The organism is Microbacterium sp. P5_E9, assembly GCF_054049175.1.
The window spans coordinates 451,569-506,759 of the sequence record NZ_JBFUMV010000002.1 but is presented as its reverse complement, the minus strand read 5'-3'; the positions used below and the strand labels follow the sequence as shown (position 1 = coordinate 506,759).

Annotated in this window: 55 protein-coding genes and 2 tRNA genes; 20 read left to right on the top strand and 37 right to left on the bottom strand. The window is 69.9% G+C overall.

What is annotated here, in order from left to right; translation table 11 throughout:
* The first annotated feature begins 191 nt into the window (after positions 1-191).
* Positions 192-1,298, top strand: coding sequence for an ABC transporter ATP-binding protein (locus ACXJ3V_RS05735; protein ID WP_457099296.1), 1,107 nt, complete (start codon positions 192-194; stop codon positions 1,296-1,298).
* A gap of 77 nt (positions 1,299-1,375) precedes the next feature.
* On the top strand, positions 1,376-2,686 hold the full coding sequence (locus ACXJ3V_RS05730) for a DUF4032 domain-containing protein (RefSeq protein ID WP_457099295.1): 1,311 nt from the start codon (positions 1,376-1,378) through the stop codon (positions 2,684-2,686).
* A 94-nt stretch (positions 2,687-2,780) separates the two neighbouring features.
* Here the strand turns inward: ACXJ3V_RS05730 and ACXJ3V_RS05725 are convergent, their stop codons facing one another.
* The 3 genes from ACXJ3V_RS05725 to cysS are packed head-to-tail and all read right to left on the bottom strand — an operon-like array spanning position 2,781 to position 5,868.
* Positions 2,781-3,422, bottom strand: a complete 642-nt coding sequence (locus tag ACXJ3V_RS05725) for an NAD(P)-dependent oxidoreductase (RefSeq protein WP_457099294.1) — start codon at positions 3,420-3,422, stop codon at positions 2,781-2,783.
* Positions 3,419-4,417 (bottom strand): 23S rRNA (guanosine(2251)-2'-O)-methyltransferase RlmB, encoded by a 999-nt coding sequence (gene rlmB, locus ACXJ3V_RS05720; RefSeq protein WP_457099293.1) that lies wholly within the window; start codon positions 4,415-4,417, stop codon positions 3,419-3,421. Before rlmB ends, ACXJ3V_RS05725 begins: the two co-directional genes overlap by 4 nt.
* Positions 4,417-5,868 (bottom strand): cysteine--tRNA ligase, encoded by a 1,452-nt coding sequence (cysS, locus tag ACXJ3V_RS05715; RefSeq protein ID WP_457099292.1) that lies wholly within the window; start codon positions 5,866-5,868, stop codon positions 4,417-4,419. The genes rlmB and cysS overlap by 1 nt, the downstream gene beginning before the upstream one ends.
* Positions 5,869-5,945: 77 nt before the next feature.
* On the opposite strand from cysS, the gene ACXJ3V_RS05710 reads away from it, so the two are divergent.
* A complete protein-coding gene (locus ACXJ3V_RS05710; RefSeq protein ID WP_457099291.1) occupies positions 5,946-6,884 on the top strand; it encodes a DMT family transporter in 939 nt (312 codons plus the stop codon).
* A 2-nt stretch (positions 6,885-6,886) separates the two neighbouring features.
* A complete protein-coding gene (locus ACXJ3V_RS05705) occupies positions 6,887-7,348 on the top strand; it encodes a GNAT family N-acetyltransferase (protein WP_457099290.1) in 462 nt (153 codons plus the stop codon).
* Positions 7,349-7,354: 6 nt separating this feature from the next.
* Here ACXJ3V_RS05705 and ispD read toward each other — a convergent pair whose 3' ends face one another.
* Positions 7,355-8,578, bottom strand: coding sequence for a 2-C-methyl-D-erythritol 4-phosphate cytidylyltransferase (gene ispD / locus ACXJ3V_RS05700; protein WP_457099289.1), 1,224 nt, complete (start codon positions 8,576-8,578; stop codon positions 7,355-7,357).
* 35 nt (positions 8,579-8,613) lie between these two features.
* Positions 8,614-9,096, bottom strand: coding sequence for a CarD family transcriptional regulator (locus tag ACXJ3V_RS05695; RefSeq protein ID WP_457099288.1), 483 nt, complete (start codon positions 9,094-9,096; stop codon positions 8,614-8,616).
* A gap of 115 nt (positions 9,097-9,211) precedes the next feature.
* On the opposite strand from ACXJ3V_RS05695, the gene ACXJ3V_RS05690 reads away from it, so the two are divergent.
* Positions 9,212-9,709, top strand: coding sequence for a DNA modification methylase (locus ACXJ3V_RS05690; RefSeq protein WP_457099287.1), 498 nt, complete (start codon positions 9,212-9,214; stop codon positions 9,707-9,709).
* Between the two features lie 11 nt (positions 9,710-9,720).
* On the opposite strand, the gene ACXJ3V_RS05685 is transcribed toward ACXJ3V_RS05690, so the two are convergent.
* On the bottom strand, positions 9,721-10,404 hold the full coding sequence (locus ACXJ3V_RS05685; protein ID WP_457099286.1) for a response regulator: 684 nt from the start codon (positions 10,402-10,404) through the stop codon (positions 9,721-9,723).
* Positions 10,401-11,645 (bottom strand): sensor histidine kinase, encoded by a 1,245-nt coding sequence (locus ACXJ3V_RS05680; protein ID WP_457099285.1) that lies wholly within the window; start codon positions 11,643-11,645, stop codon positions 10,401-10,403. Before ACXJ3V_RS05680 ends, ACXJ3V_RS05685 begins: the two co-directional genes overlap by 4 nt.
* A 164-nt stretch (positions 11,646-11,809) precedes the next feature.
* On the opposite strand from ACXJ3V_RS05680, the gene phoU reads away from it, so the two are divergent.
* Entirely contained in the window at positions 11,810-12,493 is a 684-nt protein-coding gene (gene phoU, locus ACXJ3V_RS05675; protein ID WP_457099284.1) for a phosphate signaling complex protein PhoU, read from the top strand.
* A gap of 67 nt (positions 12,494-12,560) precedes the next feature.
* Here phoU and ACXJ3V_RS05670 read toward each other — a convergent pair whose 3' ends face one another.
* Positions 12,561-13,313 (bottom strand): phosphoglyceromutase, encoded by a 753-nt coding sequence (locus ACXJ3V_RS05670; protein ID WP_457099283.1) that lies wholly within the window; start codon positions 13,311-13,313, stop codon positions 12,561-12,563.
* Positions 13,314-13,366: 53 nt separating this feature from the next.
* Between ACXJ3V_RS05670 and ACXJ3V_RS05665 the strand changes: the two genes are divergently transcribed.
* Positions 13,367-14,194 carry a class I SAM-dependent methyltransferase gene (locus ACXJ3V_RS05665; RefSeq protein ID WP_457099282.1) on the top strand — a complete coding sequence of 276 codons (828 nt, stop codon included), beginning with the start codon at positions 13,367-13,369 and terminating at the stop codon, positions 14,192-14,194.
* 12 nt (positions 14,195-14,206) lie between these two features.
* Here ACXJ3V_RS05665 and ACXJ3V_RS05660 read toward each other — a convergent pair whose 3' ends face one another.
* The 4 genes from ACXJ3V_RS05660 to ACXJ3V_RS05645 form a co-directional block, all read right to left on the bottom strand.
* On the bottom strand, positions 14,207-15,304 hold the full coding sequence (locus ACXJ3V_RS05660) for an FUSC family protein (protein WP_457099281.1): 1,098 nt from the start codon (positions 15,302-15,304) through the stop codon (positions 14,207-14,209).
* 10 nt (positions 15,305-15,314) lie between these two features.
* On the bottom strand, positions 15,315-16,421 hold the full coding sequence (gene ygfZ, locus ACXJ3V_RS05655; protein ID WP_457099280.1) for a CAF17-like 4Fe-4S cluster assembly/insertion protein YgfZ: 1,107 nt from the start codon (positions 16,419-16,421) through the stop codon (positions 15,315-15,317).
* The gene (locus ACXJ3V_RS05650) at positions 16,421-17,020 is read right to left on the bottom strand and encodes an FABP family protein (protein WP_457099279.1); all 600 of its coding nucleotides are present in this window, start codon (positions 17,018-17,020) and stop codon (positions 16,421-16,423) included. The genes ygfZ and ACXJ3V_RS05650 overlap by 1 nt, the downstream gene beginning before the upstream one ends.
* A 135-nt stretch (positions 17,021-17,155) precedes the next feature.
* Positions 17,156-17,446 (bottom strand): hypothetical protein, encoded by a 291-nt coding sequence (locus ACXJ3V_RS05645; protein WP_457099278.1) that lies wholly within the window; start codon positions 17,444-17,446, stop codon positions 17,156-17,158.
* Between the two features lie 114 nt (positions 17,447-17,560).
* On the opposite strand from ACXJ3V_RS05645, the gene ACXJ3V_RS05640 reads away from it, so the two are divergent.
* The 4 genes from ACXJ3V_RS05640 to ACXJ3V_RS05625 are packed head-to-tail and all read left to right on the top strand — an operon-like array spanning position 17,561 to position 21,969.
* The gene (locus ACXJ3V_RS05640) at positions 17,561-18,256 is read left to right on the top strand and encodes a response regulator transcription factor (protein ID WP_457099277.1); all 696 of its coding nucleotides are present in this window, start codon (positions 17,561-17,563) and stop codon (positions 18,254-18,256) included.
* A 52-nt stretch (positions 18,257-18,308) separates the two neighbouring features.
* Positions 18,309-20,474, top strand: coding sequence for an RNA degradosome polyphosphate kinase (locus ACXJ3V_RS05635; RefSeq protein WP_457099276.1), 2,166 nt, complete (start codon positions 18,309-18,311; stop codon positions 20,472-20,474).
* Positions 20,471-21,409 (top strand): NUDIX hydrolase, encoded by a 939-nt coding sequence (locus tag ACXJ3V_RS05630; RefSeq protein ID WP_457099275.1) that lies wholly within the window; start codon positions 20,471-20,473, stop codon positions 21,407-21,409. The genes ACXJ3V_RS05635 and ACXJ3V_RS05630 overlap by 4 nt, the downstream gene beginning before the upstream one ends.
* Positions 21,406-21,969 carry a chemotaxis protein CheY gene (locus tag ACXJ3V_RS05625; RefSeq protein WP_457099274.1) on the top strand — a complete coding sequence of 188 codons (564 nt, stop codon included), beginning with the start codon at positions 21,406-21,408 and terminating at the stop codon, positions 21,967-21,969. Before ACXJ3V_RS05630 ends, ACXJ3V_RS05625 begins: the two co-directional genes overlap by 4 nt.
* Here the strand turns inward: ACXJ3V_RS05625 and ACXJ3V_RS05620 are convergent.
* Genes ACXJ3V_RS05620 through ACXJ3V_RS05610 form a run of 3 tightly spaced genes read right to left on the bottom strand, consistent with a single transcriptional unit; the run spans position 21,908 to position 27,748 of the window.
* A complete protein-coding gene (locus ACXJ3V_RS05620; RefSeq protein WP_457099273.1) occupies positions 21,908-23,203 on the bottom strand; it encodes a M1 family metallopeptidase in 1,296 nt (431 codons plus the stop codon). The two genes, ACXJ3V_RS05625 and ACXJ3V_RS05620, sit on opposite strands and share 62 nt — an antisense overlap.
* On the bottom strand, positions 23,200-27,141 hold the full coding sequence (locus tag ACXJ3V_RS05615) for a Pls/PosA family non-ribosomal peptide synthetase (RefSeq protein WP_457099272.1): 3,942 nt from the start codon (positions 27,139-27,141) through the stop codon (positions 23,200-23,202). Before ACXJ3V_RS05615 ends, ACXJ3V_RS05620 begins: the two co-directional genes overlap by 4 nt.
* 1 nt (position 27,142) lies before the next feature.
* The gene (locus ACXJ3V_RS05610; RefSeq protein WP_457099271.1) at positions 27,143-27,748 is read right to left on the bottom strand and encodes a hypothetical protein; all 606 of its coding nucleotides are present in this window, start codon (positions 27,746-27,748) and stop codon (positions 27,143-27,145) included.
* Between the two features lie 158 nt (positions 27,749-27,906).
* On the opposite strand from ACXJ3V_RS05610, the gene pstS reads away from it, so the two are divergent.
* From pstS to ACXJ3V_RS05585, 5 genes are all read left to right on the top strand, one after another.
* Complete coding sequence (gene pstS, locus ACXJ3V_RS05605) at positions 27,907-29,004, top strand: phosphate ABC transporter substrate-binding protein PstS (RefSeq protein ID WP_457099270.1); 1,098 nt, start codon at positions 27,907-27,909, stop codon at positions 29,002-29,004.
* 89 nt (positions 29,005-29,093) lie between these two features.
* Positions 29,094-30,038 (top strand): phosphate ABC transporter permease subunit PstC, encoded by a 945-nt coding sequence (pstC, locus tag ACXJ3V_RS05600; protein WP_457099269.1) that lies wholly within the window; start codon positions 29,094-29,096, stop codon positions 30,036-30,038.
* A complete protein-coding gene (gene pstA, locus ACXJ3V_RS05595) occupies positions 30,038-31,135 on the top strand; it encodes a phosphate ABC transporter permease PstA (RefSeq protein WP_457099268.1) in 1,098 nt (365 codons plus the stop codon). The genes pstC and pstA overlap by 1 nt, the downstream gene beginning before the upstream one ends.
* A 26-nt stretch (positions 31,136-31,161) precedes the next feature.
* Entirely contained in the window at positions 31,162-31,941 is a 780-nt protein-coding gene (gene pstB / locus ACXJ3V_RS05590; RefSeq protein ID WP_457099267.1) for a phosphate ABC transporter ATP-binding protein PstB, read from the top strand.
* A gap of 321 nt (positions 31,942-32,262) precedes the next feature.
* Entirely contained in the window at positions 32,263-33,069 is an 807-nt protein-coding gene (locus ACXJ3V_RS05585; protein ID WP_457099266.1) for an endonuclease domain-containing protein, read from the top strand.
* A 126-nt stretch (positions 33,070-33,195) separates the two neighbouring features.
* On the opposite strand, the gene ACXJ3V_RS05580 is transcribed toward ACXJ3V_RS05585, so the two are convergent.
* The 8 genes from ACXJ3V_RS05580 to sigK all read right to left on the bottom strand — a co-directional run bounded on the left by ACXJ3V_RS05580 (position 33,196) and on the right by sigK (position 38,038).
* On the bottom strand, positions 33,196-34,083 hold the full coding sequence (locus ACXJ3V_RS05580; RefSeq protein ID WP_457099265.1) for an aminotransferase class IV: 888 nt from the start codon (positions 34,081-34,083) through the stop codon (positions 33,196-33,198).
* A 185-nt stretch (positions 34,084-34,268) separates the two neighbouring features.
* Entirely contained in the window at positions 34,269-34,907 is a 639-nt protein-coding gene (locus ACXJ3V_RS05575; protein ID WP_457099264.1) for a DNA-directed RNA polymerase subunit beta, read from the bottom strand.
* 101 nt (positions 34,908-35,008) lie between these two features.
* Complete coding sequence (locus tag ACXJ3V_RS05570) at positions 35,009-35,416, bottom strand: VOC family protein (RefSeq protein WP_457099263.1); 408 nt, start codon at positions 35,414-35,416, stop codon at positions 35,009-35,011.
* A 67-nt stretch (positions 35,417-35,483) separates the two neighbouring features.
* Positions 35,484-35,873 carry a hypothetical protein gene (locus tag ACXJ3V_RS05565; protein ID WP_457099262.1) on the bottom strand — a complete coding sequence of 130 codons (390 nt, stop codon included), beginning with the start codon at positions 35,871-35,873 and terminating at the stop codon, positions 35,484-35,486.
* A gap of 31 nt (positions 35,874-35,904) precedes the next feature.
* The gene (locus ACXJ3V_RS05560; RefSeq protein WP_457099261.1) at positions 35,905-36,189 is read right to left on the bottom strand and encodes a hypothetical protein; all 285 of its coding nucleotides are present in this window, start codon (positions 36,187-36,189) and stop codon (positions 35,905-35,907) included.
* 39 nt (positions 36,190-36,228) lie between these two features.
* On the bottom strand, positions 36,229-36,576 hold the full coding sequence (locus ACXJ3V_RS05555) for a helix-turn-helix transcriptional regulator (RefSeq protein ID WP_457099426.1): 348 nt from the start codon (positions 36,574-36,576) through the stop codon (positions 36,229-36,231).
* Between the two features lie 86 nt (positions 36,577-36,662).
* Positions 36,663-37,439, bottom strand: a complete 777-nt coding sequence (locus ACXJ3V_RS05550) for an anti-sigma factor (protein ID WP_457099260.1) — start codon at positions 37,437-37,439, stop codon at positions 36,663-36,665.
* On the bottom strand, positions 37,436-38,038 hold the full coding sequence (gene sigK / locus ACXJ3V_RS05545) for an ECF RNA polymerase sigma factor SigK (protein ID WP_457099259.1): 603 nt from the start codon (positions 38,036-38,038) through the stop codon (positions 37,436-37,438). Before sigK ends, ACXJ3V_RS05550 begins: the two co-directional genes overlap by 4 nt.
* A 281-nt stretch (positions 38,039-38,319) precedes the next feature.
* Here sigK and ACXJ3V_RS05540 point away from each other — a divergent pair, with 281 nt between their 5' ends.
* The 3 genes from ACXJ3V_RS05540 to ACXJ3V_RS05530 all read left to right on the top strand — a co-directional run bounded on the left by ACXJ3V_RS05540 (position 38,320) and on the right by ACXJ3V_RS05530 (position 40,697).
* Positions 38,320-38,985, top strand: a complete 666-nt coding sequence (locus ACXJ3V_RS05540; RefSeq protein WP_457099258.1) for a fasciclin domain-containing protein — start codon at positions 38,320-38,322, stop codon at positions 38,983-38,985.
* Between the two features lie 155 nt (positions 38,986-39,140).
* A tRNA-Lys gene (locus ACXJ3V_RS05535) sits at positions 39,141-39,213 on the top strand.
* A gap of 98 nt (positions 39,214-39,311) precedes the next feature.
* A complete protein-coding gene (locus tag ACXJ3V_RS05530; RefSeq protein WP_457099257.1) occupies positions 39,312-40,697 on the top strand; it encodes a serine/threonine-protein kinase in 1,386 nt (461 codons plus the stop codon).
* Positions 40,698-40,712: 15 nt separating this feature from the next.
* Here ACXJ3V_RS05530 and ACXJ3V_RS05525 read toward each other — a convergent pair whose 3' ends face one another.
* Genes ACXJ3V_RS05525 through ACXJ3V_RS05515 form a run of 3 tightly spaced genes read right to left on the bottom strand, consistent with a single transcriptional unit; the run spans position 40,713 to position 44,165 of the window.
* Positions 40,713-41,375: a DNA alkylation repair protein gene (locus ACXJ3V_RS05525; protein WP_457099256.1), complete on the bottom strand. Its 663-nt coding sequence runs from the start codon at positions 41,373-41,375 to the stop codon at positions 40,713-40,715.
* Entirely contained in the window at positions 41,368-41,949 is a 582-nt protein-coding gene (locus tag ACXJ3V_RS05520; protein WP_457099255.1) for an isochorismatase family protein, read from the bottom strand. The genes ACXJ3V_RS05525 and ACXJ3V_RS05520 overlap by 8 nt, the downstream gene beginning before the upstream one ends.
* Positions 41,946-44,165, bottom strand: a complete 2,220-nt coding sequence (locus ACXJ3V_RS05515; RefSeq protein WP_457099254.1) for an MMPL family transporter — start codon at positions 44,163-44,165, stop codon at positions 41,946-41,948. Before ACXJ3V_RS05515 ends, ACXJ3V_RS05520 begins: the two co-directional genes overlap by 4 nt.
* A gap of 74 nt (positions 44,166-44,239) precedes the next feature.
* Here ACXJ3V_RS05515 and ACXJ3V_RS05510 point away from each other — a divergent pair, with 74 nt between their 5' ends.
* Positions 44,240-45,199: an EamA family transporter gene (locus ACXJ3V_RS05510; protein WP_457099253.1), complete on the top strand. Its 960-nt coding sequence runs from the start codon at positions 44,240-44,242 to the stop codon at positions 45,197-45,199.
* Positions 45,200-45,238: 39 nt separating this feature from the next.
* Here ACXJ3V_RS05510 and ACXJ3V_RS05505 read toward each other — a convergent pair whose 3' ends face one another.
* The 11 genes from ACXJ3V_RS05505 to ACXJ3V_RS05455 all read right to left on the bottom strand — a co-directional run bounded on the left by ACXJ3V_RS05505 (position 45,239) and on the right by ACXJ3V_RS05455 (position 55,124).
* A complete protein-coding gene (locus ACXJ3V_RS05505; RefSeq protein ID WP_457099252.1) occupies positions 45,239-45,634 on the bottom strand; it encodes a hypothetical protein in 396 nt (131 codons plus the stop codon).
* A gap of 80 nt (positions 45,635-45,714) precedes the next feature.
* Positions 45,715-45,787 (bottom strand) — tRNA-Thr (locus tag ACXJ3V_RS05500).
* Positions 45,788-45,867: 80 nt separating this feature from the next.
* Positions 45,868-47,439: an alpha/beta hydrolase gene (locus ACXJ3V_RS05495; protein WP_457099251.1), complete on the bottom strand. Its 1,572-nt coding sequence runs from the start codon at positions 47,437-47,439 to the stop codon at positions 45,868-45,870.
* On the bottom strand, positions 47,436-48,593 hold the full coding sequence (locus ACXJ3V_RS05490; protein ID WP_457099250.1) for a DNA polymerase III subunit delta': 1,158 nt from the start codon (positions 48,591-48,593) through the stop codon (positions 47,436-47,438). Before ACXJ3V_RS05490 ends, ACXJ3V_RS05495 begins: the two co-directional genes overlap by 4 nt.
* A gap of 10 nt (positions 48,594-48,603) precedes the next feature.
* On the bottom strand, positions 48,604-49,302 hold the full coding sequence (gene tmk, locus ACXJ3V_RS05485) for a dTMP kinase (RefSeq protein WP_457099249.1): 699 nt from the start codon (positions 49,300-49,302) through the stop codon (positions 48,604-48,606).
* Positions 49,299-52,010 carry a type I DNA topoisomerase gene (gene topA / locus ACXJ3V_RS05480; protein WP_457099248.1) on the bottom strand — a complete coding sequence of 904 codons (2,712 nt, stop codon included), beginning with the start codon at positions 52,008-52,010 and terminating at the stop codon, positions 49,299-49,301. Before topA ends, tmk begins: the two co-directional genes overlap by 4 nt.
* Positions 52,011-52,112: 102 nt before the next feature.
* Complete coding sequence (locus ACXJ3V_RS05475) at positions 52,113-52,430, bottom strand: Rv3654c family TadE-like protein (RefSeq protein WP_457099247.1); 318 nt, start codon at positions 52,428-52,430, stop codon at positions 52,113-52,115.
* Positions 52,430-52,768: a TadE family type IV pilus minor pilin gene (locus tag ACXJ3V_RS05470; protein ID WP_457099246.1), complete on the bottom strand. Its 339-nt coding sequence runs from the start codon at positions 52,766-52,768 to the stop codon at positions 52,430-52,432. The genes ACXJ3V_RS05475 and ACXJ3V_RS05470 overlap by 1 nt, the downstream gene beginning before the upstream one ends.
* The gene (locus ACXJ3V_RS05465) at positions 52,765-52,959 is read right to left on the bottom strand and encodes a DUF4244 domain-containing protein (RefSeq protein WP_457099245.1); all 195 of its coding nucleotides are present in this window, start codon (positions 52,957-52,959) and stop codon (positions 52,765-52,767) included. The genes ACXJ3V_RS05470 and ACXJ3V_RS05465 overlap by 4 nt, the downstream gene beginning before the upstream one ends.
* A gap of 66 nt (positions 52,960-53,025) precedes the next feature.
* Positions 53,026-53,964 (bottom strand): type II secretion system F family protein, encoded by a 939-nt coding sequence (locus ACXJ3V_RS05460; protein WP_457099244.1) that lies wholly within the window; start codon positions 53,962-53,964, stop codon positions 53,026-53,028.
* Positions 53,949-55,124, bottom strand: a complete 1,176-nt coding sequence (locus tag ACXJ3V_RS05455) for a TadA family conjugal transfer-associated ATPase (protein WP_457099243.1) — start codon at positions 55,122-55,124, stop codon at positions 53,949-53,951. Before ACXJ3V_RS05455 ends, ACXJ3V_RS05460 begins: the two co-directional genes overlap by 16 nt.
* Between the last annotated feature and the right edge of the window lie 67 nt (positions 55,125-55,191).

Genomic DNA, 55,191 nt, shown 5'->3' with positions numbered 1-55,191 from the left:
CGCAGCGGGGATGCGACCGCTCACGATGCTAACCAGGGAGGCTGGGAAATACCCAGACGCCGGCGCACAGGCGGCACTCGGGGCGGACATGACATACTGGGAGGTGCGCCACCGAAGGCGTGCGGGAAGCCCCCGCTCATTCCTCACTACGGATCGTCCGGCACGTACCTGCCGGTGAAGGAGAAGAAAACATGGCGTCAGTCACGTTTGACAACGCAACTCGTCTGTACCCCGGGGGCACGCGTGCCGCCGTCGACAAGCTGAGCCTCGAGGTCGCCGACGGCGAGTTCCTGGTTCTCGTCGGCCCCTCCGGCTGCGGAAAGTCCACCTCGCTGCGCATGCTGGCCGGCCTCGAAGAGGTCAACTCCGGCCGCATCCTGATCGGCGATCGCGATGTCACCGACATCCCGCCGAAGGACCGCGACATCGCGATGGTGTTCCAGAACTACGCGCTGTACCCGCACATGACCGTCGCCGAGAACATGGGCTTCGCCCTGAAGATCGCCGGCGTCGGCAAGGAAGAGCGCGCCGCACGCGTCCTCGAAGCCGCCAAGCTCCTCGACCTCGAGGAGTACCTGACCCGCAAGCCGAAGGCGCTCTCCGGTGGCCAGCGTCAGCGCGTCGCCATGGGCCGCGCGATCGTGCGTCAGCCGCAGGTGTTCCTCATGGACGAGCCGCTGTCGAACCTCGACGCCAAGCTCCGTGTCCAGACGCGTACGCAGATCGCGTCGCTGCAGCGCCGCCTCGGCGTCACGACCGTCTACGTCACGCACGACCAGACCGAGGCCCTCACGATGGGCGACCGCATCGCGGTCCTCAAGGACGGACTCCTCCAGCAGGTCGGCACGCCCCGCGACCTGTACGAGCGCCCGAACAACGTGTTCGTCGCCGGCTTCATCGGCTCCCCCGCAATGAACCTCTTCGCGGCGGACCTCGCCGAGGGCGGCGTTCAGTTCGGCACCGAGGTCGTCCCGCTCGACCGCGACACGGTCGGCCGCGCGAACGGCAGCCAGGTCACCGTCGGCGTCCGCCCCGAGGACATCGTCGTCGGCCCGGCCGACGGCAAGGGCCTCTCCGTGGTCGTCGACCTCGTCGAGGAGCTCGGCGCCGACGGCTACCTCTACGGTCACACCGACATCGCCGGCAAGCGCACCGACATCGTCGCGCGCGTCGACGGCCGTCGTCACCCGAACGCCGGTGACACGGTCACCCTCGCCGCGACCGCGGGCCACGTGCACGCGTTCGATGTCGAGAGCGGCGAGCGCCTCAACGACGCTCCCGTCATCTCGGGCAGCTAGCATCACGACCGCGGCGCGGAGGGTCATCGACCCCCCGCGCCGCGGTTTTTCATTTTCCGGTCGTCCCAGGGGAAGCCATGCCCGCAGCACTCAGCATCACCGCCAGTTCCGTCGACCCCGGGCTGCTGACGCTCCCCTGGTCGACGACGCTCGCCGAGTGGCCGAGCAGCACGATCGTCTTCCTCCCGAAGGGCATCTCCCGCCACCTGGTCCGCTTCGCGAACCTCTCCGGCCGGGTGGTGGCCATCAAGGAGACCACGGAGGAGATGGCTCGGCGCGAGTACGACATGCTCGGCAACCTGGCGAGACTGGATGCGCCGTGCGTCGAGCGTGTGGCCGTCATCGCCGGGCGGGCGACGCCGGAGGGCGAGTCGCTCCCCGCGGCGCTCGTCACCGCCCATTTGAAGTTCTCCCTCCCCTACCGCGCCCTGTTCACCCAGGTGCTGCGTCCGGACACCGCGACGCGCCTCGTCGACGCCCTCGCCGCCCTGCTCGTCCGGCTGCACAATGTCGGCTTCTTCTGGGGCGACGTCTCGCTCTCGAACACGCTCTTCCGCCGTGATGCGGGAGCCTTCGCCGCGTACCTCGTGGATGCCGAGACCGGCGAGCTCCACGAGAGCGGCCTCACCCCCGGACAGCGCGCCCACGATCTCGAGATCGCGCGCACCAACATCGCCGGCGAGATCATGGACCTCGAGGCGGGCGGTCGGCTCGAAGGCGGCGTAGACGCCCTCGCGATCGCGGACGGCATCATGTCGTCGTACGCGTCGCTGTGGGCCGCACTCACCGATCGGGAGTCCTTCTCGTCCGACGAGTCCTGGCGCATCACCGAACGCGTGCGGCGACTCAATGAGCTCGGCTTCGACATCGGCGAGATGTCCATCGAGGCCACTCCCGACGGCACGCGCGTATCGATCCAGCCGAAGGTGGTCGATGCCGGGCACCACCAGCGACGGCTCCTCCGCCTCACCGGGCTCGACGTCGAGGAGAATCAGGCGCGGCGCCTGCTCAACGACCTCGACGAGTACCGCGCCCGTACCGCGCGGCATCCCGATGACGAGGAGATGTCGGCACATGAGTGGGTCACCCGCGTGTTCGAGCCGGTCGTGAAGGCGATCCCGTTCGATCTGCGCGCGAAGCTCGAGCCCGCCGAGGTCTTCCACCAGGTGCTGGAGCACCGGTGGTACGTGTCACAGGCCAGCGGACGGTCCGCCCCGCTCGCGGAGATCCTGACGAGCTACATCGACGGCGTGCTGCGTCACCGGCGCGACGAGGCGACCGTGATGGGCCCCGTGACCGAGACGATGTCGATCCCGATCCTGACCGCCGACGGCGCAGCCATCGACGACGAGGACTACACCGCCGTGGACTGGCGCGACCTGGTCTGACCGATTCGGGATCTCGATACGCTCGCAAGCTCGCTACTCGATCTTGATCCGAGCCGCGTCAACGCGGGCTTCGCTCGCATTGACCCGGCTCGCATCAATACCCGACGGTGAATCGCTCCCGCGGATGCTGGGGCTGCTCGATCTCATCGAGGACGGCGATCGCGAAGTCGTCGCCGCCGATGAACGACTCGCCGTCGTCATCCGTCACGATCACATCTCCGCCGTCGCGGTACGCCCCCGTGCGCTCCCCCGGGTTCCATCCGCCGAAGCCGCCGGCCGGGTGGATGTAGAACCAGTCCAGCGAAGCAGGGGTCTCGCGCAGGTCATGGAGGATGTCGATGGCTTCGAGAGCCTCCGGCTTGTACTCCTCGGTGAACGAGGGCAGGTCGACGACCCGAGGCCCATCGGGCTCGGAGAGGCTGCCGCCCGCCCCGCCGATGACCCCGATGCGGACGCCGGCGGGCAGGGCTGCGACGAGTTCCGCCACGCCCGGACGCAGCTGGCCCTCCATGTCGCCCCGAGCGGGAACCGCGAGGACTATCACCTCGACGCCCTGCAGCTCGGCGACCAGGTTCGGCGCATCCAGGAGGGTGCCCTCGATGTAGGTCGCACCGTCGATCCGCTCGGCGGGCACCGACCGTGCGACCGAGACGACCGTGTGGCCGCGGCGCACCGCCTCCGCGACGATGTGGCGTCCGGCGTAGCCGGTTCCGCCGATGACGGCGATGCGGGTCATGCTGCGCCTCCCGCGGCGCGGAGGGTGGACACCTGGTACAGGGCGACGGATGCCGCGATCCCCGCGTTGAGGGACTCCGTGGCCCCGTCGATCGGGATGGAGACGATCTGATCGCAGGTCTCGCTGACCAGGCGCGACAGGCCCTTGCCTTCCGAGCCCACCACGATCACCACGGGTCGGTCGGCCAGCTCGAGGGCCGGCAGCGAGACGTCTCCGCCGCCGTCGAGCCCGAGCACGAACACCCCCTGCCTCTTGAACTCCTTGAGCGTCGAGGTCAGGTTGGGGGCGATCGCGACCGGAATGCGGGCAGCTGCACCGGCGCTCGTCTTCCATGCGGCGCTGTTGACGCTCGCGGAACGGCGCTGCGGCAGGATCACACCGTGTCCGCCGAACGCACCAGTGGACCGGATGATCGCGCCGAGGTTGCGTGGGTCGGTGATGCCGTCGAGTGCGACGAAGAGCGGCGTCTGGCCGCGGTCGATGACCTTCTCGAGCAGGTCCTGCGGGTGCGCGTACTCGTACGGGGGCACCTTGAGCGCGACGCCCTGGTGCACGCCGTCGAAGCCCGCCATGCGGTCCAGCTCGGGCCGCGTGACCTCCATCACCGGGATCTCCCGGTGGGTCGCGATCGACAGCATCTCTTTGACCCGGTCGTCCATCTCGACGCGCTGCGCGATGTAGAAGGCGGTCGCGGGGATCTTGGCGCGCAGCGCCTCGATCACCGAGTTGCGGCCGGTCACCACTTCGGTGTCGTCGTCCTTCTTCGCAGCGCGCGGGCGCGACTGCGCCTGGCCCGCTGGCCTGCCCTTGCCGCCGGCGGCGGCGTATCGCTCAGCGGCCGCCTTCCGCTTGCCGGCGGGGTGCCACGCGCGATCCTCGGCCTTGGGCGTCGGCCCACGGCCTTCGAGGGATCGCTTGTTCTTGCCTCCGGTGCCCTTGAGGGGACCCTTCTTGCCCTTGCTGGCGCCGGGACGCCCAGGCTTGCTGCCGGCCATTAGTTCTCCTTCGTTGCCGACTGCGCACCGGAGAGAGTCCAGTGCGTGCCGTCGGCGGTGTCTTCGAGGGTGATGCCGGCCGCCGCGATCGCATCGCGGATACGGTCGGCCGTCGCCCAGTCCTTGGTCGCGCGCGCATCGGCGCGCTGGGTGATCATCGTCTGCACAAGATCGTCGAGAACGGATGCCTCGGCCGAGGCATCCGACGACGTCCACTGCGGGTCGAGCGGATTGATGCCGAGCACGCCCGTCATCAGGAGCACCTCGCCGGCAATCGTGCGAGCGGTCTCGAGGTCACCGGCATCCAGTGCCGTGTTGCCCTCGCGCACCCGCGCGTGAATGACGGCGAGCGCCTGCGGCACGCCGAGGTCGTCGTCCAGCGCCGCGGCGAAGTCGTCGTTGCCGTACGAGAACCACCCGAACTCGCCAGCACGGGTGACTCGCTCGAGGAATGTGCGAATGCGATCGAGGGCGGACTCCGCCTCGTCGAACGACGAGGGGGTGATGTCGAGGCTCGAGCGATAGTGCGCCGCGACCAGCGCGTAGCGCACGACCAGCGGATCGCGCTGGCCGAGCACGTCCTCGGCCAGCAGGAAGTTGCCGAGCGACTTCGACATCTTCTGGTCGCCGACCGTCACGAGTCCGTTGTGCACCCAGTACCGGGCGAAACCGTCACCGGCCGCAGCGGACTGCGCGAGCTCGTTCTCGTGATGCGGGAACCGCAGGTCGAGTCCGCCGCCGTGGATGTCGAACTCGGCACCGAGATAGCGGCGCGACATGGCCGAGCACTCGATGTGCCAGCCCGGACGCCCTGCGCCCCAGGGCGAGTCCCAGACTGCGGATTCGGGCTCATCCGCCTTCGCGCCCTTCCACAGCGCGAAGTCGCGAGGGTCGCGCTTGCCACGCGGGTCGGCATCCGCGGCAGGCTCCATCGCGTCGAGCGACTGGCGCGTCAATTCGCCGTACGACGCCCACGAGCGGACGTCGAAGTACACGTCGCCGCTGCCGGTCCCTGAGCCATTGCCGGTCCCTGAGCCTGTCGAAGGGTAGGCATGCCCGGCCTCGACGAGGCGCGCGATGAGCTCCTGCATCTGCGGGATCGACGCGGTCGCGCGCGGCTCGTAGGTGGGCGGCAGGATGCCGATCGCGGAATACGCGCGGGAGAACTCGAGCTCCATCCGATACGCGAGCGCCCACCACGGCTCCTGCGGCGTCGCGTTGGCGAGCACCTTGTCGTCGATGTCCGTGACATTGCGCACGAAGGTGACGCGGTCGAAGCGATGTCCCAGCCAGCGGCGCAGGATGTCGAAGCTCAGCGCGCCGCGCAGGTGCCCGATGTGCGGACCGGACTGCACGGTCGGACCGCACACGTAGATCGTGACGTTCTCGGGGTCGAGGGGCACGAAGTCGCGCAGCGCCTGCGCCTTGGTGTCATAGAGCCGAACCGTCACCGCACCAGCCTACCGGCGGGGTCATGCGTGGCCCCTGTGCGTCGGTCCGTGAGCCTGTCGAAGGGTAGAACTGAGGGATGCATGTGATCGCCGTCCTCGTCGCCGCGCTGCTGTTCGGCACGACCGGCACGGCGCAGGCTCTCGGACCCGAAGGCACCACCCCGCTGTCGGTCGGCGCGGTGCGGCTCGTGATCGGCGGCACTGGTCTCGCCGTCATCGCGTTCGTGCTGGCGCGCCGCCACCACGCGAAGACCGACGCGCATCCGGATGCCGCTGCCCGGCCCCGATTCGGCGCTCGACCGCTCCTGCTCATGGTGCTCACCGGCGCCTGCCTCGCGCTGTATCAGCCGCTCTTCTTTCTCGGCACCGCGCGCAACGGCGTCGCGGTCGGCACGGTGGTCGCACTCGGCGCGGCCCCGATCATGGCCGGGGTGCTGGAGTGGGGGCTGACGCGCCGGCGGCCGAGCGCGGCATGGATGGCCGCAACCGCGGTGGCGACGGTCGGAGTGGTCATGCTCGGCATGGGCGGCCAGGCCGATGCCCCCGCCGGCACCGATCCGCTGGGCCTGCTCGGCTCCCTCGGTGCGGCGGCGAGCTTCGCGGTCATCGCGAACACGCAGCGCCGGCTGCTCGACGACGGCTGGGACCCGTTCACCGTCGTCGGGGCGATGGGGGCGTCCTCCGCCATGATCATGGCCTGCGTCCTGCCCTTCGTCGACCTGACCTGGCTCGCCACGCCGGCCGGCCTCGCGATGGCGCTCTGGCTCGGGCTGGCGACGATCTCGATCGCGTACGTGCTCTTCACGTGGGGCCTGAGCGGCCTCACCGCGGCGACAGCGGCGACCCTGACGCTCGGCGAGCCGCTGACCGCCAGCATCCTGGGCATCGTGGTGCTCGACGAGCGGCTGAGCGCCCTGGCGATCGCCGGTCTGGTCGTGCTCGGCCTCGGCCTCGCCCTGCTCGCCTGGGGTTCGCGGTCGCCGCGCGATCCCAGCCCGTTCGCCGTGGAGGGGTGACCGTGGTGATCGACATCCGCATCGACGACCTCGCCGGGGAGGCGACCCGCGCGCTCATCGCCCGTCATCTCGACGGCATGCACGACTCGTCACCGCCGGAGAGCGTCCACGCTCTCGACGCGGACGGGCTGCGGCATCCGGCGATCACGTTCTGGTCGGCCTGGGTCGACGGCGAACTCGCCGGGATCGGCGCGCTCAAGGAGATCGACGCCGAGCGGGGCGAGCTCAAGTCGATGCGCGTCGACGATCGCTTTCTCGGGCTGGGCGTCGGACGCGCGATCCTCCGGCGCATCGTTGCGGAGGCCCGCGCTCGGGGCATGACGAGCCTGTGGCTCGAGACCGGGGCGACGGAGGACTTCGTGCCGGCGCAGCGGCTCTATGCGAGCGAGGGCTTCGTGCCGTGCGGCCCGTTCGAGGGGTATGCGGAAGACCCGTTCTCGGTCTTCATGACGCGAACGCTCTGACCGCTCTCAGGCCGGTTCGACGAGCGCCACCGCGAAGGCTGCGACGCCTTCCCCGCGGCCGGTGAAGCCGAGTCCGTCGGTCGTGGTGGCGGCGATCGAGACGGATGCTCCGCCCAGGGCCGCCGAGAGCGCCGCCTCCGCCTCGGCACGGCGCGCCGCGAACCGCGGCCGGTTCGCCTGGACCTGCACTGACACGTTGCCCACCCGCCACCCCGCCTCGCCGAGGATCCCGAGCGTGCGCGCGAGGAACACGTCGGCGTGCGCGCCGGCGTACTCGGGGTGATCGGTGCCGAAGTGGGTGCCGATGTCGCCGAGACCGCTGGCGGACAGCAGCGCGTCCACGATCGCGTGCGCGACGGCATCGCCATCCGAGTGCCCCGACAGCGCGGTTTCGCCCGGCCATTCCAGGCCGGCGAGCCAGAGCGCGCCGTCACCGCCGAACGCGTGGACGTCGGTGCCGAGTCCCACCCGCGCGTGCGCGGGGCGGGCATCGAGTCCGACCGTCGCCCGCGCGATCGGTGCGGTCGCGACGAGCGAACGCGCCCGCTCGAGGTCGGCCGGGGTGGTGATCTTGAATCCCAGCGCATCGCCGTCGACCACCGCCACGGTGTGGCCGGCCGCGCCGACGAGGGCCGCGTCGTCGGTGTAGTCCCGATCCGCCGCACGATACGACGAATCCAGGATGTCGCGGCGGAAGCCCTGCGGAGTCTGCGCGGCCGCGAGCTCGGCGCGGTCGACGGCCTCGACGACCACGGCGTCTGCGACGCGCTTGATCGTGTCGATGACCGGCAGCACCGGCAGGGCTCCGACGCTGCCCGCATCGATCGCCGCGACCACCCGCTCGAAGACGGCCGCAGGGGTCAGCGCCCGCGCCGCGTCGTGGACGAGCACGATCTCGACATCGCCCCACAGCCCGGCGAGCCCGCGCGCGACCGACTCCTGCCGAGTCGCTCCGCCGGTGACGACCGAGACGAGGTCGCGACGGTCGCCGGCCGCCTCGAGCGCGTCGGTCAGCGCGTCGCCTTCGCGCCCGTGCGGCGCGACGATCACGACCTGCGCCGACGGACCAGCGAAGACCCGCGTCAGGGCGTGCCGGAGGATGGTGTGCTCGTCTATGCCGACGAACGCCTTCGGGCTCCCCGCCTCGAGGCGGGTACCCGACCCGGCGGCAACGACGATGACGGCGATGCGAGGGACGGGCGTCGGTTCGTGAGCGGCGTCGAAGGGCACGCCCCCACGCTACCGGGGTCGAGGAGCGGGGTGCGTCAGGACGCCAGGACCTCGTCGAGGACCAAGCCGGCCTGCTCTTCGTCGGTCTTCTCTGCGAGCGCGAGCTCGGAGATCAGAATCTGACGTGCCTTCGCGAGCATGCGCTTCTCGCCGGCCGAGAGGCCGCGGTCCTGATCGCGACGCCACAGGTCGCGAACGACCTCGCTCACCTTGATGACATCGCCGGAGGCGAGCTTCTCGAGGTTCGCCTTGTAGCGACGGGACCAGTTGGTCGGCTCCTCGGTGAACGGCGCGCGAAGCACCTCGAACACCCGATCGAGTCCCTCTTTGCCGATGACGTCGCGCACGCCGACGAGGTCGACATTCTCCGCAGGGACCTCGATGATGAGGTCTCCCTGGGTGACGTTGAGCTTCAGGTACTTCTTGGTCTCGCCGCGAATGATGCGGTCCTTGACCTCGATGATGGTCGCGGCCCCGTGATGGGGGTAAACGACCGTCTCGCCAACCTCAAAAAGCATCGAGTTATGTCCTTTCGGCAACCTACAGAATACCACAGGGGACATACGCTAAGGTTCGCCGCCCACCCGTCGGGTGAGCCCGCATCCGCGCCGCCCTGGCCATAGAATGCAGAGGATGCCCGCTCTCGTCTCTGGAGGATCCGTGAAATCGCGCCTCATCGCGTCGCTCATCGTTGGCGCCGCCGTCGTTCTCGGTACGACCGGCTGCAACATGAATACGACGATGGCGACCAAGATCCCCTACTCCCCGTCGGACGGCGTCTCCGTGCCGGACTCGGGACCGATCCTGGTGCGAAACGCGCTGTTCGTCGCCGACGAGAGCGGCGAGGACGCGAACTTCGTCGCCGTGCTCATCAACAGCACCGACAAGACCGCGACGCTCCACCTCGAGATCGGCGAGGGTTCCGCCAAGATCGACGAGTCGATCCGCGTGCCCGCCGAGTCGACCGTCAGCCTGGGTGTCGATGAGGACCCGCTGTTCATCGAGGGCCTCGGGGTCAAGCCCGGCGCCATGGTGCCGGTCTACTTCCAGTCGGCCGAGGATGCCGGAGTCCTGGTCGATGTCCCCGTGCTCGACGGGACACTCGACTACCTGTCGTCGCTCGCTCCCTGAGCAGTGCGCGGTCACGCCTCGAAGCGGTAGCCCAGTCCACGTACCGTGACGAGCATCGACGGATCCGCCGGACGCTCCTCGATGCGCGACCGGATGCGCTTGATGTGCACGTCGAGGGTCTTGGTGTCGCCGAAGTAGTCGGTCCCCCATACCCGGTCGATGAGCTGTCCGCGGGTGAGGACGCGTCCGGCGTTGCGCATGAGCACCTCGAGCAGCTCGAATTCCTTGAGCGGCATGGCGATCTCGGACCCCGCGACAGACACCGTGTGGCGGTCGATGTCGAGGGTCACCCGCCCGCCGGAGAGCACCCGGTCATCGAGGTCGGCGTCGATCGCCGCCAGCCGACGCAGCACGGCGCGCATGCGTGCCAGCAGCTCACGCGCCGAATATGGCTTCGTGACGTAGTCGTCGGCGCCGAGCTCGAGGCCCACCACGATGTCGACCTCAGAGTCCTTGGCGGTGAGCATGATGATCGGCACCCCCGATGAGGCCCGGATCTGGCGGCACACTTCGGTGCCCGACATCCCCGGCAGCATCAGGTCCAGCAGCACAATGTCAGCACCGTGCTCGCGGAACAGGGTGAGCGCGGACGGACCGTCTTCGGCGATCTCGACTTCGTACGCCTCCCGGCGCAGCAGGTAGGCGAGCGGATCGGCGAGATCGGGCTCGTCCTCCACGATCAGGACGCGCGTCATGCGGGATCTCCGTTCGAGGGGATGGGCTTCGGGAGTGCCGCGTCCTGCTGCGAGGACTTGCGGATCGATGACTTCATGCGACCTTTCTTACGCTTCCCCGGCGACGGGACGTCGGCCGGCCCGTCGACGAGAGGCAACCGGATGGTGAAGGTCGAGCCACGACCGGGTCGCGACCAGAGCTTCACCTCGCCACCGTGACGCTGCACGGCGTGCTTGACGATGGAAAGACCCAGGCCGGTGCCGCCGGTGCGCCGTGAGCGGGCCTGGTCGGCGCGGTAGAAGCGCTCGAACACGCGCTCCTGCTCGCCCTCGGGGATGCCGATCCCCTGGTCGGTGACGGCGATCTCGACGACGGCGTCGACGGACTTCACACCGACCCCCACAGACGAGCTGGTCGGGGAATATGCGACGGCATTCGCGATGAGGTTGCCGACTGCCTCGCTCAGCACCTGGGCGTCGCCGCGGACATAGAGCCCCCGCTCTCCCCCGCGCGAGATCTTGACACCGGTCGCCGACGCCTGGATCGCGTGCGCCTCGATGGCGGAGGCGATCACCTCGTCGATGGAGACCTCGCGCTCGTCGGTGAACTCGTCCGCCGCCTGCAGGCGCGAGAGGTTCATGATGCGGGAGGTGAGCTGCGCCAGTCGGGCGGCTTCGGCCTGCAGCCTGGTGGCGAACGCGCGCACCTGGTCGGGGTCGTCGGCGGCGGACTCGATCGCCTCGGCGAGGAGGCTCACGGCGCCGACCGGCGTCTTCAGTTCGTGACTGGTGTTGGCGACGAAATCGCGGCGCATCTGCTCGACGCGCTCCTTCTCGGTGATGTCGCGCAGCACCAGGAACGTGAGCCTCGGCGAGATCTTGGTCGCCCGCACCACGACGAGCCTCGGCTCGGCCGGCAGAGCGCCGCGCGAGAGCCGCAGCGTGGCGGTCGCCGCCGCCTCGCCGGCGCGGGCGCGGCGGGCAAGCCCCTTCAGCTCGGCGCTGGGGAGCACGGAGCCTTCGCCGAGCCCGAAGGGCACGGCCGAGGCCGAGGCGGCGAGGACGGTGGCCGAGGTGTCCACCACGGCGGCCGCGTCATCCATGCCGTGCAGAACCTCCGCCACCCCGTCCGGGACCGCGGTGGACTGCTCCACCCTCTGGCGATCGCGGGCCCGCAGAGCGGCCATCACGATGACCGACACGAGACCCCCGATCGCCGCCCCGAGGAGCAGGGCGAGCAGCGCGAGCTGCGTCGAATGCATTCCCCCAGAGTACGGGCGAACCGGCCGCCGTTCGGGCCGTCAGCGGCCTCGCCGCGAGCCCGGCCCAGTACTATTCACTCTCGTGGCACCGTTCGTTAACCTTCGCTGACGACAATCGCGAGGGTCGCGGGGCGGTTGCCGCCGCGAATCAGAGAGGTGTTCCCATGCGCGAAGTTTTCCACCAGTCGCTCGAAGACGTTCAGGAGAGACTCGTCGAGATCGCCGGACTGGTGACCGTGGCGATCGAGAAGGCGACTCGCGCGTTCGGCACGAGTGATGTCGCCCTCGCCGAAGAAGTCATCGAAGCGGACGCGATCATCGACGAGAAGGCCATCGCCCTCGACGAGCAGGCGATCGAGATCCTCGCGCGCCAGCAGCCGGTCGCGCGCGACCTCCGCATTGTGGTGAGCGCCCTCCGGATCAGCGCGTCGCTGGAGCGGATGGGCGACATCGCCGAGCACATCGCCCAGCTCACCCGCATGCGCTTCCCCGACCGCGCCATCCCCAAGGGCCTGAAATCGACCTTCATCGAGATGGGGCAGCTCGACGTCGAGGTCGCCAGAAAGCTCACCGAGCTGCTGCGCACCCAGGACCTCGCGCTCGCGGAGGAGATCCGCAACGACGACGACGCCATCGACGAGCTGCACATCTCGGTGTTCGAGAAGGTGCTCAGCGACAGCTGGCAGGGCGAGCCCGCGGCGACCGTCGACGCGACGCTCGCGAGCCGCTACCACGAGCGCTTCGGCGACCACGCGGTCTCCATCTCGAAGAAGGTCGCCTACCTCGCCACCGGCGACTGGACGACCGACAACGACGACTCGTTCGTCATCCCCGGCGCCGCCCGGTAGCTCGCAGACGCAGCAGAGCGGATGCCTCGGTTCGAGGCATCCGCTCTTCTCATGCGTGGTGTGGGTGCTACTTCTTGCTGCCCTGGTTCGCGACGGCGGCGGCGCCCGCTGCGGCGGCCTCGGGGTCGAGGTACTCCCCCGGGCCGAGCGGCTCGAGGTTCTCGTCGAGGCGGTAGACCAGCGGGATGCCGGTGGGGATGTTCAGCTCGGAGATGTCGGCGTCGCTGATGCCGTCGAGGTGCTTGACGAGCCCGCGCAGCGAGTTGCCGTGCGCCGTCACGAGGACGGTCTTGCCGGCGCGCAGGTCGGGGACGATGTCGCTCTCCCAATACGGCAGGAACCGGTCGATGACGAGCTTGAGCGACTCGGTGCGCGGGATGTCGCCGTCGATGCCGGCATAGCGCGGGTCGTTCACCTGGCTGAACTCGGAGTCGTCGTCGAGCAGGGGCGGCGGCACGTCGAACGAACGGCGCCAGAGCATGAACTGCTCCTGTCCGAACTCCTCGAGCGTCTGGGCCTTGTCCTTGCCCTGCAAGGCGCCGTAGTGGCGCTCGTTGAGGCGCCAGGTGCGCTTCACCGGAATCCAGAGCCGGTCAGCGGCGTCGAGGGCGATGTCCGCGGTCTGGATGGCGCGGCTCAGCAGGGAGGTGTGCAGCACGTCCGGCAGAAGCCCGGACTCGGCGAGGAGTTCGCCGCCGCGCTGGGCTTCGGCCTTCCCCTTCTCGGAGAGCCGGACGTCGACCCATCCGGTGAAGAGGTTCAGCTCGTTCCAGGTGCTCTGACCGTGGCGGAGGAGGATCAGCGTATAGGGCGCAGTCATGCCGCCATGATAGCGAGCCCGGATGCCGCGCACCGGCCTGACATCATGGGCTCATGGCGAGCGGTCGATCCCCCATCGGGCAGGTGACCCGCGGGACGACCGGCACCAACCGCCTCCGGCGGGTGGACCGCTGGATCGCGCGGCATCCCGCCCTGCGGCGCACCACCGATCCGCTGGTCGTGGATCTCGGCTACGGGGCGAGTGCGGTCACGACGCTGGAGCTGCACGCCCGCCTTGCCCGCACTCGGCCGGATGTCGATGTGGTCGGCCTCGAGATCGAGCCGAACCGGGTCACCCGCGCCCGGCACCAGCTGGAGGCGGTGCGCGCGGGGGCCACCGGCTTCGCCGCGGATGCGCGGGTGGCGTTCGCGCTGGGCGGGTTCGAGGTTCCGCTGGCAGGCGGCCGGCGCCCTGCGGTCATCCGGGCCATGAACGTGCTGCGCCAGTACCAGGAGACCGAGGTGCGTGGCGCGTGGGACCGCGTGTGTGCGCGGCTCGCCCCGGGCGGCCTCCTCGTCGAGGGGACGTGCGACGAACTCGGGCGGATCACGACCTGGATCGCCCTCGACGCCGACGCCGTCCCGCAGTCGCTCACGCTCTCGCTGCGTCTTCAGGGCCTCGAGCGTCCGTCGATCGCGGCCGAGCGGCTCCCCAAGGCGCTCATCCACCGCAACGTGCCGGGCGAGCGGATCCATGCCTTCCTCCGAGACCTGGACACCGAATGGGACCGCGCCGCCGTCGTCTCGCCGTTCGGTCCGGTGCACCGCTGGCAGACCACGCTCGACGCGCTGGCCGGGGCCGGATGGCCGTTGCCTCAGCGCGCGCGCTGGCGCCTCGGCGAGGTCACGGTGCCGTGGACGGCTGTCGCGCCGGGGACGTGACTCTGAGCCGCCTCAGATGCGCGGAACGGCGGCGCGAGCCGCGGCATCCGGCATCCCGGTCGCCGTGAGAAGGTCGACGACCAGCGGCCGGAGGGCCGCGATCAGGCCCTGATCGCCGAGGGCGGCGTCGGGGATGATCGTGCGCGGGTCCAGGCGTCCGGCGATCGAGAGCAGGCTCTCGCGCGCGATCGGCTCGAGCGCGATGTCATCGAGCGAGCCCGCGACCACGTCGGCGGCGCGCATGATGTCGGCGAGCACGTCCGCCGCCACAGGGCGGGCCACCCCGTCGTCGCAGAGGTACACCACACGGCGCGCGATGACCCGCAGATTCCGGATGGCGAGATCCATCGACCGGCGGATCCGCTCGTGGCGCTGCAGCTCGAAGCGCTGGCGGCGCAGGAACGGCGAGATGCGCGCGATCGCGGCGCCGGACTCCAGCGCGACACGCCATTCCTCGAAAAGGGGCTGCAGTCCGCGCGCCTTCTCGAGCCCGCGCTCGGCGCGCAGGCGGTCGCCTCGACGCAGCGCCTGGATGAGCGCGCCGGCGGCGCTGTCGACCGCGGCGAAGACCGCGTGCCCCTCGCGCAGCTCGGTGCGCACGACGCTGCGGGGGACGAGGGCGGTCACCAGGAGCGCCGCGACGCCGCCGACGATGCCGTCGACGAACCGGAAGAAGGGCGATCCGCCGGGGATGATCATGACGATCAGCGACTGGATCGCGGCGGCGATCGCGAAGCCCGCCTGGGCGGAGAGGAAGCGCGCCACGATGAGCGTTATGCCCAGGGCCAGCGCCAGCTGCCACCACCCGCTTCCCGCGACGAGCAGCAGGAGCTCGGCGATCAGGATGCCGACCAGCATCCCGATCACGGTCTCGAGCACCCGGATCGGTCGTGCGTCGCGCACGAGCCCGAGGCTCGAGACGGTCACGGTCGCGGCGAGCAGCGGCGTCGGGTGACCCAGCACCATCTCGGCGAAGAGGTAGGCGCCGGTCGCGGCCACCACGATCTGCAGAATGCCCGGAAGCGATCGGCGCACCCGGACGAGGGCCGGCTTGGGGTTGACGCGCGACCGCCACCCGGTCGGGATCGCCGCGGTGACCGGAGCGCTCACGACGCTGCGCTCACCGAGCGGTCGTACGGCGGCCCAGGCGCGGCATCCGCGGGATCGATGCCGTAGCCCCCGCCTCCGGGGGGACGATGATCTCCTGCGCGGCCGAGATCGGGCCGTCCGAGGTGTCGACGGTCAATGCCGCGTCGACCGGCGTCGTCCGGCGCACCAGGGCGAGGGCGATCGGCCCGTCTTGATAGTGCAGGGCGACCGAAGTGATGACGCCGACGGCGTCCTCCCCCACCCGCACGGCAGCGCCGGGCTCGGGGAAGGTGCTGTCGCTGCCGTCGAGCTGGAGCGCCACGAGGCGCCGAGGCGGGTGACCCAGGTTGTGCACCTTGGCGACGGTCTCCTGCCCGCGGTAGCAGCCCTTGCTCAGATGCACGGCGGTGCGCAGCCAGTCGACCTCGTGCGGCAGCGTCCGCCCGTCGACCTCCGCCGCCCACCGCGGGCGCCAGGCGGCGACGCGAAGCGCATCGGATGCCGTCAGGCCCGCGAGCGCGAGACCGCCGGTCGCCGCGGCCGTGGCCACCCGCGCCTCTTCGGCACGCGTCACGATGGCCTCGGCCCAGTCCCGGTCGAACCCAGGGTGCGGATCGACGGCCGCATAGGCGTAGCCGCCGGAGTCGATGTCGGGCCATGAGTCGACCCAGACGAGCGGCACTCCTGCCGGGGTCGCAGGGTTCACCGCCGTGAGCGCATCCCGCGTTCCGCCGATGACGGCGTACTCGTCGCTCGCATCGCGGGGCGCGACCCGGAGCCGGAACCGCATCCGCAGCAGCCAGGCCAAGAGGCCATCGGCATCCGCGCGATCCACGATGAGCCAGGCGGTCTCGCCGTCGTCGATGACGGATGCCGCGTGCTCCACGTGACCCTGCGGGTCGAGGATCAGCAGCTCCGTGCTCCCGCCGCGCACCAGCCCGGTCAGGGCCTGGGATGCGAGCGAATCCAGCCAGGACAGCCGATCCTCACCGGGAACCGCGAGCACCCTCCGGTCGCCGAGGGGGGCGACCGCCCGCCCTTCGGCGAGCGCGCGCTGCTCGGCGAGCGGATTGCCGATGTGCCGGAGCCCGGTGTCGTCGACGACCGCCCCGGGTACCGCCGCGAAGATCTCGGTCATCATTCCGCCTTCGCCAGTCGTGCCGATGCGTGCGAACCGAGGTCTGCTCCGAGCGCCGCGATATCCCACGCCCACAGCAGGTGCTGGTCGACGAGGCCGTACATTCTGGTCGCCGCGCCATAGGACTTCGCGCCGGCGGTGCGCACGACGGCGTCCGTGGCGATGTCGATGCGCGGACCGCGAACCTGGCCGAGGTACAGCTCCATGAGCCCGTCCGCGTGCACGAGCGAGACTTCGATGTCGAATCCGCCCTGCGCGGTCCGCAGCAGCTCGACGTCGTCCGCGGTGCGCGCCACGAACGGCGATCGGGGCGGGAGCAGGCCGGGGCCGGCATCCGCCGGCGTCGCCGGGCGGGAGAGCCGCCAATAGCCCACCTCGGCGATGAGCGGGCTGCGTACCCCGTCGGCGTCCAGCCAGGCGTCCGCGGAGTAGTTCAGGTACCCGCCGCCGTCATGGCTGAAGCTCACCCGGTGCGCGAACTCGCCTTCGTAGCGATGGCCGTCCGCGGTGTAGTCGATGACGCCGGTGCCCTCCCAGATCCCGAGGAGCCACGACAGCGGAACGATGTCCGCGGGAAGGTCGGTCGGCAGCTCGAGCACGGCGCCTCCGGTCAGCGCTGGCCGCGGTACAGGTTCCAGACCACGACGCCGGAGACGAAGGCGATCGCGAGCGACGCGAGCGCGAGGAGGCCCACGAAGAACAGCTCGAGTGCGACGAGATCCATGGCTGACACTCTATCCCGGAACGACCGATGCCAGCCCGAACCCCAGGCTGATGACACCCATCACGACGAGCGCGCCCAGGCAGCCGGCGGCGACCCGCAGGATGAACCCATGCGAGCGGCCGTTGGCGAGCTGCAGCCCGAACGAGAGCCAGATGCAGGCGCCGAGACCGACGACGAGCCAGGCCGCCCGCCAGTCCGGCGGAACGAACAGCCCCACGACGACCGCGATCACCGCGGAGGCGATCCACACCGCGACAACGGCGCCGGTGGTGCGGCGGGGAGCAAGCTCAGGCACGGCCATGCCCCTATTGTGACGCACCGACAAGGCCCGTGCGTCGAAGCGATCCGTGAGGAGCGCGTCGTGACTCTAAACTGAGGGTGACGTCGAGTCCCACCCGCGTCCGGAGGATCACCTTTGGCACAGCTTCTTGTTCTCAGTTCCGCACCCGGCGGCGGGCCTGTCCTGCCCTCCTTGGAGCTGCTGAGCCACCGCGTGCGTCAGATCCCCGCTGAACCCGCCTCACTCGTGAACGCACCGAGCGCGGATGTGATCTTCGTCGACGCGCGCATCGACCTGGTCGGTGCGAAGTCCCTCTGCAAGATCCTGAACACGACCGGTCTGGACGCGCCGCTCCTCCTCGTTGTCACCGAGGGCGGCCTCACGGCGGTGTCGACGGACTGGGGTGTGGACGACGTCATCCTCATGACGGCCGGCCCCGCCGAGGTCGACGCCCGCGTGCGACTCGCGATCGGACGGATGACGAAGGAGCAGGTGTCGACGCGCATCCAGACGTCGGGCATCACGATCGACGAATCGTCGTACTCCGCGAAGGTGCACGGCAAGCCGCTCGACCTGACTTACAAGGAGTTCCAGCTCCTGCACTTCTTCGCGACGCACCCGTCCCGCGTGTTCACCAGGGAGCAGCTGCTCAGTGAGGTGTGGGGCTACGACTACTTCGGCGGCACCCGCACGGTCGACGTGCACGTGCGCCGCCTGCGAGCAAAGCTCGGCGATCTCGAGCAGCTCATCGGCACCGTCCGAAATGTCGGCTACCGCTTCAACGTCTACGAGGACGACCAGGCTCCAGCCCCGTCCGCACGGTCCGTCTAGCGGCCGCTCCCGAGTTCACACGCTCGTCACCTGTCCCTGCAATGATGATGGGATGATCGAACACGAGGTGCTCGACGCCGGGCTCGGCGACGCGGATGACGACGACTTCGACCTCTCGGAGGCGTTCGTCTCGCAGCTCCCCGATCACCGGTATCTTGACCGCGAGATCAGCTGGCTCTCCTTCAACCAGCGCGTGCTGGAGCTTGCGGAAGACCGGAATCTGCCCGTGCTCGAGCGGTCGAACTTCCTCGCCATCTTCGCGAGCAACCTCGACGAGTTCTTCATGGTCCGAGTCGCTGGACTCAAGCGCCGGATCGTCACCGGACTGGCCGTCCCGACGAACATCGGCCGGTCGCCGCAGGAGGTCCTCACCGACATCTCCGCCGAGGCCCATCGCCTCCAGGTCCGCCACGCTGCGGCATGGGTGGACGACATCCAGCCCGCGCTCGCCGACGCCGGCATCGACGTCCTCTCCTGGGAGGCCCTGACCGACGAAGAGAAGGCGTACGCCTACGAGTACTTCCAGGCGCAGGTCTTCCCCGTGCTGATGCCGCTCGCGGTTGACCCGGCGCACCCCTTCCCGTACATCTCGGGGCTGTCGCTCAACCTGGCGATCCGCATCCGTAACGCCCGCACGGGTCGACAGGACTTCGCCCGACTCAAGGTTCCGCCGATGCTCCCGCGATTCGTCCGGGTCTCGCGCGACGGCGAGCGGGTGCGGTATGTCCCCCTCGAGTTCATCATCGCGAATCACCTCGAAGACCTCTTCCCCGGCATGGAGATCCTCGACCACCACACGTTCCGCCTCACGCGCAACGAAGACATGGTCATCGAAGAGGACGAGACCGAGAACCTCATCCAGGCGCTCGAGGCCGAGCTCCTGCGACGCCGGTTCGGTCCCCCGATCCGCCTCGAAGTCACCGAGGAGATCGACGACGTGACCCTCGACCTGCTGGTCAAGGAGCTCGACATCACCTCGCAAGAGGTCTACCGGCTGCCGGGTCTGCTCGACCTCCGCGGACTGTTCGACCTGTCCAGGATCGATCGGCCGGAGCTGCACTACGCCGCGCACGTTCCGACGACGGCGCTGCCGTTCCAGCCGGCCGAGCAGAACGGCCGCGCCGACATCTTCGCCTCCATCCGCAAGGGCGATGTGCTCGTCCACCACCCCTACGAATCCTTTGCGACGAGCGTGCAGCTGTTCCTCGAGCAGGCGGCCAAGGACCCGCACGTCCTGGCCATCAAGCAGACGCTGTACCGCACCTCGGGCGACAGCCCGATCGTGCAGGCGCTCATCGATGCGGCCGAAGCGGGCAAGCAGGTGCTGGCCCTGGTGGAGGTGAAGGCGCGGTTCGACGAAGCCGCGAACATCGTCTGGGCGCGCAAGCTCGAGAAGGCGGGCGTCCACGTCGTGTATGGCCTGGTCGGGCTGAAGACGCACTGCAAGCTGGCGCTCGTCATCCGCGAGGAAGACGGCATCCTCCGCCACTACAGCCACATCGGCACCGGCAACTACAACCCGAAGACGAGCCGGATGTACGAGGACTTCGGGCTGTTCACGCAGGACGACCAGGTCGGCCGGGATCTGACCCGCCTGTTCAACGAGCTGTCCGGCTACGCGATCGAGAAGAAGTTCAAGCGGCTCCTGGTCGCTCCCCTGCACCTGCGCAAGGGTCTGCTCCGGCAGATCGACAACGAGCGGCGCAACGCCCTCGAGGGCAAGCCGTCCCGGATCCGCCTCAAGGTGAACTCGATGGTGGACGAGCAGATCATCGACGCGCTGTATCTGGCGAGCCAGGCCGGCGTCCCGGTCGAGATCTGGGTGCGCGGCATCTGCGCGCTCAAGCCGGGGGTGGAGGGGATGAGCGAGAACATCGTCGTGCGCAGCATCCTGGGTCGCTATCTGGAGCACTCGCGCATCTTCGCGTTCCACAACGACGGCGATCCGCAGGTGTTCATCGGCAGCGCCGACATGATGCACCGCAACCTCGATCGCCGGGTCGAGGCGCTCGTGCGCGTCGTCGCGCCGGCCCACGTCAAGGAGCTCCTCACCCTCTTCGAACTCGCGATGAGCGACACCACGAGCTCGTGGTGGCTCGGTCCAGAGGGCGAGTGGACGCGGCACAGCCTGGACGAGGGCGGCAAACCGCTCACCGACATCCAGGATCGGACGATGACAACGGTGCAGCGCCGCCGCCGAGCCCGGGTGGTGCGATGACCGAGAGCGCGATCTACGCCGCCGGCGGTGTCGTGTGGCGGCTCGTCAACGGGAAGCTCACGCTGCTGCTCATCCACCGCACGGCCTACCGCGATGTGACGCTGCCCAAAGGCAAGGTCGAGCCGGGTGAGACGCTCGCCGAGACCGCGGCCCGCGAGATCCTCGAAGAGACCGGCATCCGGGTCAGCCTCGGCATCCCGGTCGGCGTGTCGAAGTACCACATGCCGAACAAGCGGCAGAAGATCGTGCACTACTGGTCTGCCGAAGCGACGGATGCCGCCATCCGGTCGTCCTCGTTCGTCCCGAACCGCGAGATCGCGGCGATCGAATGGGTGACGCCCAAGAAGGCGCTCAAGCGCCTCAGCTATCCGGTCGATGTGGAGATCCTCGAGAACTTCCTGAAGTTCGTCGACGACGGCATCCTCGCGACCTTCCCGATCATCGTCCTGCGTCACGCCAAGGCGCTGACGCGCGATGAGTGGAAGGGCGCCGACCATGCGCGTCCGCTGAACATCAGGGGTCGCAAGCAGGCCAATGCCGCAGTCGGCCAGCTCCTCGCCTTCGGACCGCGCAAGCTGATCTCCTCCCCCGCGGTCCGCTGCGTCAAGACCGTGACGCCGCTGTCGGCGGCCCTCGGGCGTCCGATCGATCGGACCCCCTTGATCAGCCAGGATGCCTGGGAAGAGGGTGCGTCGGACGCGCGCCGCATCGTCGGCGAGCGCGTGCGATCCCGCAAGGCCGCGGTGCTCTGCAGCCATGGTCCGGTGCTCCCCGAGATCCTGACGGAGCTCGCCCTCGCGACGGGAACACTGCGCGGCTCCTATCTCGGCAGCGCCTCGGCTCTCGACACCGGAGCGTTCTCGGTGGTGCACCTGTCGGCGACGAATCCGGGTTCCGGGATCGTGGCGATCGAGACGCACGAGCCGAAGGTGTGACAGCGACCGGCGTGCAGCTTGCGTGGGCGGCTGTCCCGCCGGGCGAACCGCGCCGCGAGACCGCCTGGCGGCTGCTGCGGGGCCTGCTGCCCGATGGCGTCGAGCTCAGCAACCCGTGCCCTCGATGCGGCGGCCCGCACGGCCCGGTGCGGGTGGCGGGCGCCGACGCGTTGGCGAGCGTCTCGTATGCGGGACCGGTCGCGGTCGTCGGGGTCGCCGATGGCGCCCTGTTCGACGCGTTCGGGATCGATGCGGAGCGCGAGCACGAGACAGCTCGGGATGCCGCCGGCCTGCGTGGAATCCTCGGTCAGGATCGCACGTCCCTGCGCGATTGGACGCGGGTGGAGGCGGCCCTCAAGGCGGATGGACGGGGACTGCGCGTCGAGCCCGCCGAGGTCACCGTGCGCGAGCGCGAGGACCAGAGCGGGTGGGACGCCGTCGTCCCCGGTGGCACCGCCTTCGCAGGCTGGGACGCCGCCGGGCCTGCTGGGGTCCTGGTCAGCGTCGCCGTGCGGCCGCGTCGAGCGCCGGAAGCGGAGCGCGGTCCAGCCACGCACTGAGCAGATCCTCGTGGGTCTCGCCCGTGGCCGCCTCGACGCAGGCGCGGAAGTCATCGGTCGTCACGAGGCTGTGGCGCTGCGTGGACACCCACCGGCGCAGCAGGTCGGCGAACGCCGCATGGCCGATGCGCCTCCGCAGCGCCTCGAGAGTGAGCGCTCCGCGCTTGTAGACCCGGTCGTCGAACATCGTGTCGGGCCCGGGGTCGGTGAGGATGAGGTCCTGCGGAAGCCGGCGGAGTCGGTCGTACTGGCTCTTCGCGTGGGCCGCCGCCGTCGGACCTCCGGACGCCTCCGACCACATCCACTCCGCGTAGCAGGCGAAACCCTCGTTGAGCCAGATGTCGTGCCAGCGCGCGATGCCGACGCTGTTGCCGAACCACTGATGCGCCAGCTCGTGGGCGATCAGACGCTCGGAGGCGGCGTCCAGATGATTCGAGCCGAACACCACCAGTCCCTGCGCCTCGAGGGGGATCTCCAGCGCGTCGGCGGTGACGACGATCGTGTACTCCTCCTGCGGGTAGGGACCGAAGGCATCCTCGAAGAAGGCCATCATGCGTGGTGCGTCGCCGAACGCCCGCATGACAGCGGTGGCGATCGCCGGTGGGTGCACGATCCGCGCGCGGCCGAGCATGGTCTCCTGATAGCGGCCGACGTGGACGGCGGCCAGGTAGGTCGCCATCGGGGTCTGCACCGTGAACTCGCGCCGCACCCGGCCGCGGGAGCGCGTGATCGGTCCGGGTACCCCGGTGGCGGCGACCGCATAGCCCTCGTCGGTGGTGACGGCGATGCGGTAGCGCGCGCGATCGTCGGGGCGGTCGTTGCAGGGGAACCAGGTCGGCGCGCCGATCGGCTGGCCGGCGACCAGTGCACCGTCCTCGAGCTCCTCCCAGCCGATCAGCCCCCATCGCGAGCGCCGGGGTGCGGGCGCGCCGCCATAGACGACCTCGATCGAGAATGCCTCGCCCGCCGCGAGCGGGCGCGGCGGGGTGATGCGAAGCTTGCGCGGGCCCTGGAGCATCCCAGTGCGCGGGTCGCCGTCGATGCGCGCCCGAGTGGCGCGCAGGCCCACGAGGTCGAGCGAGACCGAACGGGTCTCGACAGCGGCGACGGCGTTGATCAGCGCTCGCCCTTCGAGCCGGTTGGTGCGCACCCGATAGGTGAGGTCGAGGTCATACGATTCGACGTCGAAGGTCAGATCGCCGCTCTGCGGCGCGTAGTCGTCGTGGCGCCTCACGATGTCGACTGGTAGGCGCGCACCTTGACCGCGCGCCAGGGTCCGATCGGGTTGCCGCTCCAGCGTGAACCCACCGGGACGGTCTCACCCCGCATGACGAGTGACGCCGGGCCCACGGTCGCGTGAGCGCCGATCGAGGCGGCGGGCAGGATGACGCTGTGCGGGCCGAGGGTGGCGCCCGCCTCGAGCTCCACGGTATCCATGCTCATGATCCGATCGTGGAAGAGATGGGTCTGCACCACACACCCGCGGTTGACCGTGGAGCCGTCGCCGAGCGTCACGAGATCCGGCTCGGGCAGCCAGTAGCTGTCGCACCACACGCCGCGCCCGATGTGCGCGCCGAGTGCTCGCAGCCACACGGCCAGCGCCGGCGTCCCGGCGGCGCTGCGCGCGAACCACGGTGCCGCGACCATCTCGGTGAAGGTGTCGGACACCTCGGTGCGCCACACGAAGCTCGACCAGAGCGGCTGCTCGCCCGCGCGGATCGGGCCGACGATGATCCACTTCGCCGCGACCGAGATGGCTGCCGCGACCACGCTCGTCACGAGCATCACCGGCCCGGACAGCAGGAGCGCCCAGATCGGCCCGACCGCGTCGACGATGCCCGCGAGCACGAACAGCACGAGGAGTCCGATTCCACAGGTCACGAACACGGGCAGGAGCCGGCCGAGCTCCCACAGCGCCCGCGCGATGCGCAGCCGGGCGGGCGGTGCGTAGGTGCGGCTCTCGTCGCCTTCCGCCGACTGGCGGCGCAGCCGGACGGCCGGCGACCCGAGCCAGGAAGACCCCGGCTTCGCCTTGAGCGGAGCCGACGACAGCACCGCGACCAGGCCGTCGCGCGGCACCCGATGGCCTGGCGCCGCCATTCCGGAGTTGCCCAGGAACGCCCGCTTGCCGATCCGCACCGCGCCGACCCGCATCCACCCGCCGTGCAGCTCGTACGACGCGACCATCGTGTCGTCGGCCAGGAAGGCGCCGTCTTCGATCTCGGCCATCGACGGGATGAGCAGGACGGTGGATGCCTCGACATCGTGTCCGACCTTGGCTCCCAGCATCCGCAGCCAGACGGGTGTGAACAGACTGGAGTACAGCGGGAAGAGGATCGTGCGCGCGGAGTCGAGCAGCCGTTCGGTGGTCCAGGCCTGCCAGCCGATCCGGCTGCGGATCGGGTGCGTCCCTTCCTGCAGGCCGATCGACATCAGCCGGACGAGCCCCACGACGGCGATCGCGTACACGAGCCCGACGGTGAGCGTCGCCGGGATCAGCCAGAGGAACGACGCGCCCAGGGCAGCCCACAGGTCGGGCGCTCCGCGCAGCCCGAGGGCGAGGACGATGCCGCCGACGGCGAAGGAGCCGATCGGAAGCAGGGCGAGCACGAGAGCCGAGGCGGCATAGGCCCACACCCACCGGTGATCGACGGGCGGTCGCGAGTCCGGCCAGTCGCCATCAGTCCCGCCCACTCGCACGGCGGGCGATCCGGCCCAGGACTGATCGGCGCGCACGCGGCCGAACACGGCCGAGCCGGGAGCGATCTCCGCGCGCTGGCCGATGCGGGTGCCCGGGGCCAGGGTGCTGCGGGTGCCGACGGTGGCGTCCGCGCCGACCCGCACAGGGCCGATGCGCACCAGGTCGCCGTCGATCCAGTACCCGCTCAGGTCGACTTCGGGCTCGATGGACGCGCCGTCTCCGACCTCCAGCATCCCGGTGATCGGCGGAAGCGTGTGCATGTTCACATCGCGCCCGATCTTCGCGCCGAGCGCGCGGGCGTAGTACGTGACCCATGGTGCGCCGGCGAGGCCGACCGCGTCGATCTGGTCGGAGATCTGCTCGGCGAGCCAGAGCCGCATGTGCACGGTGCCGCCGCGGGGATAGTCCCCCGGCCGCAGGCCGGCGAGCAGCAGACGCGCGGACCCGGCGGCGATCGACATCCGTCCGAACGGCGTCGCGAACAGCAGCAGGCCGATCGCCAGGACCCACCACTGCGCGGACGGCAGCGCCTCGAAGCCCGGCCACAGCTGCAGGATCGTGCCGGCGGTCAGGATGTACATGAGCCAGCGGACGCCGGTGAGGATGAAGAGCGGCACCGCGGCGAGCGACTGCACCCACTGCGTCGAGCGCGGCGTCGGCTCGGGGCGGCGGAAGTTCTGCGCGTCGTCGTCGGTCAGGAACGGACCGAGCGCCTTGGCCATCGCACCGAGCCGCGGCACGTCGTAGATGTCGGCGACCGAGTACTCGGGCACCCGCACACGGATGCGCGACACCAGCTGTGCGGCGGAGAGGGATCCGCCGCCGAGATCGAAGAAGTCGGCTTTGCGGTCGGGGACCGCGAGACCGAGCACCGCCTGCCACTGCTCGGCGAGCCACGCTTCGGCGGGGCTGAGCCCGGTGACCGGCGTCTCGATGCCGGGGAGCGGCCACGGGAGCGCGGCACGATCGACTTTGCCGGACGTCCGCACCGGGAGCTCGTCGACGACGGCGAGGAGCGGCACCACGGCGGCCGGCAGCGTGGTGGCGAGGGCGACACGCGCACCGGATCGGTCGAACTCCCCCTCCACCACCAGGTAGCCGACGAGCACGGGAACCCCCGCGTCGGTCATGCGCACGGCGGCAGCCGCGGCCGTCACACCCGGCAAGTCCTGCAATGCAGACTCCACCTCGCCGAGTTCGATGCGGCGTCCGCCCACCTTGACCTGATCGTCGGCGCGACCCTGGAAGACGAGACCTTCGACGTCGAAGCGCACGAGATCGCCCGACCGGTAGGCGCGATCCCAGCCGAGCGTCGGCATGGGCGCGTACTTCTCGAGGTCTTTCGCGGGATCGAGGTAGCGGGCGAGGCCGACGCCGCCGATGATGAGCTCGCCGGTCTCGCCCTCGGCGACCTGCTGGCCTTCGGCGTCGACGACAGCGAGCGCCCAGCCGTCGAGCGGGAGCCCGATGCGCACCGGCACCGAGCCATCGAGCGGGGCCGCGCACGCCACGACCGTCGCTTCGGTGGGGCCATAGGTGTTCCACACTTCGCGGCCATCGGCCGCCAGCCGCGCGGCCAGCTCGGGCGGGCAGGCCTCGCCGCCGAAGATGAGGAGTCGCACATTCTCGAGCGCCGCGATCGGCCACATCGCGGCCAGCGTGGGGACAGTCGAGACCACCGTGATCGACTGCCGGATGAGCCACGGGGCGAGATCCTCGCCCGACCGCACGAGCGACCGCGGCGCGGGCACGAGGCACGCACCGTGGCCCCACGCGAGCCACATCTCCTCGCACGACGCGTCGAACGCCACGGACAGCCCCGCGAGCACCCGGTCGCCCGGTCCGAGCGGCGCATCCTGGAGGAATATGCGTGATTCGGCATCTACGAAGGCGGCCGCTGAGCGGTGGCTCACCGCGACGCCCTTCGGCACGCCGGTCGAGCCTGAGGTGAAGATGATCCACGCGTCGTCGTCGACGGTCGGCGGCGGCACGACGACGATCGAGTGCGTGCTGGGGTGCGGCGCCGCTCCATCGAAGAGCGGTGCGGAGGCGGCATCCGATTCCGTCTCATCGCGCGGGACATACTGGCCGTCGCCGGAGATCACGCCGCGCACCTTCGCCTCGCCGAAGACGAGCCGCGCGCGCTCGTCCGGGTCATCGGCGTCGACCGGGACGTACGCGGCGCCGGCCGCCAGCACGCCGAGGATCGACAGGTACAGCTGCTTCGACCCGGACACCACCCGCACTCCCACCCGGTCGCCGCGGCGGACGCCCGCGTTGTGCAGGCGGGTGGCCGTGGCGCCCACGCGGGCCATCAGCTCCCGGTAGCTGAGCGCGCCGGAGCCGTCGTCGAGCGCGGACGCCTCCGGATGCCGCGCCGTGGTCTCCCGGAGGATGTCGATGAGCGTGCGCGGCCGCGGCGCCTGTGCCGAACGGTCGAGCACGCCCTGCGCGCTGTGCGGGCCGGACACGTCAGGAGAGGAGATCGATCAGCTGCGCCTTGGTGAAGCGGGAGTATCCGGTGCGACCCTCGGTGCGGGCGCGCTCGCGCAGCGCCGCGACGGTCAGGGTCGCGAGGTCTTCGGACGCGGCGGCGGGCTTGCGTGCAGCGGTGCGCTTGGTCACGGCGCGCCTCGCCGGCGCGGCTGCGGGATCCGGCTCAGCGGGCGCGGCTACAGCCGGCTCCGCGGGCTTCGCGGCCGCGACGGGCTTGGCGGGCTGTGCGGCAGCCGCCTTCGCCTTCTTCGCTGCGCCGGACTCGGCCTTCTTGGCCGCCGCCTTCTGCTGCGCGCGAGCCTTGGCCGCAGCCTTCGACTCGACCTTCGCCAGGGCATCCTGGGTGGCGATCAACGCGCGATCGGCGGCCTTCTCCGCGCGCTTCGCGATCTTCTTGGGGTCGTTGCGCACCGCCTTCTTCGAGGCATCCGACGCGGCTTTCGCGTCCTTCGCGAGTTCACGAAGCTTCTTCGCGGGCTTGGCGGGCAGCTTCTTCGCTGTCTTCTTCGCGAAGTGGGCGGCCGCGGCGGCGTCCTCGAGTGCGTCGAGGGCCTTGCGCTGGACTTTCGAGGTCTTGGACATATCTCCACGATAGGGCCGGGCCGCAATCGGCCGGGTCAAGCGGCCGGGGCTCGTTCACCTTCCGTTCACCATCGCAGCCCAAACGCTTCACAGTCGCTGTTTACCTTCAGGACGAACCCTGCACCGGGTTCTCCCCTCTGACACCCGAAGGATCCACAGTGAAGATCTCTCGCATCGCCCAGGTGGGCGCTGTTGCTGCCATCGCAGTCCTCACGCTCGCCGGCTGCGCCTCGAACGAAGAGGGCACCTCGACCCCCTCCGAGAGCGCCGGCCCCGCCCTCACCGGCACCCTCAACGGATCTGGCGCGACCTCGCAGCAGGTCGCCGTCCAGGCATGGACCGCCGAGTTCCAGACCGCCAACCCCGACGTCACCGTCAACTACGACCCGCAGGGCTCCGGCACCGGCCGTGAGTCCTTCCAGTCCGGCGCCGTGTCGTTCGCAGGGTCCGACCGTGCGTTCAAGGTCGACGAGATCGCCGCCGGCCCGTTCGACGCGTGCGTCGAGGGCTCCGACCTGGTCGAGATCCCCGCCTACGTCTCGCCGATCGCGATCGCGTTCAACCTCGAGGGCGTCGACTCCCTCAACCTCGACCCGGCCACGATCGCCGGCATCTTCGCCGGCACGATCACCAACTGGAACGACCCCGCGATCGCCGCCACGAACGACGGCGTCACGCTCCCCGACCTCGCCATCACGCCCGTGCACCGCTCCGACAAGTCGGGCACGACCGCGAACTTCACCGACTACCTCGCCAAGACGGCGGCGGAGGTGTGGACGTTCGGATCGGTCGAGGAGTGGCCGCTCGCGGCCGGCGAAGCGGCGCAGGGCACCTCGGGTGTCGTCAACGCCATCAAGGCCGGCAACGGCGCGATCGGCTACGCCGACCACTCGCAGACCGCCGACCTGAGCGCCGTGAACGTCCAGGTGGGCTCCGAGTGGGTCGAGCCGTCTGCTGAGGGTGCCGCGATCGCTCTGGACGCCTCGAAGCTCGAAGAGGGACGCGCGGCGACCGACCTCGCTTTCGCCCTCGACCGCACCACCACCGAGGCCGGCGCTTACCCCGTCGTGCTCGTGAGCTACCTCATCGGCTGCGTCGAGTACCAGGACGCCGACCAGGCCGCGCTCGTGAAGGGCTTCTTCACCACCGCGATCAGCGAGGCCGGCCAGCAGGCCGCAGCCGACAACGCGGGCAGCGCGCCCATCTCCGCGGACCTCGCCGCGCAGGCGCAGTCCGCGGTCGACGCGATCAAGTAGTCCCTCCGCTTCAGCCCCGGACACGTCGTCAGCGACCTGTCCGGGGCTGAAGCCCGGATCGTATGATTCACGTGACAAGAACGGATGAGATGACAGCCGCCCCCGCCGCGACGAAGATCCCGGCCAAGCAGCGGCCCGGAGATCTGTGGTTCTCGGGCACCGCCCTGGCCGCCGGCTCGATGATCCTCGTGACGCTCGCCGCCGTGGCGATCTTCCTCATCATCCAGTCGCTGCCCGCCGTCGGCGCGACGCCTGCGGAGGCATCCCTCCTCACCACGAACTTCTGGGACTACGTCTGGCCGCTGCTCTTCGGCACGATCTGGGCGGCCCTGCTCGCCCTCATCATGGCGATTCCGCTGTCGCTCGGCGTCGCCCTCTTCATCAGCCACTACGCACCCCGCCGGATCGCGCAGGCCCTCGGCTATGTCGTCGACCTCCTCGCCGCCGTGCCGTCGGTCGTCTTCGGCCTCTGGGGCATCCTTGTCCTGGCACCGGCCGTGCAGCCGGTCTACGCGTGGCTCACCACCAACCTGGGGTGGTTCCCGCTCTTCGCCGGTCCCGTATCGGCGACCGGACGCACGATCTTCACCGCCGCGATCGTCCTCGCGGTCATGGTCGTGCCGATCATCACCGCGATCTGCCGTGAGATCTTCCTGCAGACCCCCGTCCTCCACGAGGAAGCCGCCCTCGCACTCGGCGCGACCCGCTGGGAGATGATCCGCATGGCCGTCCTTCCCTTCGGTCGCAGCGGCATCGTCTCTGCCTCGATGCTCGGCCTCGGCCGCGCCCTCGGCGAGACGATGGCCGTCGCGATGGTGCTCTCGGCGACGGGAACCGTCACGCTGCAGCTGTTCACTTCCACGAACCCCTCGACGATCGCGGCGAACATCGCCCTGACCTTCCCCGAGGCGTTCGGAACCAACATCAACGTCCTCATCGCGACCGGCCTCATCCTGTTCGTCGTGACCTTCGCGGTCAACTTCGTCGCACGGCTGATCGTCAATCGCCGCAAGGAATTCTCGGGGGCCAACTGATGACCATCACCGCCACGCCACCGCAGCAGCGCAGCGCGCCGCAGCCGCTCAAGCTCACGACTGGCCGCCTCCCCGGCTGGGCGGTGTGGGCATTGGTCGCGGCTGCCCTCGCATCCATGCTCGCCGTGTTCGCGATCGTCGCGGCCGGCGCCGGGGAGCCTCTCAACGTCGCCGGCTGGCTCGTCGCCGCGGGCATCCTCTATCTGGTCCTGATCTTCACGATCTCGACCATCGTCGAGAGCCGCCGCAAGGCCGTTGACCGTCTGGTCACGGGGGTCGTCGCATCGGCGTTCATCATCGCGATGGTTCCGCTCGTTTCGGTAGCCTTCACGGTCGTCGCCAACGGCATCGCACGCTTCGATGCGCTGTTCTTCTCCTCCTCGATGCGCAACGTGGTCGGCGAGGGCGGTGGCGCGCTCCACGCCATCGTCGGCACCGTGCTCATCACCGGCGCCGCGGCCGTCATCTCGATCCCGATCGGGCTCATGGCGGCGATCTATCTCGTCGAGTACGGCGAGGGCAAGCGCGTCGCCCGCGGCATCACCTTCCTCGTCGACGTCATGACCGGCATCCCGTCGATCGTCGCCGGCCTGTTCGCGTATGCGCTCTTCGCCCTCTTCTTCGGCCCCGGCATCCGCATGGGCATCATGGGCTCGATCGCCCTCTCCGTGCTGATGATCCCCGTCGTCGTCCGGTCAACCGAGGAGATGCTGCGGCTCGTGCCCAACGAGCTGCGCGAAGCCTCGTACGCCCTGGGCGTTCCGAAGTGGCTGACCGTCGTCAAGATCGTGCTGCCCACCTCGATCGCGGGCATCACGACCGGAGTCATGCTGTCCATCTCCCGGGTCATCGGCGAGACGGCGCCGCTGCTGATCACGGCCGGATTCACCAACAGCATGAACTACGACCTCTTCGACGGCCGCATGCAGACGCTGCCGGTCTTCACCTACACGGAGTATGCGAACCAGGGCATCCCGCCGGAGGCCTACCTGGATCGCGCCTGGGCCGGTGCCCTGACCCTGATCCTGATCGTCATGGTCCTGAACCTCGTCGCGCGCATCGTGGCGAAGGTGTTCTCCCCCAAGACCGGCCGCTGACCTCCTCCACCCGAAAGAACGAGACCTTGTCCAAGAGCATCGAAGTCAACGACCTCCACGTCTACTACGGCAGCTTCCTCGCCGTTGAGGGCGTCTCCCTCTCAATCGAGCCCCGCAGCGTCACGGCCTTCATCGGCCCCTCCGGCTGCGGCAAGTCGACCTTCCTTCGCACACTGAACCGCATGCACGAGGTGATCCCGGGCGCGCGCGTCGAGGGTGAAGTCCTCCTCGACGGCGACAACCTGTACGGCCCTGGCGTCGACCCGGTGCTCGTTCGTCGCCAGGTCGGCATGGTCTTCCAGCGCCCGAACCCGTTCCCGACGATGTCGATCAAAGAGAACGTGCTGGCGGGCGTCAAGCTCAACAACAGCCGCATCTCGCGGTCGGATGCCGAGGCGCTCGTCGAGAAGTCGCTCCAGGGGGCGAACCTCTGGAACGAGGTCAAGGACCGTCTCGACAAGCCCGGCTCCGGACTGTCGGGCGGCCAGCAGCAGCGCCTCTGCATCGCGCGCGCGATCGCCGTGTCGCCGCAGGTGCTGCTGATGGACGAGCCGTGCTCCGCCCTCGACCCGATCTCGACGTACGCGATCGAGGAGCTGATCGAAGAGCTCAAGCAGGACTACACGATCGTCATCGTCACGCACAACATGCAGCAGGCCTCGCGCGTGTCCGACCGCACGGCGTTCTTCAACATCGCCGGCACCGGCAAGCCGGGCAAGCTCATCGAGTACAACGACACGAAGTCGATCTTCACCTCGCCCACCGTGCAGGCCACCGAGGACTACGTCTCCGGCCGCTTCGGCTGAACCCGTTTCGGGACGGATGCCGCGACCCGCCGTCTTGGTCGGGTCTCGGTGTTCCCACTACAGGCGCTCTGGCCTCATGGTCGGGTCAGGGTGTACCCAGCTGCGGGCGGTCTGGCCGACGCGCCGGGTCAAGGCATCCGTCACCCGGCGTGTCGCCCACCATCCCCGCAGCTGCGCACATGGCGAGCGAACGGAGGGCCGGAGGGTCACGGCTCCTCCCCCGCGGCCCGTGAGCGCGTGCCCTCCACGACCGTCGTCCGGGTCCCGAATGCAGTGCGCGGTTTCGGCGAGCATCGCAAGATGTGCGGGACGAGCGACGGGATGATTCGGACGACCGCGCAACTGCGGTCCGAGGGTCGGAGTCGACGCGCGATCGCCCGCGAAACGTCCGGTCTCATCGTGGTGCGTCGCGGGGTTTACGCCTCACCGGACGCCTGCGCCGCTGCCGTCGACGCAGCGGCACACGGCGGGAGTCTCGCGTGCATCACCGCAGCCCGGCATCTCGGGTTGTGGGTGCTCGACGAAGGCTCGGTGGCGCATGTCTGGATGCGTCGCGGCGGCCATCGGCACCACCGCGACGAGCAGGATCCGTGCAAGTGCGTCGAACACTGGGATGACGACCGCGGACCCGACTCGTTCGCGCTCCCGCCGGTGCCGCGGATCTTGCGCCAGATCCTCTTCTGCCGGGGAATCGAGGAGTTCTTCGTCGTACTGGAGTCTGCGCTGCGACTCAAGCTGATCGACGCTGAGGGTCTGACCTGGCTGGGCGCGCACACCAGCGCGGCCGCGCGCGCGGCTATCGCGTTCGCCCGCACCGACGCCGACAGCGGACTCGAGTCGCTGATCCGCGGGCGGTTGCGGGCGTACGGACTGCCGGTACGGACACAGGTCGTGATTCCCGCCACGGGTCGGGTTGATCTTCTCATCGGCGACCGGCTTGTCGTCGAAGCCGACGGTGCCGCCAACCACGCGGACGCCGAGCACCGACACAAGGACCTGCGGCGCGACGCCAATGCCGCCATCTGGGGCTACCTGACGCTCCGGTTCGACTACGCCCTCATCGTCCACGACTGGGACCTCGTCGAGCGGGCGATCATGGCCCACGTCGCCGCAGGCCGACACCTGTAGCGAGCCTCTGGCCCGTACCCACCTGCGGGCGGCCCGCCCGACACGCCGGGTCGAGGCATCCATCCCCCGGCGTGTCGCCCACCATCCCCGCAGTTGGGTACACGGGGGCAGGCCGGCCGACACCGGTCAGTCGCGGGGGCTCAGCAGGTAGCGGTTGAAGCCGGCCGTGAGGGTCAGGTCGAGGGGCACCGAGGCGCCGTCCACGGCGGTGATCGGAGCCGCGAGCCGGACGCTCGACACCAGCCACGCGGCATCCGCTCTGCCCAGCGCGTCGACCGGGACGGCCTCGTAGGCGGTCTCGTGGCCGAGCGCAGCGAGGCGCTCGAACAGGCTCACCTGCGTCGTGCCGTGCAGGATCGCGCCGGTCGGCTCCGGGGTTACGAAACGGTCGCCGAAGCGCAGGATGACCGAGGCCGTGGGTGCCTCGAGCACCATGCCGTCTGACGACACGAAGATCGCGTCATCGGCGCCGCGGCGGTGCGCCTCGCGGATCGCCGCCATGTTCACCGCGTACGACAGGGTCTTGGCCCCCAGCAGCAGCCACGGAGCGCGCGCGGGCGCCGCACTGTCGTAGCCGCGATCGAGGGTGACGACACGGAGGCCGCGCTCCCGCGCCCCCCGGAAGTCCGCGGCCTGCGCGGCCGTGACCCACGCGGTCGGCGTCGGACCGTGCTCGACACCCCGGCTGAGGATCAGCTTGATCACGCCCTCGCCCTCGGCGGGACAGTTCGCCGCCGCGTGCACCACCGCCTGCCGCCACTGCTCCGGGTTTGGCAACGGCAGATCGCACAGCTGCGCCGAGTGCGCGAGGCGATCGAGATGCGCCGCCACCTCCTGCGGGTGGCCGTCGACGACGCCGATCGACTCGAAGATCCCGTCACCGCGCTGCGTGCTCAGCTCGCCGACGCTCAGCGCCGGCGTCGTGGGATCGACGGAGGTGAAGGTCTCGCCGAAGTCGGAGCGGGGATCGTCGGATGCCGCGGGGTCGATCATGAGGGCGAAGCGCCAGGTCATTGCACGAGCCTAGCCCGACGGGAATGCCCCGCCACGCGGCTCCGTTACACTGGAACAGCCGGGCCGCAGTAACCCCGGGCTCCATCTTTTGCCGCCGAGAGCGGCCTCGCGCCGAGAGGCGTTCTGCGGCCCGGCACTTCTCTGCCCAGGCGACGGTTCGCGTGCGCCACCGGCACTCTCCCGGATCAGGCCAGCGCATCCCGTCGCCACAGCGCGGCGCACGCGGCGAGGTCGCCCGCGTAGTCGGTGAGGCGCAGCGCTCGGGTGGTGAGGGTCGATGCCCGCTCCGGCTCGGTTGCCTCGTAGTCGTCGGCGACGTGCGTCGCACCGGACGCCTGCACGCGGCAGAACGCCGCAGCGCGCTCGAGCGCGATCGCGAAGTCGCCTTCGAACAGGCCGCGCAGGATCATGTCGACGAGCGCGATGAGCTCGTCGGGCCCGGCGGGAACCGGCGCGCCGGCGATCACCGGATCGACGGAGTCGAGCGCGATCCGCCCGCGCTCGTAGAGCAGTGCGGCGGTGCGGGGGTCGTCGTGGATCATGAGCTGAATCAGATAGAGGCGCCAGAGCGCGCCCGGCAGCGTGCGCGCGGGTGACCGCGACCACAGTTCGGCGAGGTCATCGATGCCGTGCTCATCGGTGAACGAGACAAGGCGGTCGAGCACTTCGCCGGTCGGATCCTGACGCACCCGGGCCAGCAGCGCATGCGCTGTCGAATGGGCGACGCGCGAGACTTCGGCGGGATCCTCGGCCGCGAACAGGCGGTCGAACACCTCGGCTGGCCGCCGTACGGGCTTGTGGAAGTCCCTCGAATCGTCGCTCATCGCTTCCAGGCTACCCGCGGTGACGAGCACCCGCGCGCGATCCGGCGTCGGCACCATCCAGGGCAGGCACATGGGTCGATCCCCCACCGCGTGCCGCGCGGTCACACCTGGTTGATGCGGATGTGGTTGCCCGCCGGGTCGCGGAAGGCGCAGTCGCGGGGACCCCAATCCTGGTCAATGGGCTCCTGCAGCACCTCGGCACCGCTGGCACGCACCCGCTCGAACGTCGCGTCGAGGTCGTCCGTCGTGAAGACGAGCGGACCGGGCAGCGAGCCCTTGGCGAGGAGTCGATGGAGCGCGTCGGCGTCGTCGGGCCCCCGCCCGGCGCCGGGCTCGGACAGCACGACCTCCAGGCCGGGCTGTCCAGGGAAGCCCAGGGTCACCCACCGGAACCCATCGTTGGCGAAGTCACCGTGGGGCTCGAGACCGAGGGCGTCGCGGTAGAAGGCGAGGGCGGCGTCGACGTCGTCGACGGTGATGGGGCAGTAGCGCAATGAGATCTTCGACATGCCTCCCACGCTAGGACGGGGCGCGGGATGACGCTTCTCCGATCCTGCTCGATGTCGCGCGGACCGGTCAATCGAAATCGGGACGCAACTCCTCACGGAGTTGCCTGAAGTTTCGCGGGGTCACCTTCCAACGCGCCTCGTCAGTCTCCTCGAAAGTCACTCTGTACTTGCCCGTCGTGCGGTTGAGCTGCACGAGAGCCTTCCGCGGCAGGTTCGCACCGGGCGTGTAGTAGCTGTCGGTGTACGCCTTCACCGCGGGCGCTACAGCCCACGGGTCCGAGGCCACGGCCGTTATCTCACCATCGGGCGAATAGAGGTATCCATGCGCCGCGTTGAACGCGCCATCGGGGAACTCCAGGATGATCGCCAGCGACTCCCAGCCGTCCCCGTCGACGACTGGATCTTCCATGTTGTCGATGAGGGCGCGGAAGAGATCGGCGGTGACATTGCCCGTCATGGAGTTCCTTTCACCTGACCGCGGAGGGCCATCATCTGACGAGGTAGGTGAAGTAGTTCGAGAGTTTCTCGAGCGCAGCGGCCGACAACTCAGGGTGCCTCTCGTGCATCACCTTCTCGATCGCCTCCCCTGCGTCGGTGAGCGACTTGTCGGCCCAGTCGATCCGAATCCTCGACGTCTCGTCCAGAGTCGCGCGAACTGCCTCACGAGCTGCCTCCGTGCCGAACCTGGCCTCGAACTCCTCGTCGTTCTTTCCTGGGTAGTTCTTGAGGAACACCACAATGGCGTCGCTGATGTCCGGATGATGGTCCGTCATGACTGTGCCTCTCGGTCAGAGCTCAACCCAGATACCGTACTAGCCGAATCGGGTGGGTCGCGTGAGCAGCTTGGCGATGCAGGCGGGCATCGCTTCGGCCGCCTCGTGCGACCGCGAGCGATACGAGGTCGGGGTTTCGCCGACGAGTTCGGTGAAGGTCGAGCTGAACGACCCCAGCGAGGTCGCGCCGACGGCGGTGCAGGCATCCGTCACCGACGCGCCCGCGCGCAGCAGCGCCATGGCGCGCTCGATGCGACGGGTCATGAGGTAGGCGTACGGCGTCTCGCCGTAGGCGGTCTTGAACTCACGGGAGAAGTGCGCGGGCGACATGAGGGCGTGCCTCGCCATGGTGGGCACGTCGAGCGGCTGGGCGTAGTCGCGGTCCATCAGATCCCGCGCGCGACGAAGGTGCACGAGGGTCTGTGGGGACTGCGGAGCGGATGCCACGGCCCGAACGATACCCGATGCCTCCGCTACGCGGTCGGGAGCGTGGTGATCGGGTCGGACGTCGGCTCGCCGCTCGGCGATCCGCCTTCCTCTTCGATCGTGATCGCCACCGCCTCGTCGCCTTCCTGGATCGGCGCGTTCAGCAGCGTGGTCGCAGAGCCGTCGGCGTCCGTCGTGAACACTCCGGCCGACACCATGACACCCTCACGCGCGAACCACAGCTCATACGCCTGGTCCGGGTCCAGTTCCGCGACGCCCTCGGTGACGACGACGGCCTTGCCGACCTCGTCCGACCATTTCAGTGTCGCGTGCCCACCGCCTTCCACCTTCGCGGTGCTCGTCTGGGCGTCAGGCGCCGACTCGATCTCGTTCTGTGCCACCACCGCCGCCGGCTGGTGGAGCCGGTCCCCGATCATCGCGACGCCGGTGCCCAGCGCCACGAGCAGGACGAGGGATGCCGCGAGCGCGAGCAGTCCCCGCGTCCACTGCCGCCGGGAGACTGTCTGGATCGCCTCGGTGTTCGGCGCGGGCTCTCCCCCGGTCCCGGAGTCTGCAACGGGGGTTTCCGCATCGGCGGCGGGCTCGGAAGCGATCCTCGCCAGGAGCGCCTGCCGGACGTGCGCGGGCGGTGCGACCTCGGCGACCCCGTCGGCGAGGTCTGCGGCGGTCGAGGCATCCGCATCCGCAATCGCGGTCCACTCCGGGTGCGCGGCGAGAGCGACATCATAGGCCTGCTGATCCTCGGGCGACAGCGCGTGCAGCGCGTGGCCCGCCGCCAGTTCGGCGAACTCGTGCACGTTCATCTCGTCACCCCCATCTCGGTGCGCAGGCGGGACAATCCGTCTCGCATCCTGGTCTTGATCGTGCCCAGCGGCACTCCCAGGAGGGCCGCGATTTCGCTCTGACTGTATCCGCCGTAGTAGGCGAGCGTGATCGCCTCGCGCTGGATGGCCGGGAGCGTGGCCACCGCGCCCACCACGCGCGTTCCTTCGATCTTCAACTCCACCTGCTCGGCAACCTCGTCGTGTGCGATGTCGAGATCGCGGGAGCCGATGCGAACATCACGGTCGGCGCTCGCCTGCGCCGCCCGCACGCGGTCCACCGCCCGGCGATGCGCGATCATGAAGACCCACGATCTGCCCTGACCTTTGTTCGGAGCGAAGCGCCCGGCGGATTGCCACAGCTCGAGGAAGACCTCCTGCAGCACCTCCTCGCTCTGGGCGCGGTCGATGAGCACCCGGAGGATCAGGCCGAAGACGCGCGGCGAGAGCATGTCGTAGAGGTCCGCGAAAGCACTCTGGTCGCCACCGGCGACGCGCACGAGGAGGGCGCCGACATGATCGACCTGCTCGGTGCCGTCCTCGGGCACGTCCACGCCATCGATCACCACGTCCCCCAGCATGCCCTACCCACCACCGCTCCCCTAGGTATTCCTGTCGGGCTCGCTCACCCGAAGGTGAACGAGTACACTTCCACGCCCGCCGGTTCGCTCCTCGGCTTCTGCGGGTTGTTCGCCTCGATGCGTGAATCGGATTGCATCGACGCACCGGTGTGCAGCGCGCCAATCCGATCCAGGACCGGCCCCGAAGAGCCTGTGTACGCCGCTTCCGCGGCGCACCGCCCCGGCTGGCCGGGACGAGTGACCGTGAGTCCGCCCTGCGGGCTCCGAGACCGGAGGAACTCATGCACAGCAGGAAGATTCACGCCACCGCAGGCCTGGCGCTTGCATTCGCGGCAGTCATCGCATTGGCGGGGTGCACGTCCGCGACCACGGCCGGGTCGATGGACGACACCGCCCCGAGCGCACAGCAGACCGAGACGCCGATGGCTGAGGAGACCATGATGGATCCGGCCGCCAACCTCGTCGGGCCGGCCTGCCAGGCCTACGCCGACGCGGTGCCGGACGGCGCCGGCTCGATCGAGGGCATGTCGCAGGACCCCGTCGCGGTCGCGGCATCCAACAATCCGATGCTGACCACGCTCACGGCTGCGGTGAGCGGACAGCTCAACCCCGACGTCAACCTCGTCGACACCCTCAACGGCAGCGAGTTCACCGTCTTCGCGCCGGTCGATGACGCGTTCGCGAAGATCGACCCTGCGACGATCGAGGCGCTCAAGACCGACTCCGCCACGCTGACGACGATCCTCACGTATCACGTGGTTCCCGGACAGATCGAGCCCGACGCGATCGTCGGCACACACACGACCGTCCAGGGCTCGGATCTCGAAGTGACCGGAAGCGGCGACAGCCTGATGGTCAACGGCGCCGCAGTCCTGTGCGGCGGCGTCCAGACGGGCAACGCGGTCGTGTACCTCATCGACACGGTGCTGATGCCCCCGGCTCAGTAGAAGACTCCGGCCGCTCGGGGGGGCGGCCGGCCCACAGGAGCCGGCGTCGGCTTCACGGGGCGGCGCGACCGCTGGTGCACTGCGAGGGTGCACCAGCGGTCGCTTGCGTGCGGCGTTCCGAGGCTTCGACGGGGCGAAGTAGGCTAGGACGTCGCGGGCCTCTAGCTCAGTCGGTAGAGCATCGGACTTTTAATCCGCGGGTCATGGGTTCGAGCCCCATGGGGCCCACCGCATCCTGATCGTCTTGCACGGTCGGCCGGCAGATTCAAGCGCCGCCTCGACCTGTGCACCACGGGTTACATTCGATTCATGGTCGAGGGAGCGGCATGAGCATCGATGGAGCCTCGGGCCCGATCGAGCCCGGTGGCCTGCTCGCCGGTCGCTATCGCATCCAGGAGCTCATCGGCGAAGGCGGAATGGCCGACGTCTACCGTGCTGAAGACACGGCGCTGGGGCGCACCGTGGCGATCAAGGTCATCCGCGGGCAGACCGACACCCCTGGTCACCTCGAGCGCGTCCGTTCCGAGACGACGATCCTCGCCTCGATGAGCCATCCCTCCCTGGTCACCCTCTTCGATGCGCACCTCGGCGAGCAGGGCCAGGGCTACCTCGTAATGGAGTACATCGACGGTCCGACGCTGCGAGACCTCATCGCAAGAGGACCGGTGGATGCCGCGGAGGTCGCTGCCATGACGGCCGAACTGGCCGAGGCGCTGCACGCGGTGCACAACGCCGGGATTGTGCATCGCGACATCAAGCCGTCGAACGTCATCCTCGCCCCGTCGCCGCTGCCCGGACGCCAGTTCCGCCCCAAGCTGGCCGACTTCGGCATCGCCTACCTCCTCGACTCGACACGCCTCACCACGCCGGGGATGCTCATCGGCACCGCCGCCTACCTCGCGCCTGAGCAGGTGCGCGGCCAGCAGCCCGCTCCCCCGGCCGACATCTACGCGCTGGGGCTCGTCGCCCTCGAGGCCATCACCGGCCAGCGCGCGTACCCGAATGCGGCCGGGCATGAGGCGATCGCGATACGACTGACGGTCCCGCCGACTGTTCCCGACTCGCTGGAACCCAGCTGGAAGCGCCTGCTGACAGCGATGACAGCGACCGACCCCGCATTGCGCCCGACGTCGCTCGAAGTCGCGGTGGCGGCATCCGCCCTCATCGCACCGCCCGGCGCGACCGGACTCACCGCCGTCCTGCCGGTCGGCGATCAGCCCACCGAGGCGCTGCCGGGGGCGGCGGTTCTCGGTGCGGCCGCGGGCGGGGCCGCGCTCGGCGCGGGCGCCGCAGGCGCGGCCGCCGCAGCGGCGGATGCGCCGACGCAAGCCGCCTTCACGCCGCCCCTCCCCACCATCCCCGCATCCGTAGCCGCGGCCGCCGCCGGCTCAGGCAACCCGCCGCGGAAGTCCCGCCTGCGACCCGGACTCATCGCCGCAGGGGCCGCGGGACTTGCCCTCATCGTCGCGCTCGGCATCGCCTGGTTCGCGGCTCTGCCCGGCCCCGCCGCGGAGCCGTCGCCGAGCCCGTCGTCGACCCCGTCGGTTGTCGAGTCACCCTCGACCGAGCCCGCCTCCGACCCTTCGCCGAGCGTGGCGACGACGCCACCGGACGACAAAGGGAACGACAACAGCGGGCCCGGCAACGACAACGGCGGCGGAAACGACGACAAGGGCGACGACAACGGCAAGGGCAAGGGCAAAGACGGCTGAGCGCGGTGCGCCGGGTCAGAGCGCCGTCCGGGCGGTGCGCCGAGCGTGCGCGCTGAGGTCATCGCCTCGGCCCTCGAGGAACTCCTCGAGCGCTGACCGATCCACCCGGCCGATCTCCCGCAGCGCGACGCCGACGTTCGTCTGCACGAGATGCTCCGGGTCGGCCGCGAGAAGTTCGCACAGCGCGAGCGGGTCGCCGAGATCGCGGGCTCGGATGATCCAGAACGCCGCCGTGATCGCCGCACGCCGATGCCACCAGCGGTCCGACCGCGCGAGCTCGAACAGCACGTCGCGTGGCTTGTCGAGCAGATACCAGCCGACGACCCTCGGAGCTGACCGGTCGATGTAGTCCCACGTGTCGATGCGATCGACCCGACTCATCCACAGTTCGTACAGCTCCCCTCGCTCCGCCTCGCCGAGCCCCCGGCTGCGGGTCTTGAAGTCCAGGATGCTGACCGCGACCATCTTGAGCTCGTAGACGTCCGTGTCGAGCAGCGCGGCGACCTCGGACAGCGGCATCCGGGTGTTCGTCTTCGCGATATCGAAGAGCGTCCCCATGCGCACGCCGATCACCGAGGTGACCTCGTCGGTCATCCGCCGCTGGATCTTGGCGCGTTCGTCGGCGGATGCCTCGGCCTCGAGCGCCGCGCGCACCCCTGCTGCGGTCGGCTCAGACACCCGACGGCGCGAGCTCGGCGCCCGCGTGCGCCATCTCAGCCAGCGCCGCCTCTCCGGATGCCGGCGCCACGGCGGCGATGAGATCGGTCAGCACCCGGACGTGCCGACCGCGCTCGATGGCTTCGAGGGCCGATGCCCGTACGCAGTAGTCGGTGGCGAGCCCGGTGACGTCGACGTCTACGACACCGTGCGCGTCGAGCAGTGCGGCGACGGTCTCGCCGGCCTCGGTCTTCCCCTCGAACAGCGAGTAGGCGGGCCTGCCTTGGCCCTTCTTCACATGGTGGGTCACGGCATCCGTCACCAGACCCGGGTCGTATTCGGCGCCCTCGGTGCCGCCGACGCAGTGCACCGGCCAGGAGTCGACGAAGTCGGGCTCGCCGGCCGCGAAATGGCCGCCGTTGTCGTTGTCGCTGTCGTGCCAGTCTCTCGAGGCGACGATGACGGCGTAGTCCTCCGCGTGCGTGGCGAGGAACCGCGAGATCCGCTCGGCGACGGCGTCGCCGCCATCGACGGCGAGCGGACCGCCCTCGGTGAAGTCGTTCTGGACGTCGACGATGAACAGCGCTTTGCTCATGATCCGAGGGTACGCCCGTCTTCGCGGGCGAGCTTGGACGGCCACCAGATAGCCCGGCCGATGTCGTGCGTCACCGCGGGCACCAAAAGCGAGCGCACCACGAACGTGTCCAGCAGCACGCCGAACGCGACGATGAATGCGAGCTGGGCGAGGAAGAGGATCGGGATCACCCCGAGCGCCGCGAAGGTGGCCGCGAGCACGAGGCCCGCCGACGTGATCACGCCGCCGGTCGCCACGAGCCCCCGGAGGATGCCGGAACGCGTGCCGTGCACGAGCGTCTCCTCGCGCACGCGCGACATCAGGAAGATGTTGTAGTCCACCCCGAGCGCCACCAGGAACACGAAGCCGTACAGCGGCACAGCCGGGTCCGCCCCGGGGAAGCCGAAGACGTGGTTGAAGACGATCGCACTCACCCCCAGCGCGGCGCCGAAGGAGAGGATGACGCTCAGCACGAGCAGGATCGGGGCGAGGATCGCCCGCAGCAGCAGCATGAGGATCAGGAGGATGACCAGGAGCACGACCGGGATGATGAGCGTCCGATCGCGGATCGACGTGTCGTTGGAGTCGACGTCGGTCGCGGTGACGCCGCCGACCTGTGCAATGCCTTCGCCAAGCGTCTCGTCGAGGCTCACGCGCAGGTCGCGCACCGTCTGCTCCGCCGCAGCGGAGTCCGCGGCATCCGAGAGCGTGCCGATCAGCAGCACATCGCCGTCCGAGACGGTCGGTGCGGGTGCCGGTGCTCCGGGCGGACCGGGAACCGAGAGCACCACCTCGCCCCCTTCGAGGGCGACCGTCGCCTGACCGGTGGGTGAATCCTCGGATGCCACGGCCACCGACTCGATCCCGTCGCTGTCGGTGATCACAGCCGCGGCGTCGGCGAGGCCCTCCTCGGGCACGATCACATAGACCGGGCTGCCCGATCCGGCCGGGAAGTGCTCGGCGAGCACGTCCTGACCGTCCCGCGCCTCGGACGGGCCAAGCACCAGGTCGCTCGAAGGCACGCCATCAGCCTGCAGCTGCAGCATCCCTGCGGAGGCGGCGAGCAGCACGATGGTCGCGATCACCCAGACCGGACGCGCCCGACGCGCGACCAAGCGCGCCTGCCGCGGCCAGAAGCCCTTCACCGGCTGCGTGAGGTCGTCGGGGATCATCGCCACCGGCCGATTGGGGATGAAGGGCCAGAACGCCGCCCGCCCGAAGACAGCGAGCAGGGCCGGCAGGAAGGTCAGTGCGGAGAGCACGGCGAACGCGATGCCGATCGCCCCGATCGGCCCCAGTGCCCGGTTGGTGGCGAGGTCCGAGAGCACCAGGCACAGCAGGGCCGCGATCACCGTTCCCCCGGAGGCGATGATCGGCTCGAACGCTCCGCGCCACGCGCGGGTCGTGGCATCCCACTTCGCCGCACCGTCGGCGACCGCTTCCCGGAAGCGGGCGACGTACAGGAGCGCGTAGTCGGTCGCTGCTCCGATCACGAGGATGAAGAGGATGCCCTGCACCTGACCGTTCAGCACGAGCACGCCCGCCTTGGCGAGCCACCACACCGTGAGCAGGGCGACACACAGCGCGAAGGTCGAAGTGAGCAGCACGAGGACCGGCAGCAGCGGCGACCGGTAGACGATGATGAGGATCAGGAACACCGCACCGAGCGCGACGATCAGCAGCAGTCCGTCGATGCCCATGAATCCCGTGACCAGGTCTGCGGTGAACCCGGCCGGCCCTGTCACCCACGCCTCCAGCCCCTCGGGCAGCTGATCATCGAGAGTTGCTTTCAGAGCCGACACGGTGTCGACGACCTCGCCGTCGGTGGACACCGGCACGAAGAACTGCACCGCCTCGCCATCGTCCGAGACGATCGGCGGAGATACGTCACCGTCTATGCCTTCCACGGCGGCGAGCTCGTCCGGCAGGTCCTGCAGCGCCGCCAGTTCGTCGTCAGTCAGCGCCCCCTCGCCGGTGACGACCACGACGGCGGGGATGGAATCGCCGCCGAGGAAGTCGGGCAGGCGCTCGCTGACCGCGGTCGCATCGGAGGTCTCGGGAAGGTAGCTCGACTGGTCGTTCGAGGAGACCTCATCGACCTTTCCGAAGTACGGCCCGCCGATCGACCCGCCGACCAGCCAGATCAGGATGAGCACGACCGGGATGCCGATCCGCACCCAGCGCGTGGGTAGACGCTGAGAGTGATGAGCGGTCTTGAGGTCACGTCGGGTTGGCATATCGCTAGCTTATCTAGCAATCTCCCCTGCGCGCCACTCGGGGCCGACGGCGCGCTCCCTATGCTGGAGCGACCATGTACTCCTCCGCTATCGCGCTCATCGGCGCTCTGGTCTACGGCGCCGCGGACTTCCTCGGAGGCCTGGCGGCGCAGCGACTTCGGTCGATCGTCGTGACCGCGGTGGCCGCGTTCACGGGGCTGCTGCTGCTTCTGGTCACCTACCCCGTGATCGGCGGCGAGTGGATCCCGTCCGATGTCATCTGGGGCGCGCTCTCCGGTGTCACCGGTGCAATCGCGGTCGTGCTGCTGTACGCGTGCCTCGCGATCGGCCCGATGAGCATCCTGTCGCCCCTCACCGCGGTGGTCTCGGCGATCGCGCCGATGCTGTGGGGGCTCCTGGTCGAGGGCGAAACGCTCTCCCCCATCGGCTATGCCGGTCTCGGGGTCGCGCTTGTCAGCGTCGTGCTCGTCGGCTTCGTCCCCGGTGAGCAGGTCGCCCGCCCGAGCCTGCGCGGCATCCTGATGGCCGTCGGCGCCGGCGTCGCTATCGGCGCGTTCCTGATCATCATCGATCAGACCAGCGACGAGAGCGGCCTGGTCCCGCTCCTCATGAGCCGCAGCGTCAACACCCTGATCACCGGAGCGACGATCGGAGTCCTCGCCGTTGCTGCGGTGCGGGCCGGGCGGCCGGCAGCGTCGGTGTGGGCGCCCGAAGGCCCGAGGATCGGCGTCACACCGACGGGACACGCCGATCTCGAGCACGCGAGCGAGCGCCCCGAGCCGTCACCGGTCGGCCTGCTGCGCACCGCATGGCTGCTGGCCGCCGCATGCGGCGTGCTGGACGCGGGAGCCAATCTGCTGCTCCTCGTGGCGCTGCGCCTCGGCGATCTGACCGTCGTGTCGGCCCTGACCGCCACGTACCCGGCGGGCACGATCATCCTCGCTGCACTGGTGCTGCGCGAGCGGATCGCACGAGTCCAGTGGATCGGGCTCGCACTCGCACTGACCGCCGGGGTCCTGCTCGCGCTCGCTTGAATCCTGGAGCGCGACTCCGAGCCCCGGGCGCAGCCGTGATCAGCCGCGCGCGAAAAGCAGGATCCAGGACAGGATCAGCGCGACCAGGCCCAGCGCCAGCAATCCCGCGGCGAGCAGCGCCACGGCGCGCACGGCCGGCGAACCCTTGGTCAGCCGCATCCGGTTGCGACCGCCCCGCCGCGCGAACGCGTCGGCGATGCCCTTGCCCGCGACGGCCTCCTGCTGCTCTCGCGTGAGCCGCATCTGATGGACGACACCGTCATCGCCGAACCAGCGCGCGATCGTGCCTGCGTCATCCGGTTCCAGCACGACCTGCACGGGCAGCCACGTGCCGTCCGCAAGGCGGAGGATCAGTGCCACGACTCCCAGCAGCAGACCGGCGCCGAGACCCACCCACGTGAAGATCTCAATGATGGCGTCGATCGCGTGATCCATCGGCGCCTCATCGAGTGTCGGGAGCGAACAGCGGAGTCGAGATATGGATGAGGCCCGCCGAAGCGGGCCTCATCCATCCGAGCCACCTGAGAGAATCGAACTCTCGACCTATTCATTACGAGTGAATCGCTCTGCCGACTGAGCTAAGGCGGCGCGCCGCGCTTGCGCGTTGCACGATCCTCAATGTTACAGGGTCCGGGGAGTCTCCGCGAACCGGCCGAGCCCCGCAGCGGTCACTCGCAGCGCAGGCCGTCGTCGGGAACGGCTCCGGTGAGGAGGTATGCCTCGACCGCCTGGTCGACGCACGTGTTCCCCTTGTTGTAGCCCGTGTGCCCCTCACCGACCCGCGTGATCAGCACACCCGAGGCGAGCTGATCGGCGAGCGACACCGACCACTCGTAGGGTGTCGCGGGGTCGTTGGTCGTGCCCACCACGACGATGGGCGCCGCGCCGTCCGCGGTGATCGGCTCACGGATGCCGGTCGGCGGGTACGGCCACACCTGGCACGGGTCCGGTCCCGACCAGTAGGGCGCGATCGTCGGAGCCTTCTCAGCGAGGAGCGCGTCGGCGGCGTCCTTCTGCGCCTCGGTCGAATCATCCGGGTAGTCCATGCAGTTGTAGGCGCGGAAGGCCTCGGTCGAGTTGTCGGTGTACCGGCCGTCTTCCCTGGCGTAGTAGAAGTCGGTGAGCTGGAAGGCGACCTCGGGGTCGCCCTGCAGCGCGTCGGACAGCGCGATCGACAGGTACGGCCAGCTGTCCTGCGAGTACAGCGCCGCGACGATCGCGGTCATCAGCGAGTCGGCTCCGAGCTCTCGCCCGTCGGCGGCGGGCAGCGGTGCGCGGTCGACGCTCGCGAGAAGCGTCCCGAGGTCCGCCATAGCCTCATCCACCGTGCCGCTGAACGGGCAGCGCTCGCCCGCCAGGCAGTCGGCCATGTAGGCGCGCAGCGCGCTCTCGAACCCGACGCCCTGGGTCGTGCTGACATCGAGACCCGATACCGCCGGATCGATCGCCCCGTCGAGCACAAGGCGCCCGACCCGCTCAGGGAAGAGCTTCGCGTACGTGGCGCCGAGGAACGTCCCGTAGGAGTAGCCCAGGTAGTTCAGCTTCCGGTCGCCGAGGACGCCACGGAGCAGATCCATGTCCCGAGCGGCGTTGTCGGTCGTGATGTAGGGCAGGAGTCCGTCGCTGTTCGCCTCGCAGGCCTCCGCGAAGTCGGTGTGCGCCGCCAGCAGCTCGTCGGTCCATGCATCGGATCCGCGCGGGTTCTCGGCGATGTCGAACAGGTACGAGTCCATGTCCGCCGCGTCGTAGCAGACCACCGAGGTCGACTCACCGACGCCACGGGGGTCGAAGCCGATCACGTCGTACGCGCGCTGCAGCGGCGCGCCGACGGCGAAGTCGAGCGAGTCCCGTACGAGCGCGATGCCGCTCGCACCCGGACCGCCGGGGTTCGTGAGGAGCGAGCCGAGTGTCGTGTCGCCGGTCGCACGATGGCGGATGACGGAGAGATCGATCTTCCCCGCCCCCGGGTCGGACCAGTCGAGCGGCGCGCTCACCTTGGTGCACTCGAACCCGTCGTCGCACTTCGCCCAGTCGAGATCCTGCGCATAGAACGGCAGCAGCGCCGCATCCACCCCTTCAGTGTCCGGCGCGGCACTCGCGTCGGAGGTCGGGCCGCCATCGGGAATCAGCTGGTACAGACAGCCGGACAGCGCGACGGATGCCACCGCCAGCCCTGCGACGATGCTCGTCGCGCGCGCGGCCCAGCGCGAACCGCGCGGCTTCAGAGGGATCGGGTTCACGGTGTCCTCCCGCTTGCGACGGTCACGAGCATGCTCTCCAGGGCCAGGGTGGGCGCGACGTTCTGTTCGAGATTCCGCCGCGTCTCAGAGATGCGGTCGAGCACGGTCAGGGTGCGCTCGGGCGTCCACGCCGCCGCGAGCGCACGGAGGTCGGGCTCGAGCTCCGCGTTGATGAGATCGTCGGCGCGACCGAACTGCAGCAGCACGACGTCGCGGAACAGCGACTGCAGGTCGGTGAGCACGCGGTCGATGCCATCGCGCAGGCTGCGCGTCGCGCGCCGCTTCTGGTCGTCCTCGAGGGCGGAGAGCTGGGCGCGCACGGCCGGCGGCACTGAGGCGCCTTCGGCGATGCCGAGCGTGCGCAGCAGCGAGGCGCGCTCCGACTCGTCGCGCTCCGCGGTGAGTCCCTTGGCGTCCTCGGTGGCAGCCTGCACGATGCGGCCGGCCACCTCGACAGCGTCGCCCACGCCCCGCACCGCCATCACGGCGCGCAACGTGTCGTCGCGACGCGCGCGAGCCGCGGCATCCGTCGCCAGCCGCTGCGCCATGCCGATGTGTCGCTGCGCGTGACGCGCGGATTGCTCCGCGGTCGCCGCGTCAACGCCCGTCCGCCGCACGATCAGCTGCGCGACGTCGGCGATCTCGGGGTCGCGCAGCCGCAGCGTGCGCACCCGGGAGCGGATCGTCGGGAGAAGGTCGGCGTCGCTCGGCGCGCAGAGGATCCACACGGTCTGCTCGGGCGGCTCCTCGAGTGCCTTCAGCAGGACGTTCGACGTGCGCTCCGTCATGCGGTCGGCGTCTTCCATCACGATCACGCGATGACGGCCCAGCGACGGCCCGAAGTAGGAGCGCTCGACCAGGGCGCGCGCATCCTTGATCGAGATGATGACACCTTCGGTGCGCAGCGCCGCCAGATCGGGATGCGTGCCGGCGAGCACCTGGCGCATCGCCTGCTCGTCTCCCGGCTCGGCGATCAGCGCGGCCGCGAACGCATGCGCGAGTGTCGAGCGACCCGAACCAGGCGGGCCCGTGATGAGCCACGCGTGCGCCGAGGATGCGGGATCGGATGCCGCGGCCCGCAGCGTCTCGACGGCGGCGTCCTGGCCCCACACGTCTGCCCACGGCAGTTCGGCGACCGCTGCCGTGGCATCCATGCGGCCCAGCCTATCCGTGCGCGCCGACGCCGCCGCTGATGCCGCCGTCCACACCATGCCGTGCCGTGACGAGCGCCCGCACGTCCGCGGCCAGGTCGTCGGCGGGGCGTGAGGCGTCGAGCACCAGGAACCGATCCGGCTCCGCGGCTGCGAGCGACAGGAACTCGGCACGCACGAGGTCGTGGAACGCGGAGTGCTCCGCCTCGAGCCGGTCGAAGGGCTTCTCGTCGGCGTCGAGCCTGGTTCGCGCGCTCGCCGGATCGAGGTCGAGCAGCACGGTCAGGTCGGGCAGGAGACCTTCGGCCGCCCAGAGCGAGAGATCGCGCACCTCCGCACGGCCGAGCACCCGGCCCGCACCCTGGTAGGCGACGGACGAGTCGAGATAACGATCCTGGATCACGATGTCGCCGCGCTCCAGCGCGGGCCGGACGACGGTGGCGATGTGGTGCGCGCGGTCGGCCGCGTACAAGAGCGCCTCCGCGCGCGGTGCGATCTCACCCCGGTGGTGCAGAACGATGTCGCGCACGAGCACGCCGACCTCGGTGCCACCGGGCTCGCGAGTGCGCACCACGGTGCGCCCGAGGCCGGTGAGCCACTCTTCGAGCAGCCGAGCCTGGGTCGACTTGCCCACGCCGTCGCCGCCCTCGAACGTGATGAACACCCCCGAGCCGGCGGGGTCAGCCGGTCGGGGGGCCGCCCTGCCGGTCACTTCTTGGCCGGCGCCTTGCGGGTGGCAGCGGGCGCCTTGCGGGTGGTGGTCCGCTTCGGAGCGGGACCCTTCGCACGCTTGTCCGCGAGCAGCTGCTTGGCCCGCTCGAAGTCGGTGCCTTCGACCGTCTCCCCGCGCGGGATCGTCGCGTTCGTCTCGCCGTCGGTGACGTAGGCGCCGAATCGACCGTCACGGATCCGGATCGGCTTGCCGCTGACCGGGTCGTTGTCGAATTCCTTGAGCGCACTCGAGGCCCGTCGTGCTCCGAACTTGGGCAGCGCGTAGATCGCGACGGCCTGATCGAGCGTCACATCGAAGATCTGCGCCTCGGTCTCGAGAGAGCGCGAGTCGGTGCCCTTCTTGAGGTAGGGACCATAGCGGCCGTTCTGGGCCGTGATCGGGTCGCCCGACTCCGGGTCGGCGCCGACCACCCTCGGAAGGGAGAGCAGCTGCAGCGCCGTGTCGAGGTCGACGGTCTCGACCGACATGCTCTTGAACAGCGAAGCGGTGCGGGGCTTGGGCGCGACCTCTTTCTTCGCCCCGCGCTTCTTGGGCGCGGCCTCGACGACGCCGGTGGTCTCGTCGACGGTCTCGTCCGCAGCGGGCTCGACCTCTTGGACATAGGGGCCGTAGCGACCGTCCTTGACGACGATGAGCTTGCCGTTCTCCGGGTTCTCGCCGAGCACGCGGTCGCCGGCGACGGGGGCGTCGATGAGCTCCTGCGCCTTCTCGGGCGTGAGCTCGTCGGGCGCGAGGTCGTCGGGGATGTTCACCCGGCGCGGCTCGGCATCCGGAGCCGTCGGATCGATGATGTCGAGGTACGGCCCGTACTTGCCGAAGCGCAGCGTCGCCGTGTCCGAGATCGGCGTGGCGTTGAGCTCGCGCGCATCGATCTCGCCCAGGTTCTCGACGATGTTGCGCAGGCCGATCTCGTCCTCGGAGCCGAAGTAGAAGTCCTTCAGCCACGCGGCGCGGCCCTGCTCGCCGCGGGCGATCGCATCGAGATCGTCCTCCAGCGACGCCGTGAAGTCGTAGTCGACGAGATAGGCGAAGTGCTGCTCGAGCAGGCGCACGACGCTGAAGGCGAGCCAGCTGGGCACGAGCGCCTGGCCGCGCTTGGTGACGTAGCCACGGTCGAGGATCACATCGATGATGCTCGCGAACGTCGAGGGACGCCCGATGCCCTTCTCTTCGAGCGCCTTGACCAGGCTCGCCTCGGTGTAGCGCGGCTTGGGGGCGGTGGCGTGCCCCTTGGCCTCGACGTCCTTCAGTCGCAGGACATCCCCGATCGCCATCACGGGCAGCACCTGGTCATCGGCGCGGTCCGCGTCGCTGCGCTTCTCGTCGTGGCCTTCTTCATAGGCCTCGAGGTAGCCCTTGAAGGTGTAGACGGTGCCGGATGCCGTGAACTCCACGTCCTTCCCATCGGCGGTCACGCCGAGGGTGACCGTGGTGGTCTCCTTCTTCGCATCCGACATCTGACTCGCGATCGTCCTCTTCCAGATGAGGTCGTACATGCGCAGTTCGTCGCGATCGAGGTGCGACGCGACCGTCGACGGCACACGGAATTCCTCGCCCGATGGGCGGATCGCCTCGTGCGCCTCCTGCGCGTTGCGGGTCTTGTTCGGGTACACCCGCGGGTTCGGCGGTACGGCCTTGTCGCCGTAGAGCGCGACCGCCTGCGCGCGCGCCGCTTCGACCGCCTGCTTGGACAGCGCGGTCGAGTCGGTGCGCATATAGGTGATGTACCCCTTCTCGTAGAGGCGCTGCGCGACGCTCATCGCGTGCTTGGCGCTCATCGAGAGCTTCCGCCCTGCTTCCTGCTGCAGCGTCGAGGTCGTGAACGGAGCGTTGGGGCGGCTCGTCCCCGGCTTCGATTCAATCGACGTCACGGAGGCCTCGGCGACAGCCTGGATCGCCGCGGAGAGCGAGCGCGCCGCTGCCTCATCGAGGACGACGACGGCCTTCTTCAGCTGCCCGCGATCATCGAAGTCGTTTCCGCGGGCGAGGGGTGCACCGCCCAGGCGAGCGAGCCGCGCCGCGAATGCCTCGCCGTCCTTGGCTGCGAGCGCCGACACGTCCCAGTACGACGCGGAGATGTGCGCGATCCGCTCACGCTCGCGCTCGACCACCATTCGGGTCGCCGCGGACTGGACGCGACCGGCGCTGAGCGCGGCGCCCTCGCGGCCGCTGCCGACCTTGCGCCAGAGCACCGGCGAGACGTCCCAGCCGTAGAGGCGGTCCAGCACTCGGCGCGTCTCCTGGGCGTCGACGAGCGCGAGGTCGAGTTCTCGCGTGTTCTGCGCGGCTGCCTGGATCGCGTCCTTGGTGATCTCGTGGAAGACCATGCGCTTGACCGGGACCTTGGGCTTGAGCACTTCGAGGAGGTGCCAGGCGATCGCCTCGCCCTCGCGGTCCTCATCTGTGGCGAGCAGGACTTCGTCGGCGGTCTTGAGGGCGCGCTTGAGCTCGGCGACGGTCTTCGTCTTGCGATCGTTGACCACGTAATAGGGGTCGAAGTCGTTGTCGACGTCGATCGAGTACTTGCCGTACGCCTGCTTCTTGTCGTCCGGGATCTCCTTCTTGCTCGCGAGATCGCGGATGTGCCCGACCGAGCTGAGCACCTCGTAGCCGTCACCGAGGTAACCCTGGATCGACTTCATCTTCGTCGGAGACTCGACGATGACGAGCTTCTTGCCTTCTGCCAACGGGGGCGTCCTTTCTTCGATGCACACCATACACACCGTCTGCCGGAGTGCGGGCTGTGAGGATCTCCGGCGAACCCCGCGGCGGCGTCCCATCGACGAAGCTCACGGGGGCGGACCAGCCCTCGCCCTGGCGGTCGCGACGAACTGGCGGAATGGTGCCGAAACGGTGACGGTGACGGTCAGATCGGTCACCTCGCAGGCCGTCACGACCGCACCCGCGGTGACCGCGACCTCGGCAGCCCGGTCGCACGGATCGCCAGGCACCGCTCCGGCCGCCGTGTCCGCGGCGGCCAGCGCAGCGGCGTCCGCGGCCCCGGCGAGTCGCTGGGCGAAAGTCGCCGCGGCGCCGACCGAGGCGAGCCCGACCGTCATCGCTGCGGCCACCCCGACGATCGCGACGGACAGAACGGCGCCCGCCATCAGAGTCCTCCGGCAAGTGCGCAGCTGGAGGCGTGGACGGTGAGGATGCCGAACCCGGCGGGAGCGCTCGCCGCGATGCAGACGAGGTCGCCCGGCCAGGAGATCTCGGCCTCCGAGCCGGGCACGGCATCGGCCAGCACGCCCAGCGCCCGACTGCTCGACTCGCCGCGCGCCACCAGGCGAGCCGCATCGGCCGAGGCATCCTGCAGCCGGATCTGGCGGATACCCGACCCCAGTGCCCCTCCTGCGAGCACGAGCACCAGCACCACCGCGGGCAGCGCGACCGCGAACTCGGCGACGACCGAGCCGCAGTCATCGCCGAGCCGCGGCCGTCTCATGCCACCGTGAGGGCGCGCCGCACCAGATCGGTGAGGATTCCGCGCACTTCATCGGAGCGCATGATCACGACCAGAAGCCCCGCGAAGGCGACGGCCGCCATGGTCGCGATCGCGTACTCGGCGGTCGCGGCGCCGGTGTCGTCCGAGAACAGCACCCGGGCGCGACGGCGGGTCAGGGTAGGTATGGACATGGATACTCCTTCTTCATCGGTGATAGACGGGCACGACACGGGAACGGCCGAGAGATCGGCTGGGCATCACAGCGACAGGGACATCGTCGACATGACGCTGAGCAGCATCGGGGCGACCCCCAGCAGGAGGAACGCGGGCAGCGTGCAGACACCGAGAGGAATGAGCAGCCGCGACGAGAGCTTCGCTGCGCGCACGCGGCCGTCGACCCTGGCGCGATGCCGGGCGAGCGCGGCGGAAGCCCGCAGGAGCTCGGCAGCCGGGACTCCCGCGCGACGCGAGAGCGCCAGCACGGCCTCGGTCGCGGCATCCGCCGGCGCGCCCGTCGCAGCGAGCACCGCGGCGCGTGCGCGATCGATCGAGACCCCACCGGTCAGGGCGATCGCGAACAGCTCGGCACCGATGCCCGGGATGCCGGGCGCCGCGCCCGCGCGTCGCACCAGCGCACTCGTCCAGCGGTGGGCGGTGAAGATCAGTGCCACCCCGGTGACCAGGCATCCGATGCCGAGGGGATTCGTCGCGAGGGTGAGCAGCGTGTCGAATCCGAGCGCGACTCCGAGCCCGACGGCCACCAGGGGCAGCCACGCCATGAGCTTCGCGGTGCCGGCCGGCTCAGCGAGCGCGACCCGGATGTCGTCGTCGGCCTCGGCCGCGTCGCGCAGCGCTCCGGCCAGCGCGCGCAGGCTGACCGCGAGCGGGGCGCCGACGTCGGCGGCGACCGTCCACGCAGCCGCCAGGTCGATCCACTCCGGCCCGCAGCCTGCGATCGCGTCGGCGAGCGGTATGCCGCGACGCACTTCGCCGGCTACGCGGGTCGCCACCGGATCGCCGTCGTCGGCGAGGTGACCCCACGCACGCAGTGGGACGATTCCGGCCTGCAGCAGCACCGCGAGACGGAGCACGGTCTCCGCCGCCGTGTTCGGCGCCCTGGTGTTCCCGATCGTCGGCGTGCCTTTCGGCTCCTGCCGGGTGCCGGCCTCCCGCAGCCCGATCACGCGCTCGTCCACGGCACTTCCTCGATGCCGAGCCGCCCGTAGTCTCCGATGATCGGGCGCCCGATCGCGGCGAGCCTGCGAGAGCCGTCCGGATCACGCTCCACGTGCAGCACGAGATCGAAGGCGCTCGCCGCCTGACGTGCGAGAGCGTGATCGTCGAGCCCGGCGAGTGCGCCGAGTGCCTCGAGGCGCGCGGGCACCTCGTGCAGCCCATTGGCGTGCAAGGTGCCCGCGCCTCCGTCGTGTCCGGTGTTCAGAGCCGAGAGCAGCTCGCGCACTTCTTCACCGCGGCACTCCCCCACCACCAGCCGGTCGGGTCGCATCCGCAGCGCCTCGCGGACCAGCCGCGCGAGCCCGATTCCACCCGCGCCTTCGAGGTTGGGCTGACGCGCCTCCAGCCGGACATGGTGCGGGTGCTCGATGCGCAGCTCGGCGACATCCTCGATCGTGACGATCCTCTCGGTCGGCTCGGCGCAGCCGAGCAGCGCCGCCAGCAGGGTCGTCTTGCCCGCGCCGGTGGCCCCCGTCACCAGCAGGTTCTCGCGCCGGGCGACAGCGCCCTCGAGCCAGGCGCGCAGCCCCGCGTCGAACATGCCCCCCGCCTGAAGCGCCGCGAGATCGGGGCGATCCAGACGCGGCACCCGGATGGAGATGACCGGCCCGGCCGGCGCCACCGGCGGCAGCACCGCGTGCACCCGCAGTCCGTCCTCGAGCCGCACGTCCGCACAAGGCCAGGCATCGTCGAGGTGCCGGCCGCCGAGCGCGATCAGAGCGACCGCGAGTTCGCGCACGTCGTCTTCGGCCGCGCGCCACTCGGGAGCGCGAACGGCACCGGTTCCGCGATCGACGAACAGCCCGTCAGCGCCGTTGACGAACAGATCGGTCACATCCGGATCCTCGAGGTAGCCGGCGAACGGCGCCAGCACGGCATGACGCACTTTGGGAGCCGACGGCGGAGGGGGCGCCACCGCGGATTCCGGCCGCTCCCGGTCGACTGCGCGAGGCGGCCGCGGCGGTGTCCATCCTCCGGCGGTGGCATCGGACGGCGCGGCTGTCGTGCGGAGCAGGATCGGCAGATCAGCCGGGTCTGCGGGGGATGCGGCGAGGACCGGCGCAGCCGCGGAACGCGCGGGGGCCGCTGGGCGCGGATGGATCACGAACGGCTCGGGCATGCCCCGAAGCTAGAGGTGCCCATCACGTCCGCCGAGGCATCCGTCCGCTCCGTGGACGGGCGCAGGA

Excerpts from the sequence above, each read along its gene's own strand:
- ACXJ3V_RS05670 (WP_457099283.1), bottom strand. The coding sequence starts at position 13,313 with ATGACTGCGCCCTATACGCTGATCCTCCTCCGCCACGGTCAGAGCACC.
- ACXJ3V_RS05585 (WP_457099266.1), top strand. The coding sequence starts at position 32,263 with ATGATTCGGACGACCGCGCAACTGCGGTCCGAGGGTCGGAGTCGACGC.
- ACXJ3V_RS05630 (WP_457099275.1), top strand. The coding sequence starts at position 20,471 with ATGACCGAGAGCGCGATCTACGCCGCCGGCGGTGTCGTGTGGCGGCTC.
- ACXJ3V_RS05515 (WP_457099254.1), bottom strand. The coding sequence starts at position 44,165 with ATGCCAACCCGACGTGACCTCAAGACCGCTCATCACTCTCAGCGTCTA.
- ACXJ3V_RS05575 (WP_457099264.1), bottom strand. The coding sequence starts at position 34,907 with ATGAGCGACGATTCGAGGGACTTCCACAAGCCCGTACGGCGGCCAGCC.
- pstC (WP_457099269.1), top strand. The coding sequence starts at position 29,094 with ATGACAGCCGCCCCCGCCGCGACGAAGATCCCGGCCAAGCAGCGGCCC.
- ACXJ3V_RS05735 (WP_457099296.1), top strand. The coding sequence starts at position 192 with ATGGCGTCAGTCACGTTTGACAACGCAACTCGTCTGTACCCCGGGGGC.
- ACXJ3V_RS05465 (WP_457099245.1), bottom strand. The coding sequence starts at position 52,959 with ATGTCCATACCTACCCTGACCCGCCGTCGCGCCCGGGTGCTGTTCTCG.
- ACXJ3V_RS05645 (WP_457099278.1), bottom strand. The coding sequence starts at position 17,446 with ATGGCCGTGCCTGAGCTTGCTCCCCGCCGCACCACCGGCGCCGTTGTC.
- ACXJ3V_RS05540 (WP_457099258.1), top strand. The coding sequence starts at position 38,320 with ATGCACAGCAGGAAGATTCACGCCACCGCAGGCCTGGCGCTTGCATTC.
- sigK (WP_457099259.1), bottom strand. The coding sequence starts at position 38,038 with ATGCTGGGGGACGTGGTGATCGATGGCGTGGACGTGCCCGAGGACGGC.
- ACXJ3V_RS05565 (WP_457099262.1), bottom strand. The coding sequence starts at position 35,873 with ATGACGGGCAATGTCACCGCCGATCTCTTCCGCGCCCTCATCGACAAC.
- ACXJ3V_RS05510 (WP_457099253.1), top strand. The coding sequence starts at position 44,240 with ATGTACTCCTCCGCTATCGCGCTCATCGGCGCTCTGGTCTACGGCGCC.
- pstA (WP_457099268.1), top strand. The coding sequence starts at position 30,038 with ATGACCATCACCGCCACGCCACCGCAGCAGCGCAGCGCGCCGCAGCCG.
- ACXJ3V_RS05490 (WP_457099250.1), bottom strand. The coding sequence starts at position 48,593 with ATGGATGCCACGGCAGCGGTCGCCGAACTGCCGTGGGCAGACGTGTGG.
- ACXJ3V_RS05505 (WP_457099252.1), bottom strand. The coding sequence starts at position 45,634 with ATGGATCACGCGATCGACGCCATCATTGAGATCTTCACGTGGGTGGGT.
- ygfZ (WP_457099280.1), bottom strand. The coding sequence starts at position 16,421 with ATGACCGAGATCTTCGCGGCGGTACCCGGGGCGGTCGTCGACGACACC.
- ACXJ3V_RS05555 (WP_457099426.1), bottom strand. The coding sequence starts at position 36,576 with ATGGACCGCGACTACGCCCAGCCGCTCGACGTGCCCACCATGGCGAGG.
- ACXJ3V_RS05695 (WP_457099288.1), bottom strand. The coding sequence starts at position 9,096 with ATGCTTTTTGAGGTTGGCGAGACGGTCGTTTACCCCCATCACGGGGCC.
- ACXJ3V_RS05665 (WP_457099282.1), top strand. The coding sequence starts at position 13,367 with ATGGCGAGCGGTCGATCCCCCATCGGGCAGGTGACCCGCGGGACGACC.
- ACXJ3V_RS05685 (WP_457099286.1), bottom strand. The coding sequence starts at position 10,404 with ATGACGCGCGTCCTGATCGTGGAGGACGAGCCCGATCTCGCCGATCCG.
- ACXJ3V_RS05530 (WP_457099257.1), top strand. The coding sequence starts at position 39,312 with ATGAGCATCGATGGAGCCTCGGGCCCGATCGAGCCCGGTGGCCTGCTC.
- ACXJ3V_RS05520 (WP_457099255.1), bottom strand. The coding sequence starts at position 41,949 with ATGAGCAAAGCGCTGTTCATCGTCGACGTCCAGAACGACTTCACCGAG.
- ACXJ3V_RS05475 (WP_457099247.1), bottom strand. The coding sequence starts at position 52,430 with ATGGCGGGCGCCGTTCTGTCCGTCGCGATCGTCGGGGTGGCCGCAGCG.
- ACXJ3V_RS05570 (WP_457099263.1), bottom strand. The coding sequence starts at position 35,416 with ATGTCGAAGATCTCATTGCGCTACTGCCCCATCACCGTCGACGACGTC.
- ACXJ3V_RS05635 (WP_457099276.1), top strand. The coding sequence starts at position 18,309 with ATGATCGAACACGAGGTGCTCGACGCCGGGCTCGGCGACGCGGATGAC.
- ACXJ3V_RS05550 (WP_457099260.1), bottom strand. The coding sequence starts at position 37,439 with ATGAACGTGCACGAGTTCGCCGAACTGGCGGCGGGCCACGCGCTGCAC.
- ACXJ3V_RS05710 (WP_457099291.1), top strand. The coding sequence starts at position 5,946 with ATGCATGTGATCGCCGTCCTCGTCGCCGCGCTGCTGTTCGGCACGACC.
- ACXJ3V_RS05680 (WP_457099285.1), bottom strand. The coding sequence starts at position 11,645 with ATGCATTCGACGCAGCTCGCGCTGCTCGCCCTGCTCCTCGGGGCGGCG.
- ACXJ3V_RS05610 (WP_457099271.1), bottom strand. The coding sequence starts at position 27,748 with ATGTCCAAGACCTCGAAAGTCCAGCGCAAGGCCCTCGACGCACTCGAG.
- phoU (WP_457099284.1), top strand. The coding sequence starts at position 11,810 with ATGCGCGAAGTTTTCCACCAGTCGCTCGAAGACGTTCAGGAGAGACTC.
- ACXJ3V_RS05455 (WP_457099243.1), bottom strand. The coding sequence starts at position 55,124 with ATGCCCGAGCCGTTCGTGATCCATCCGCGCCCAGCGGCCCCCGCGCGT.
- ACXJ3V_RS05560 (WP_457099261.1), bottom strand. The coding sequence starts at position 36,189 with ATGACGGACCATCATCCGGACATCAGCGACGCCATTGTGGTGTTCCTC.
- ACXJ3V_RS05470 (WP_457099246.1), bottom strand. The coding sequence starts at position 52,768 with ATGAGACGGCCGCGGCTCGGCGATGACTGCGGCTCGGTCGTCGCCGAG.
- ACXJ3V_RS05725 (WP_457099294.1), bottom strand. The coding sequence starts at position 3,422 with ATGACCCGCATCGCCGTCATCGGCGGAACCGGCTACGCCGGACGCCAC.
- rlmB (WP_457099293.1), bottom strand. The coding sequence starts at position 4,417 with ATGGCCGGCAGCAAGCCTGGGCGTCCCGGCGCCAGCAAGGGCAAGAAG.
- ACXJ3V_RS05690 (WP_457099287.1), top strand. The coding sequence starts at position 9,212 with ATGCCCGCTCTCGTCTCTGGAGGATCCGTGAAATCGCGCCTCATCGCG.
- ACXJ3V_RS05730 (WP_457099295.1), top strand. The coding sequence starts at position 1,376 with ATGCCCGCAGCACTCAGCATCACCGCCAGTTCCGTCGACCCCGGGCTG.
- ACXJ3V_RS05580 (WP_457099265.1), bottom strand. The coding sequence starts at position 34,083 with ATGACCTGGCGCTTCGCCCTCATGATCGACCCCGCGGCATCCGACGAT.